The organism is Enterococcus sp. DIV2371, assembly GCF_050498525.1.
In the GTDB taxonomy this organism is placed as follows: Bacteria; Bacillota; Bacilli; order Lactobacillales; family Enterococcaceae; genus Enterococcus_B; species Enterococcus_B mangumiae.
On record NZ_JBIPAJ010000001.1, the window covers coordinates 1,571,372 to 1,629,042 of the forward strand.

Annotated in this window: 52 protein-coding genes, 1 pseudogene and 1 riboswitch (1 of these 54 cut by a window edge); of the genes and pseudogenes, 17 read left to right on the top strand and 36 right to left on the bottom strand. The window is 39.3% G+C overall.

Features of this window, described 5'->3' with window-relative positions:
- Positions 1 to 232: 232 nt before the first annotated feature.
- The 4 genes from IGL24_RS07335 to IGL24_RS07350 all read left to right on the top strand — a co-directional run bounded on the left by IGL24_RS07335 (position 233) and on the right by IGL24_RS07350 (position 3,851).
- Entirely contained in the window at positions 233 to 1,762 is a 1,530-nt protein-coding gene (locus IGL24_RS07335; protein ID WP_207115726.1) for an AMP-binding protein, read from the top strand.
- Positions 1,763 to 1,992: 230 nt separating this feature from the next.
- A complete protein-coding gene (locus tag IGL24_RS07340) occupies positions 1,993 to 2,784 on the top strand; it encodes a bifunctional hydroxymethylpyrimidine kinase/phosphomethylpyrimidine kinase (protein ID WP_207115725.1) in 792 nt (263 codons plus the stop codon).
- Positions 2,785 to 2,788: 4 nt separating this feature from the next.
- Positions 2,789 to 3,286, top strand: coding sequence for an ECF transporter S component (locus tag IGL24_RS07345; RefSeq protein ID WP_207115724.1), 498 nt, complete (start codon positions 2,789 to 2,791; stop codon positions 3,284 to 3,286).
- Between the two features lie 16 nt (positions 3,287 to 3,302).
- On the top strand, positions 3,303 to 3,851 hold the full coding sequence (locus IGL24_RS07350) for a TIGR01440 family protein (protein ID WP_206854142.1): 549 nt from the start codon (positions 3,303 to 3,305) through the stop codon (positions 3,849 to 3,851).
- Between the two features lie 87 nt (positions 3,852 to 3,938).
- Here the strand turns inward: IGL24_RS07350 and IGL24_RS07355 are convergent, their stop codons facing one another.
- The 12 genes from IGL24_RS07355 to IGL24_RS07410 form a co-directional block, all read right to left on the bottom strand.
- Positions 3,939 to 5,579 (bottom strand): glycoside hydrolase family 13 protein, encoded by a 1,641-nt coding sequence (locus tag IGL24_RS07355; protein WP_207699535.1) that lies wholly within the window; start codon positions 5,577 to 5,579, stop codon positions 3,939 to 3,941.
- A gap of 177 nt (positions 5,580 to 5,756) precedes the next feature.
- Entirely contained in the window at positions 5,757 to 7,979 is a 2,223-nt protein-coding gene (locus IGL24_RS07360) for an AAA family ATPase (RefSeq protein WP_207699534.1), read from the bottom strand.
- A 21-nt stretch (positions 7,980 to 8,000) separates the two neighbouring features.
- On the bottom strand, positions 8,001 to 8,480 hold the full coding sequence (locus IGL24_RS07365) for a DUF6530 family protein (RefSeq protein WP_010735448.1): 480 nt from the start codon (positions 8,478 to 8,480) through the stop codon (positions 8,001 to 8,003).
- Positions 8,481 to 8,631: 151 nt separating this feature from the next.
- Positions 8,632 to 9,480, bottom strand: a complete 849-nt coding sequence (locus tag IGL24_RS07370) for a DegV family protein (protein ID WP_206854148.1) — start codon at positions 9,478 to 9,480, stop codon at positions 8,632 to 8,634.
- A gap of 252 nt (positions 9,481 to 9,732) precedes the next feature.
- Positions 9,733 to 11,325 carry an oligosaccharide flippase family protein gene (locus IGL24_RS07375; protein ID WP_206854150.1) on the bottom strand — a complete coding sequence of 531 codons (1,593 nt, stop codon included), beginning with the start codon at positions 11,323 to 11,325 and terminating at the stop codon, positions 9,733 to 9,735.
- A gap of 129 nt (positions 11,326 to 11,454) precedes the next feature.
- On the bottom strand, positions 11,455 to 11,772 hold the full coding sequence (locus IGL24_RS07380; RefSeq protein WP_207699533.1) for an AzlD domain-containing protein: 318 nt from the start codon (positions 11,770 to 11,772) through the stop codon (positions 11,455 to 11,457).
- Positions 11,765 to 12,544 (bottom strand): AzlC family ABC transporter permease, encoded by a 780-nt coding sequence (locus IGL24_RS07385; protein WP_206854156.1) that lies wholly within the window; start codon positions 12,542 to 12,544, stop codon positions 11,765 to 11,767. Before IGL24_RS07385 ends, IGL24_RS07380 begins: the two co-directional genes overlap by 8 nt.
- 245 nt (positions 12,545 to 12,789) lie before the next feature.
- Entirely contained in the window at positions 12,790 to 13,758 is a 969-nt protein-coding gene (locus IGL24_RS07390; protein WP_207115717.1) for a cation diffusion facilitator family transporter, read from the bottom strand.
- 28 nt (positions 13,759 to 13,786) lie between these two features.
- Positions 13,787 to 14,179, bottom strand: coding sequence for a DUF4430 domain-containing protein (locus IGL24_RS07395; RefSeq protein ID WP_242542601.1), 393 nt, complete (start codon positions 14,177 to 14,179; stop codon positions 13,787 to 13,789).
- Between the two features lie 178 nt (positions 14,180 to 14,357).
- The gene (locus IGL24_RS07400) at positions 14,358 to 15,434 is read right to left on the bottom strand and encodes a hypothetical protein (protein ID WP_207699658.1); all 1,077 of its coding nucleotides are present in this window, start codon (positions 15,432 to 15,434) and stop codon (positions 14,358 to 14,360) included.
- Complete coding sequence (locus tag IGL24_RS07405; protein ID WP_206854165.1) at positions 15,434 to 16,312, bottom strand: viral A-type inclusion protein; 879 nt, start codon at positions 16,310 to 16,312, stop codon at positions 15,434 to 15,436. Before IGL24_RS07405 ends, IGL24_RS07400 begins: the two co-directional genes overlap by 1 nt.
- Positions 16,313 to 16,505: 193 nt before the next feature.
- Complete coding sequence (locus IGL24_RS07410; RefSeq protein WP_010735437.1) at positions 16,506 to 16,697, bottom strand: hypothetical protein; 192 nt, start codon at positions 16,695 to 16,697, stop codon at positions 16,506 to 16,508.
- A gap of 159 nt (positions 16,698 to 16,856) precedes the next feature.
- On the opposite strand from IGL24_RS07410, the gene IGL24_RS07415 reads away from it, so the two are divergent.
- The 3 genes from IGL24_RS07415 to IGL24_RS07425 all read left to right on the top strand — a co-directional run bounded on the left by IGL24_RS07415 (position 16,857) and on the right by IGL24_RS07425 (position 20,554).
- Positions 16,857 to 18,359 (top strand): DUF1846 domain-containing protein, encoded by a 1,503-nt coding sequence (locus IGL24_RS07415; RefSeq protein WP_207115714.1) that lies wholly within the window; start codon positions 16,857 to 16,859, stop codon positions 18,357 to 18,359.
- A 284-nt stretch (positions 18,360 to 18,643) separates the two neighbouring features.
- On the top strand, positions 18,644 to 19,825 hold the full coding sequence (locus tag IGL24_RS07420; protein WP_207699659.1) for a nucleoside transporter C-terminal domain-containing protein: 1,182 nt from the start codon (positions 18,644 to 18,646) through the stop codon (positions 19,823 to 19,825).
- Between the two features lie 168 nt (positions 19,826 to 19,993).
- On the top strand, positions 19,994 to 20,554 hold the full coding sequence (locus IGL24_RS07425) for a guanylate kinase (protein ID WP_207699660.1): 561 nt from the start codon (positions 19,994 to 19,996) through the stop codon (positions 20,552 to 20,554).
- A 26-nt stretch (positions 20,555 to 20,580) separates the two neighbouring features.
- On the opposite strand, the gene IGL24_RS07430 is transcribed toward IGL24_RS07425, so the two are convergent.
- The 18 genes and pseudogenes from IGL24_RS07430 to menB form a co-directional block, all read right to left on the bottom strand.
- Complete coding sequence (locus IGL24_RS07430; RefSeq protein ID WP_207699661.1) at positions 20,581 to 21,087, bottom strand: GNAT family N-acetyltransferase; 507 nt, start codon at positions 21,085 to 21,087, stop codon at positions 20,581 to 20,583.
- Between the two features lie 15 nt (positions 21,088 to 21,102).
- Positions 21,103 to 22,066 (bottom strand): annotated as a pseudogene (locus tag IGL24_RS07435) (sce7725 family protein).
- Positions 22,067 to 22,073: 7 nt separating this feature from the next.
- Positions 22,074 to 22,763 (bottom strand): hypothetical protein, encoded by a 690-nt coding sequence (locus IGL24_RS07440; RefSeq protein WP_206854176.1) that lies wholly within the window; start codon positions 22,761 to 22,763, stop codon positions 22,074 to 22,076.
- Positions 22,764 to 22,940: 177 nt separating this feature from the next.
- A complete protein-coding gene (locus IGL24_RS07445; protein WP_207699662.1) occupies positions 22,941 to 24,398 on the bottom strand; it encodes an amidase in 1,458 nt (485 codons plus the stop codon).
- Between the two features lie 145 nt (positions 24,399 to 24,543).
- Positions 24,544 to 25,485 carry a dihydroorotate oxidase gene (locus tag IGL24_RS07450; RefSeq protein WP_207699663.1) on the bottom strand — a complete coding sequence of 314 codons (942 nt, stop codon included), beginning with the start codon at positions 25,483 to 25,485 and terminating at the stop codon, positions 24,544 to 24,546.
- A gap of 83 nt (positions 25,486 to 25,568) precedes the next feature.
- The gene (locus IGL24_RS07455) at positions 25,569 to 26,222 is read right to left on the bottom strand and encodes a PepSY domain-containing protein (RefSeq protein ID WP_206854184.1); all 654 of its coding nucleotides are present in this window, start codon (positions 26,220 to 26,222) and stop codon (positions 25,569 to 25,571) included.
- A gap of 181 nt (positions 26,223 to 26,403) precedes the next feature.
- A complete protein-coding gene (locus IGL24_RS07460) occupies positions 26,404 to 27,570 on the bottom strand; it encodes a class I SAM-dependent methyltransferase (protein ID WP_207699664.1) in 1,167 nt (388 codons plus the stop codon).
- Positions 27,571 to 27,745: 175 nt separating this feature from the next.
- Positions 27,746 to 28,567 (bottom strand): maltodextrose utilization protein MalA, encoded by an 822-nt coding sequence (locus IGL24_RS07465; protein WP_207699665.1) that lies wholly within the window; start codon positions 28,565 to 28,567, stop codon positions 27,746 to 27,748.
- A gap of 12 nt (positions 28,568 to 28,579) precedes the next feature.
- Positions 28,580 to 29,431 (bottom strand): sugar ABC transporter permease, encoded by an 852-nt coding sequence (locus tag IGL24_RS07470; RefSeq protein ID WP_206854194.1) that lies wholly within the window; start codon positions 29,429 to 29,431, stop codon positions 28,580 to 28,582.
- Positions 29,432 to 29,433: 2 nt separating this feature from the next.
- The gene (locus IGL24_RS07475; RefSeq protein WP_206854197.1) at positions 29,434 to 30,732 is read right to left on the bottom strand and encodes a carbohydrate ABC transporter permease; all 1,299 of its coding nucleotides are present in this window, start codon (positions 30,730 to 30,732) and stop codon (positions 29,434 to 29,436) included.
- A gap of 149 nt (positions 30,733 to 30,881) precedes the next feature.
- The gene (locus IGL24_RS07480; RefSeq protein WP_207699666.1) at positions 30,882 to 32,141 is read right to left on the bottom strand and encodes an extracellular solute-binding protein; all 1,260 of its coding nucleotides are present in this window, start codon (positions 32,139 to 32,141) and stop codon (positions 30,882 to 30,884) included.
- A gap of 99 nt (positions 32,142 to 32,240) precedes the next feature.
- Positions 32,241 to 34,007: a glycoside hydrolase family 13 protein gene (locus tag IGL24_RS07485; protein ID WP_207699667.1), complete on the bottom strand. Its 1,767-nt coding sequence runs from the start codon at positions 34,005 to 34,007 to the stop codon at positions 32,241 to 32,243.
- Between the two features lie 160 nt (positions 34,008 to 34,167).
- Positions 34,168 to 35,280 (bottom strand): o-succinylbenzoate synthase, encoded by a 1,113-nt coding sequence (menC, locus tag IGL24_RS07490; RefSeq protein ID WP_207699674.1) that lies wholly within the window; start codon positions 35,278 to 35,280, stop codon positions 34,168 to 34,170.
- Positions 35,277 to 36,107 carry a 2-succinyl-6-hydroxy-2,4-cyclohexadiene-1-carboxylate synthase gene (gene menH, locus IGL24_RS07495; RefSeq protein WP_207699668.1) on the bottom strand — a complete coding sequence of 277 codons (831 nt, stop codon included), beginning with the start codon at positions 36,105 to 36,107 and terminating at the stop codon, positions 35,277 to 35,279. The genes menC and menH overlap by 4 nt, the downstream gene beginning before the upstream one ends.
- Positions 36,107 to 37,819, bottom strand: a complete 1,713-nt coding sequence (gene menD, locus IGL24_RS07500; RefSeq protein WP_207699669.1) for a 2-succinyl-5-enolpyruvyl-6-hydroxy-3-cyclohexene-1-carboxylic-acid synthase — start codon at positions 37,817 to 37,819, stop codon at positions 36,107 to 36,109. Before menD ends, menH begins: the two co-directional genes overlap by 1 nt.
- Entirely contained in the window at positions 37,816 to 39,174 is a 1,359-nt protein-coding gene (locus IGL24_RS07505; RefSeq protein WP_242699722.1) for an isochorismate synthase, read from the bottom strand. The genes menD and IGL24_RS07505 overlap by 4 nt, the downstream gene beginning before the upstream one ends.
- Entirely contained in the window at positions 39,155 to 40,690 is a 1,536-nt protein-coding gene (gene menE, locus IGL24_RS07510; RefSeq protein ID WP_207699670.1) for an o-succinylbenzoate--CoA ligase, read from the bottom strand. The genes IGL24_RS07505 and menE overlap by 20 nt, the downstream gene beginning before the upstream one ends.
- Positions 40,614 to 41,429 (bottom strand): 1,4-dihydroxy-2-naphthoyl-CoA synthase, encoded by an 816-nt coding sequence (gene menB / locus IGL24_RS07515; protein WP_206854212.1) that lies wholly within the window; start codon positions 41,427 to 41,429, stop codon positions 40,614 to 40,616. Before menB ends, menE begins: the two co-directional genes overlap by 77 nt.
- A gap of 121 nt (positions 41,430 to 41,550) precedes the next feature.
- On the opposite strand from menB, the gene IGL24_RS07520 reads away from it, so the two are divergent.
- The 5 genes from IGL24_RS07520 (at position 41,551) to bsh (ending at position 45,077) form a co-directional block, all read left to right on the top strand.
- Positions 41,551 to 41,910 carry a PaaI family thioesterase gene (locus IGL24_RS07520; protein WP_207115701.1) on the top strand — a complete coding sequence of 120 codons (360 nt, stop codon included), beginning with the start codon at positions 41,551 to 41,553 and terminating at the stop codon, positions 41,908 to 41,910.
- A 157-nt stretch (positions 41,911 to 42,067) separates the two neighbouring features.
- Positions 42,068 to 42,916, top strand: a complete 849-nt coding sequence (locus IGL24_RS07525; RefSeq protein WP_207115700.1) for a YitT family protein — start codon at positions 42,068 to 42,070, stop codon at positions 42,914 to 42,916.
- Positions 42,917 to 43,076: 160 nt separating this feature from the next.
- On the top strand, positions 43,077 to 43,487 hold the full coding sequence (locus tag IGL24_RS07530) for an organic hydroperoxide resistance protein (protein WP_206854218.1): 411 nt from the start codon (positions 43,077 to 43,079) through the stop codon (positions 43,485 to 43,487).
- A 56-nt stretch (positions 43,488 to 43,543) separates the two neighbouring features.
- Complete coding sequence (locus IGL24_RS07535; RefSeq protein ID WP_207699671.1) at positions 43,544 to 43,984, top strand: MarR family winged helix-turn-helix transcriptional regulator; 441 nt, start codon at positions 43,544 to 43,546, stop codon at positions 43,982 to 43,984.
- 118 nt (positions 43,985 to 44,102) lie between these two features.
- The gene (bsh, locus tag IGL24_RS07540) at positions 44,103 to 45,077 is read left to right on the top strand and encodes a choloylglycine hydrolase (protein WP_207699672.1); all 975 of its coding nucleotides are present in this window, start codon (positions 44,103 to 44,105) and stop codon (positions 45,075 to 45,077) included.
- A gap of 129 nt (positions 45,078 to 45,206) precedes the next feature.
- Here the strand turns inward: bsh and IGL24_RS07545 are convergent, their stop codons facing one another.
- Positions 45,207 to 46,631 carry an LPXTG cell wall anchor domain-containing protein gene (locus IGL24_RS07545; RefSeq protein WP_429966307.1) on the bottom strand — a complete coding sequence of 475 codons (1,425 nt, stop codon included), beginning with the start codon at positions 46,629 to 46,631 and terminating at the stop codon, positions 45,207 to 45,209.
- Between the two features lie 129 nt (positions 46,632 to 46,760).
- Here IGL24_RS07545 and IGL24_RS07550 point away from each other — a divergent pair, with 129 nt between their 5' ends.
- From IGL24_RS07550 to IGL24_RS07565, 4 genes are all read left to right on the top strand, one after another.
- A complete protein-coding gene (locus IGL24_RS07550; protein ID WP_207700153.1) occupies positions 46,761 to 48,317 on the top strand; it encodes a helix-turn-helix domain-containing protein in 1,557 nt (518 codons plus the stop codon).
- Between the two features lie 102 nt (positions 48,318 to 48,419).
- Positions 48,420 to 48,770, top strand: coding sequence for a DUF2200 domain-containing protein (locus IGL24_RS07555; protein ID WP_207700154.1), 351 nt, complete (start codon positions 48,420 to 48,422; stop codon positions 48,768 to 48,770).
- Positions 48,771 to 48,839: 69 nt separating this feature from the next.
- Complete coding sequence (locus IGL24_RS07560; RefSeq protein ID WP_207700155.1) at positions 48,840 to 49,367, top strand: DUF308 domain-containing protein; 528 nt, start codon at positions 48,840 to 48,842, stop codon at positions 49,365 to 49,367.
- A 180-nt stretch (positions 49,368 to 49,547) separates the two neighbouring features.
- The gene (locus IGL24_RS07565; protein ID WP_207700156.1) at positions 49,548 to 50,699 is read left to right on the top strand and encodes a cation:proton antiporter; all 1,152 of its coding nucleotides are present in this window, start codon (positions 49,548 to 49,550) and stop codon (positions 50,697 to 50,699) included.
- 87 nt (positions 50,700 to 50,786) lie between these two features.
- Here IGL24_RS07565 and IGL24_RS07570 read toward each other — a convergent pair whose 3' ends face one another.
- The 5 genes from IGL24_RS07570 to IGL24_RS07590 all read right to left on the bottom strand — a co-directional run bounded on the left by IGL24_RS07570 (position 50,787) and on the right by IGL24_RS07590 (position 57,060).
- Positions 50,787 to 51,071 (bottom strand): hypothetical protein, encoded by a 285-nt coding sequence (locus IGL24_RS07570; protein WP_207700157.1) that lies wholly within the window; start codon positions 51,069 to 51,071, stop codon positions 50,787 to 50,789.
- A 101-nt stretch (positions 51,072 to 51,172) separates the two neighbouring features.
- A complete protein-coding gene (locus tag IGL24_RS07575; protein WP_207700158.1) occupies positions 51,173 to 53,206 on the bottom strand; it encodes a penicillin-binding transpeptidase domain-containing protein in 2,034 nt (677 codons plus the stop codon).
- Between the two features lie 256 nt (positions 53,207 to 53,462).
- Positions 53,463 to 54,344, bottom strand: a complete 882-nt coding sequence (locus IGL24_RS07580) for an LCP family protein (protein ID WP_206855211.1) — start codon at positions 54,342 to 54,344, stop codon at positions 53,463 to 53,465.
- Between the two features lie 275 nt (positions 54,345 to 54,619).
- Positions 54,620 to 54,786: riboswitch (M-box (ykoK) riboswitch) on the bottom strand.
- 163 nt (positions 54,787 to 54,949) lie between these two features.
- On the bottom strand, positions 54,950 to 55,564 hold the full coding sequence (locus tag IGL24_RS07585) for a flavin reductase family protein (RefSeq protein WP_207700159.1): 615 nt from the start codon (positions 55,562 to 55,564) through the stop codon (positions 54,950 to 54,952).
- Positions 55,565 to 55,713: 149 nt separating this feature from the next.
- Positions 55,714 to 57,060, bottom strand: coding sequence for a lytic polysaccharide monooxygenase (locus tag IGL24_RS07590; RefSeq protein WP_429966308.1), 1,347 nt, complete (start codon positions 57,058 to 57,060; stop codon positions 55,714 to 55,716).
- Between the two features lie 452 nt (positions 57,061 to 57,512).
- Here IGL24_RS07590 and IGL24_RS07595 point away from each other — a divergent pair, with 452 nt between their 5' ends.
- A protein-coding gene (locus tag IGL24_RS07595) for an ankyrin repeat domain-containing protein (RefSeq protein WP_207700093.1) crosses the window boundary here: on the top strand, positions 57,513 to 57,671 show its 5' end (the start). The gene runs 627 nt beyond the window's last position; the window shows 159 of its 786 coding nt (coding positions 1-159); the start codon lies at positions 57,513 to 57,515; its stop codon lies beyond the right edge, outside the window.

Genomic DNA, 57,671 nt, shown 5'->3' on the forward strand with positions numbered 1-57,671 from the left:
AAAAAAGAGCTATAGATGGAGAAAAAACCAGATAAATATTTACTCTTATTTTATGGATGATATAAAAATATTCGGTAGATTTTTAAAGCTTATTACGCCAAATTTAATCGTATGTTTTTCAATCATTCGGCTATCTTATTAACTAAATTTCTCTGTTATTTAGTTTCAGGATGTGCTATCATAATTAAGACTTTGTACATTTATTAACAAATATGTTTATGGAGCGTGAAAGATGGAAACAATCGACTATACCCCACTTAATCTTTATACGAATTTTCAAGAAGCGGCAGAACGAACACCAGATGTCCCAATGATTTTTGATCAAACTTTAGTGGCTTTTCCAGAACTTGGTTCTAAAAGCACTTACAAGGAATGTCATGAGCTAGTGTTGACACGCGCTTATCAACTTGCGAATTTAGGTGTATCACTTGGCGATAAAATCATGATTTACAAAAGTTCTGCTTTTGACACGTACTTGATGGCTGTCGCTGCGTCTTATCTAGGTGCTGTCCCTGTGATGCCTTCTTACCATTTACCAACAAGTACACTTGAAGTATTTGTCGATCGCTTGGAAGATCCTTATATCTTATTCGATGAAGTTACAAGCGAACGTGTGGCAGGAATCACGAATGGCACAAAAAGCAAACAATTAGCTGTCGCTGATTTGATCAAGCAACCAGCCACTCCTGTAGAACAAAAGAAATTAGATAACGATGAGATCTCCTATATGACTCATACTTCAGGTACGACTGGTATCCCTAAATTGATTTGTCACTCTGCTCATTCGATGGGCTGGCGGACAAAATGGCAAAAAACAGTATTTACTAAAATTGCCGAGAAAAAGTTAGTTGCTTTTCATATTTCACCTGTTCATTCTCGATTCAACATCGGTATTTCTTCACTGATGGCAATGGGCTTTCCTATGATGCCGATTGCAGAACCTCAAGGTGAACATGTAGTGAAATTATTATTAGAGAATCCGCCAATTGCTTTAGAGACACATCCGAATAATTTCGTGCAATGGAGCTTTACTGCTAGAGAGCATCCAGAAGCTTTTTCTGGGATTCGCTACTACCACTCTACGTTTGATGCAATCAACAATCAAACAATGGAAGTTTTCCTACAGACATCAGCGACTAAAGATGCGATCTTTTTACAAGTTTACGGACAAAGTGAATGTGGGCCAATGATTTTAAAAGCTCATACGTTAGAAAGCCTAAAAACTAGTGATGCACGTGATATGGGTGTCGGTTTAGGCGACTTGACGAAAGCAAGGATCACTGATGAAGCGGGTAATGAACTACCTGCTAACACAGATGGACACATCCATTTACTCTCAAAAGGTCGTGCATTGACTTATTACAAAGAAGATGCTCGCTTCCAAGAAAACGTGTATGGTGTTTGGTGGGATAGTGGCGACTACGGTTGCATCGATGATGAAGGTCACCTCCATTTGAAAGATCGTCAAGTTGATTTGATCGACACGATCAACAGTACGTTAGCAATCGAAGACTACTTATTAGATTCCTTGGAATTTTTAGCTGAAGTCGTGATCGTTCGTGACAAAGATAATTCACCACAACCAATCATCGCTTTAGCACCTAATCAAGAGATGGATTGGGATCGTTGGTGGAACCAAGTCCATGAATTACCACGATTGAACAAACCAATCTTACGTGCCTATGAAGATATTCCAAGAACCGCAACGATGAAAGTGCAACGTTTGCAAATCGAAAAAGAATTCAAAGAAGCAAATAATTAATGAGCAGTTTGAGCAAGCACCCTTCCTCTATGTAAGAAGGTGCTTGCTTTTTTATGGTTTGATCGCTTTTTAAACTTCAAAAGGAGTTAATTTTTCTTCCCTCTTCTTTCGTTCAAACTTGAATTTTGAATCACAATCATATTTAAAAAATTGGCTGACCTAACAATCTGCCAATTGGCTGTTTTTCTTTGAACTCGAAAACGGTATACTCTTTTTGTGGAGGGATGAAAGTGCAAAAAATATTAACGATCGGCGGCTCGGATCCATTTGCTGGCGGTGGGATCCAATCTGATTTAAAGACATTTGAGAACCATCATATTTTTGGAATGAGTGCATTGACCTGTATCGGCATGCTCGACTCAGATGGCGCATTTATTTTAGAGACGATTCCGGCAGAATGGTTAGCCAAACAATTGGATTCGATCAAACAAATGACCGATTTAGATGGAATAAAAATCGGGTTATTACATTCAATCGAAGCAATCGACATTGTACGTGACTTCCTTACCCATTTTGAAGATCTGCCAATCGTGATCGATCCTGTCTTTGCATTTAAGGAAACAAACGATACCTTAAATCAAGCCTATATGCAAAAAATGATACAGGAGCTATTTCCCCTGGCAGATGTTTTGACACCTAATTTAAAGGAGGCTGCCCTACTTTATAGTCAACCAGTCAACACATTTGTCCAAATGGTGGATTGTGCGAAATATCTCCATTCTTTAGGTGCGAAAAACGTCGTGATCAAAGGCGGTACTGGAATCATCGGGGATGAAGCATTGGATGTGTTATTCAATGGAAAAGAAACGATTACTTTTAGACGGGAAAAACTAGAACAACAAACCGTCAACGGTGCAGGTTGTACGTTTGCCTCAGCGATTACTGCTAATCTTGTCTTAGGCTATCCTTTGACAGAGGCTGTTGCACGCAGTAAGGCTTTTGTCTATGACTGTATCTTGAACGGTGTCATGATGAAGGATCAGACGGGAAGTGTTTGGTCACAAGGAAAAGGAGTGGAATGAATTAATGAATACGAAAAGAATTGCTATCTATGCGATGTTAACAGCTTTGACTGTCGGGATCTCTTTAGTCATCTTGATCCCAATCCCTGGAACCAATGGATTTGTCACGCTATGTGAAGTCGGTATTTATACCGCAGCTGCGCTTTTTGGTCCGATGGGCGGCTTGATCGTTGGTGCAGGAAGTGGCTTGTTTATTGATTTACTTGCTGGTTATCCCCAATGGGCGATCTTCTCTTTATTGATCCATGGTTTACAAGGATGGGTTGCCGGTTACTTTGCAGGAAAAGGTTCTGTGCGTTGGGGCTTCGGCTTGACATTAGGTACGATCATTATGGTCTTAGGCTATTTCTTTGCTAGCTGGTTGTTGTATGACTGGCCAGTCGGTGTCGCTTCATTACCAAGCAATTTGGTCCAAAACATTGTCGGTATAGTGGTTGCGATTCCTCTGACAAAAGCATTGATGCGCTTGCCTTTGCAACAAACAACGGTAAAAACCAAGTAAAAGGGATGAATAAAAAATGGAAGTAACAAAAGACAGCTTCAAACAACAATTAACGGAAATGGTTTCAGATATTCTAAGCGAAGCCAATCTTAAAGCAGGCGATCTATTTGTTTTAGGCTGTAGTACAAGTGAGATCGTTGGCGGACACATTGGGAAAAACTCAAATGCAGAAATCGGTCAATGGGTCATCGAAACACTGAAAGAACAGCTGGACCCACTAGGGATTTCATTAGCAGTTCAAGGCTGTGAACACCTGAACCGGGCGTTAGTTGTCGAACGTTCAGTGGCTGAAAAGAAAGACTTTGAGATCGTCTCTGTCATTCCTGCACTTCACGCGGGTGGTGCCTGCTCAGTTGCAGCATTTGATCAATTCAGTGATCCTGTCGAAGTGGAGCATGTCGTGGCTCAAGCAGGAATCGATATCGGTGACACCGCGATCGGCATGCACGTCAAACATGTTCAAGTTCCTGTCCGACCTCGCTCAAATACATTAGGCAGCGCTCATGTGACTGCTTTACGGTCTCGTCCGAAATACATTGGCGGGCCTCGTGCACAATACGAATAATAAAAAAGCTCAAAACCCTGAAATCATTCTAAAAATTTCGGGTTTTGGGCTTTTTTGACTGTACACTTCTACCACACGTTCACTTCACTAATTTTTTCGATAAAGACGTGCTTCATACGGAGCGAATGTTCCACTTCGTTCAAATACTGTACGTGGTTGATTTTCCAGTAATACTTCCCAGTTTGTGCCAATTTCTGTTGGTAAAGAATACGTTGCTGGTTCATCGGTCAAATTGACCATGATCAGGTATTGTTCTTCATCAAGAACTCGTTCATACACAAAGAGTTGTTCATCTTCTGTAAGATACTCGTTAAAACTACCATAGATCAATCCTTTATTTTCGCGACGGATCGCAATCATCTCTTTGTAAAAAGAGAAAATCGATTGTGGATCATTCGTTTGCTCAGCGACATTGATCGTTTGGTGGTTCGGATTGACGATCAGCCAAGGATCAACCGTAGAAAAGCCAGCATATGACTCTTCATTCCATTGCATCGGTGTCCGACTGTTATCTCTGGTCGTATTTGCGACGATATCCAAGGCTTCTTCTTCTGATCGTCCCTCATCAAGTAATTGTTGATAAAGTCTTTTCGAATCCACTGCATCGATCTCTTCAATTGAAGAAAATGGTAGATTTGTCATACCGATCTCTTGTCCTTGATAGATAAACGGTGTCCCTTGTAGAAAGAAATACATCATAGCGATCGCTTTAGCAGACAGTTGCCAATATGCTGGGGTCGTATCACCGAAGACTGACACACACCTTGGTACATCATGATTTTCCATATAAAGAGCATTCCACCCTTTACCGTCCAATGACCGCTGCCAAGCGACTAGTGATTTTTTCAAACCTAATACATCTAAGTCCCCATCTTTTTCATGTTTCCAGATCGAGATGTGATCAAATTCAAAAATCATATCGAAGTAGCCATTATCCCCTACCCACTCAGGTCCTTCATCTGCCGAAACACCACTTGCTTCTCCCACAGTCATGATATCGTACTCATCAAAGACCTCTTTTAATTCCGTCAAGTGATCTTCAATACCCGAGACATTTTGAAAAGGAGAAAAAGGATTTTCGGTCGCTTCGACAGAATATTCATCTTTTTTGACATGAGAGATCGCATCTAAACGGAAACCATCGATGCCTTTATCTAACCACCAGCGGATCATTGTAAAGAGTTCGTCTTTCAGTTTGTCACTTTCCCAGTTCAAGTCTGGTTGTTCTTTGGCAAAAATGTGTAAATAGTATTGACCAGTTTGTTCATCATATTCCCATGCGGAGCCGCCAAAAATCGATTGCCAGCCATTAGGCGCTTGATTCGGTGTGCCATCGACCCAAATATAGTAATCACGGTAAGGATTGTCGACCGACTGGCGGGATTCAATAAACCATTCATGCTGATCCGAGCTATGATTGATGACAAGATCCATAATGATCTTGATCCCCAGTTGATGCGCTTCTGCTAATAAAGCATCAAAATCATCCATTGTGCCAAACTTCTCGAGGATCGCTTGATAGTCACTGATATCATAACCGTTATCGACAAACGGAGATTTGTAGATTGGATTGATCCAAATAAAATCGATCCCTAGTTCTTTCAAATAGCCTAGTTTTTCGCGAATTCCATTGATGTCGCCAATCCCATCATTATTACTATCTTTAAAGCTCGCTGGATAGATCTGATAACCAACTGCTTCTTTCCACCACTTTTCGGTCTGCTTCATACTTATCCCCCTTTTTTCTTTATTATAGCTTAATTTCAAGCGGTTACATATTTGTTACCGTTAACTTTTTTATGCGAACATCAGATGGAGTAGTGCTGATAATACATGAAAAAAATTAAAAAAGCGAACATCAAAGACCATGGTATACCTCATCTTTGATGTTCGTTTAGTATTTATTTATAGATAACGAGAAATCAATTGGATCATTTGTTTTGGAAAAGTCGTCAAATCAGTGATATCCACGAACCGACTTGCGCCATAAATTTCTTTGATCTCTTCCTTATCTTGTCCGATTGCGGCAGAAACAAAAACGATTCCTTGCCGTTCATATTCAGTCAATACTTCTTGTATATCATTTTTTGCTTTAACACCCGTGTAATCAGGTAAGGCTTTTGGCTGGCCATCGCTGATGTTGATGATCAGTTTTGTTGTAGCTGTTTGTTCACTTAGTTTGCCAGCAATCAAACGTAAAACTGCACCATCGCGGTTGTTTTGCCTTGGTTTCATGGTTACCAATTTCTGTTCTAACCAATCAAATGAATCTGAAAATTCTTTGTACGAAAAGATCGATGTTTTTTCTCTTGTCGAAGCATCGGCTGTATCACCGTAGATCAACAAAGGAATACGTACTCGTTTCGCAAATGCCGTAACAGCAAATGCTGCTTTTTTAGCCGCCAAGATCCGATCGTCACGAACCATCGAACCAGACTCATCGATTCGTAATCCAACCGCCAATGAAGGCTGTTCATGCGGTGGATTTTTTTTATCAAATTGCCGCAGATCACCATAAGCGATCCGACTAGCATTGAACCGCTGTCCTTCATACTTCCCTTTTTGGTAGGTGTCACTTTCTTCATTTTCCAATAAATCAAGGATTTGGCGACTCAATGAATCAACGACTGGATCGATTTCTCGACGAATCGCTACCACTTCAGGATTTCCTACTTCGAACTTAGGACGATGAACGATCAATCCCTCTTTTTCATGGATCGTGTTCTTCATCAGTTGACGTGCTTCTTTATTCAGCTCACGTTTCAGTTGTTTGTCCAAAGCTTCCATATCTGAAGCAGACATCTCTTCTGATTCATCCTCCGATTGTAGTTGCTGTTGGCTACGTCCTTCGACATCTTTGCTTCGCTCTTCCGTTAAGGGTAAAGGTTCAGCTTGTGTCTTTTCTTCCGCAGTCTCTTCTGGCACGGCTTCCTCTTCTTTTGCGGTGCTTTCACCCAGTGATGCGGTTTCTTCTACCAATGTTTCGATTTGGCGCTCTGCCGCTTCTTCTTCACTGATCCTCCGACCTTTGACCGGCGCAACTTCCTTTGATACGTCGCCCCATTTCTTTTGTCGAATCAGTTCCCTCAGCTCATCTAAAAGCCCGCTATCCGTCAATGCAGTCGTCAAGATGTGTAATTCATCTGGATCAGTCGTTAGTTTATACAACACTTTTGGATAAATAGAAGCAAAGATATCTTGGTTTTGCTTCATCGTATTGACCCAATAAAAGTAAGAACGCATTCCAGCAACACCCTTGATCGCATTTGCTTTCGCTGTTTCGTCTAAGAGACGAATGATCTCTGCCATTTTCAACAAAAGTGTTGGTTCGTTGACTTGCGTCTTGCTAATTGCTCGCTCCACCATGACTGAAAGCTCTGGTAAATCCATTTTCTCAGCATGCTGCATCCGATCTCGTAATGACTCATTCAGCGGTCGGTTACCTTGGTAATTACGATTCGTCGTAATGACGATGACACAGTCGGGGTGGCGTTGGATCACTCCTGTCGGTAAGTTTAACAAACCATTTGTTTCTAAGGCAGAGTTCAAAGCAACAAGAACCGAAGCGTCACGAATCACCGTGGGCTCTTGGATTTCTAATAAATAGCCTTTTTCGATGGCACGCACGATCTCAGACGGATAATATTTATAATGGACCGCGCTTTCTTGCTGCTCTTCGATCCGTTGTACCAAATCAGCTAACTTTGCTTTAGCAGTCTGTTGATCGATTTGATAGTGTTGTTCAATCAAGCGCAACACAGCGTCGAGTGTGTCTGTTTGCTCAATCGCGGCTAATAACTCCTGATCGTCTTCTTGATCGGATTCGATCACTGGTAATAATGCACCAAAGACATCTGATTTATCCATATCTGCAAAACAAGTCACTTTTGTGTAAGGCAGTTGTAGATCAAAAGAGAGTGCCTTGGCTAGTTGGGTTTTCCCAGAGCCAGCATCCCCTTCAAGTAGCACATTACTGATTTTCATTTCTGGATCATGCCAGTTTGCTTTGATCTCAGTGGCAATGCGCAGTTCTTCTTCACTTGTTTGGTGACTAGCTGGTTTTTTCCAGATCATTTGTTTTTCGATCGGTATAAACACACGTTGATCGGTGAGTGAAAAGTTTTCCATGATAAACACTTCCTTATGACATTAATACCCTAGATCATCTAACAAACGTTTCAAGATACGAAAACGTTCACCAAGTAATTCGCCATCTTTTTGTAATGCATCATAATACAACATGATATCTTCATCGATTTTAGGGTTTTTAGTATCGACTTCCACAGTCATCCGATTTCCTTGTAAGCCAATGATATCGACAACTGGATTTTCAGGATCATAAAATTTCTCGTGGCGGTACGCATCTTGAAAATACACACTTCCTTGCGCAACTAAAATCGCTAAGTCAAGGATTCGTGTAATTGGTAATTCTTCTGATTGGCGAGACCACTTTTCACCTGTGTGACGCCACACTTTTCCGGAAATATCGACTTTGCCACGATCATTCCACTGTGCTAATCCTAATGACAGACCTTTAGCATCTGTATGCAAGGCATTTCTGCCGTCTACTTTGTCGTAATCTTCTACCACGATCACTGGTTTATGTTTTAGATTTGTTGGGATCTCCATGCTTCTCTACTCCTTTTTAGTCGTTTAGTAATTTAGTAAACTACTAGATATTTAACGCCAGTATAAGTTAAATCAGTTATAAATGCAAAAAAACAGTTTAAGCAACATGTGCTCAAACTGTTCTTTACTATCATTATTTGTTTTGGCAGAATCATTGCGCGGAAATCGCAATACCGATCGCTTTTTCACCTAAATGGCTACCAATAACAGGACCAAAGTGGCCGATCTCGATTTCTGCTTGCGGATATTGTTTTTGTAATTTTGCTTTTTCTTCTTCTGCAACTTCAAGATTATTCGCATGGATCACATATAATTTGACCGGTGGTTTGATCTCTTCATTTCGTTTACCAATGATTTGTTCCGCACGTGCAAAAGCTTTTTTGCTGGAACGGATCTTCTCGAATAAAATGATTTTTCCATCTGAGAAAGTCAAGATCGGTTTGATTTTCAATAAGCCACCGATAAGTGCTGCGCCATTCGTCAAGCGTCCACCACGGACAAGGTTGTTCAAGTCATCTACGATCAAATAGGCATATGTATTGTCTCTGATTCGATCGACATGCGCTAAAATAGCTTCAAGTGAATAACCTTTATCATTTAAGTCTAAAGCAGATTCTACCATATGGCCCATGGGCATACTAGTGATTTTAGAATCATAAGGAACAATCGTCATATCTTTGACGTCGTCTTTCATCGCAAATAGCGTATTGACGAACCCAGAGATCCCACTTGATAAGTGGATACTTAAGATCGTATCGTATCCTTTTTCCTTTAGTTCTTCATAAAGTGCTAGAACTTCACCTACTGCAGGTTGGGAAGTCGTAGGGAAATCTTTACTGTTTTTCAACAGCCCGTAATATTCGTCTGCTTCAATGTCAATGCCTTCGTTATAGATCTTGCCATCTAAGATCACAGGGATGGGGATCACATATAAGTCAGGATGGTTCTTGATACGTGTTGGCAGGAAAGCTGTACTGTCAGTTACGATTGCTAATTTCATTTATTTAAGTTCCTCGTTTCAAAGAATTTTACCAGTCTTTAATACTATATCATAAGTAAGAAAATATTTGAACCTTTGTCCGGATTATAGAAAAAGGAACCCATGTTTTTTATCAAAATGCAAAGATTTGAACCTTTCATCCTCTTCTAAAAGAAATAAAAGCCAGGACTAGAAATATCTTTTCTTACGTCCTGACTTATTATTGGAATATTGATGATTGATCGATTGAATGGTGCTTGTTAAAACCATATATTACCGTTTGAAGCTTTTGACCATTTGCATAGCATTTCTACCAAATTGTGCAAACAAGAATGTCAAACCGCCAAAGCCGCCGATCACGACACAATAAACGACTGCGTGCGCTTTTGAAGTCATGGATAATGACAGACTCAACACAAAGAAAAGAACACAACAAAGGAGTAACATCACCATAGTCGAACGGAACGTCTTCAAGAAAAATTGACTGATCTTGGCAAATGGTGAGATGCGGTATTCTTTTGATAAATAAAGATACCCACGAACAAATACAAAAGCGAAAGCCAATGTATTTGACAAACTCATGCCATATCCGCCGAACAAAGCTAGCCCGATTGCTTGGAAGACTACTTTTAAGATAATCGCTTCTGTCGTCAGTTTGATTGCGACCAAATGATGATTCAATGATTGAAGCATCGTTGATAAGATCGTAAACAACGAGAAGAATAAGGAAGCCAATAGCGCCATTTGGAAGTAGCCCACACTCTCTGGATCATAGCCAAAGAACAATGTATATAATGGACCTGCCAATAATGACATCCCTGCGAGTGAAGGTAACAAGATCAGCAAAGCAATCGAGAAGCTGTCCCCTACTGTTTTTTCAATTTGGAGACGGTCTTTTTTTCCTAAAGTACTTAGGATCGGTAAACTACTGATTGCGACTGTTCCGACCATTGAAATCAAGATCAAGGTCAACTTATTTGGATTGACCGATGCACGACTGAACAAAAATTCAAGTTGTTGATCCGCAATCTCTGGTCTGAAAAGATGTAAGAAAGGTTTCATCGTGACTTGATCGATCATTTGGACGATCGTGATCACAGAACCGACATAGATAAACGGTAACGTTTCTCGAATGATCGAAACAGACGCTGACCGATTGTCTTTTTGGAAATAGCGACTAGAGATCCAAAAATCCTTTAATCGGAAATAATCGTTTTGTCGTCCGACAACAAACATATGACCAATAGCAGCAAGCCCTCCAAAGAATGAAGCAACTGTACTGATCAAGACCGCTTGTACGATCGTCCCATCTGTCAGCACACGTAAATAATACGTACCAGCTAAGATGACGATCACACGGATCACTTGCTCGATGATCAATGAAGTACCATAAGGACGCAGATGGTTTTTCCCTTGGAAGTAGCCTCGCATCGCACTTAAAATCGGAATGGCGACTAAAGAAGGACATAAACTACGGATTGCTAAGATCCCATTATCCACATTCGAGATAGGACTGATTTTTGCCAAAGCTGGCGCAAACAAATACATCAAGATCGCAGAGAGGATCCCGATCACGAACATGATGTTGATCGTACTGCGAAAAATGATACGACACGCTTGTTCGTCGTCATTTTTTGTTGCCACAGCGACTTTCTTTGCAATCGCATTTGGAAACCCAACAGTACCTAACATTAGGAAAAGGCCATAAGGTAAATAGCCCACGTTATATAAAGTTGTTGCTAACATGCCGTCTTGATTGTTCCCCATCATACTTAACCAAGGAATCAAATAAACGACACCTAAAACTTTACAGAGTAGATTGGCAAAGGTCAGCCAAAATGTCCCTTGCATCAATTTCTTATTCATACCTGTACCTCAACTATTTCTATTTAGAATAAACATCTTCCCTATTATAACAAAAAAAACTTGAAGGACAACTCGTTGATGAAAACAAAAAAATAAGCTTCTCCATTTTTTTGAGAAGCTTAAGAAATTCTATAACATTGACAATAAAAATACAGAAGCTAGACCAGTGATGACAGATAAAGCCATTGAGCGTGTCTTATAGGCTACACCTACGACCAGTATCATAGCTGCGATTTTGATATTCCAAGAGATATCTAAATGTTCGTGAGTAATAAACACATCCTTGAAAGCTAAAGCCGCAAATAAAGCGACTGGCACATACTTCATCCACTCACTAAACCATGTAGGCACTTTTCGGTGTGTGAAATAAAGCATTGGAAAAACTCGTGGAATATAGGCAACGACAAATAAGCCGAGAACCAGTAATAACAAGTACCATTCAGTCATGATGTTGGACCTCCTGTTCTGGGAAATGGAACAATGGTTCATTCAAAGCCTGTTCCTTTTTACTAGATTTCTTTTCTCTTTCTTTCTTGAAGGCACGCTCGACTGCAAAACCAGCAGAGGAAGCAATCAGTGTCGCGACGATCAACCCAAAAGTATTTTGGAATAAAACCATAAAAATGACACTTAATATACCCGAAAAGAGTCCAGTGAAAATCAACAAGGCATTTTTCATTTGCATGACGAACATAAAAATAAACATGGCAGTTAAGGCAAAGTGGACCAAGTCTGTATCCACCCGAATCACGGATCCAAAAAGATTTCCGACCATGTTACTGATCGACCATGCGCCCATCGAAAACCAATTGACATATAAGGCTTTTCTTTTGTCCCAAGTGGGATCAGTTGAATATTTTAGATAATTGACTGCATAGTTTTCATCATTCAATGATTGAGAAAACACAGCTAAAAAGGAACGCTTTTCTTTCTTCATAAAGCCTGAAAGACTCGATCCTAGCAAAATATACCGTAGTTCTAAGAAAAAAACCATCAAGAGTGTGGTTGAAAGAGGCGCTTGTGTAGCCAACATTGAAGCAACCAAGAATTGTGCGCCGCCAGAAAATACTAAGATGGATAATAAACCTGCCAAGAGTGGATCAAAACCAACTTGTTGTAGTAAGACCCCACAAGCTAATCCAACTGGGATATAACTGAGGCAAAGTGGCAATGCCGCATGTAACGACTGCTGCCAAGGCGCCCGTTTCTGTTTATTCATTAACGATATCTCCTTCAATTTACAACAAATAAATAGCGGACTTATTGTAACACAAATAAATAAAAATGTAGCCGTTTTAACGAAAAACAACATAATATTTTTCTCATTTTTAGGGAGAAAAATGAAAGAAAATCATCAAAAAAGAGGATTCCCCCTGCTTTTTCGATGATTTTAAATGAGTATAAGGTATTTTTTTTTTAACAAACAATCATTTTAAAGTTAAAAATAACACAGGTTTTTATAATTTATTCGAGTGTCCCTGTGTGATTCGTTTGCGTTCTTGGGATGTTAGAATAATTTGGATCATATTTGTCCGTTTCGATATAAATATAGATTTTTTTATCATTCAATTGTTCACGAATCGTCCGTTCGATGTCATTGATGATCAGATGTGTTTGGTATTCTGTCTCTTGAAGATCGATTTTAGCGGCGACCAAAATTTCGGTTGGCCCTAAATGGACGGTTTTGATATCGATGACTCGATTGACTTCACTTCGCTCAAAAGCAAGTCTGATTTTTTTCAAATCTGAGGCGGTCACACTTTCGCCAATGATCAGACTATAAAATTCTTTTGCCAAGAAAATCGCAGCACCCATCAATAAAAAGCCGATCAATAGACCACTGATCGCATCAAAAGCAGCAATCCCCGTCACCATCGTCAATACTGTACCAACTAATGCTAAAACAAGACCGATCACTGCACACAGGTCTTCTGTGAAAATCACTAAGATCTCGCTGTGGCGGCTTTCTCGCAAAAAACGCATCGTTGAAAGATTTTCAGTGTTTAATTCACGGATCTCTTTCATGGCGATACGTAACGAACTGCCTTCTACTGCTAAACCAAATAAGAGGATCAGAATAACGATCCATGGATTACCAACTTCATGGGCGGGATGTGTCAGCTTTTCGAAAGCTTCCATCACACCAAGTGCGCCCCCACCGAAAAACAACATCATAGCCACGATCGTACTGAAAAAGTATTTTGCGCGTCCTTCGCCAAATTGATGCAAGTCACTCTGGCCACGATTTGCTCGTTTATCGCCCACTAAAAGCAGTACTTGATTGCTACAGTCAACAATACTATGGATACTTTCATTCAACATTGCCGCACTACCACTGATGGCATAACCGACGAACTTGCTTAATGCAACTAAAAGATTGGCACCTAACGCAGCAAGTACTGAAAACATGCCGCTTTTCTTTAAATTTTCCATGATTTTTCATCCCTTCACTTAAAAAATATCAAAGAGTATCTAGATTGAAGATAACGGTTTGCTCATCTTTCAAAATGGTTTCTTTGGCACCTACCCTAGTATTTTTACCATCTACAGAGAACATCCAATATCTTTTTTCTTTCTCATTTTGTTGATGGCCATTGATCGAAGTGATAAAGCCCATATCTTCTTCCACTGTAAAGTTTTCTTCAAGTACTGCTAATAAGTTTTGTCCAGTTTTGAAAATGACTTTTTTTATCAGTTTATCTTCCCCATCTTCTTGTAAAGTGATCGTTGCTTGTTCGTCTTTAACGAGTGATGAAGTTTGTTGATCTGTTGGTTTGGATGTTTGATCCGCACAACCACTAATGAATAATAGCATCGTCGCAAAAATAATAAGACTAGTTCCTATCTTTTTCATTTTGTCCCCCCTTTTCATAGAAAAGTTTGTCATCCATAATCGATGAAGCTCTCCAAATAAAAATAGACAAGCCGCAACAGCCGCAACTGTTAAAAACAATTTTGGCTGTTCCGGCTTATTTCGGCTGACTACTTCCGTCACAACCTCTTTCATTGATCAACAAGTGTAAAAAATACTATCAAGTTTTGCGTACCATCAAGGGAACTAAAAACTCGTAATTGATGAAGAAATCGATCACTGAACGATGATAGTCACCGGAAGAAATCGCTAAGTCTGTCTGTGTTTGATCGTTAAGTGAAATTTGGAGTGACTGTCCTTTATCAAGTAACACTTTATAAGTCGTGCTATCTAATTTTTCCATATCATATTGCGGATTTTTCATGGCAACGATAAAAATATCGTCTAACACTTCTTGCGTAGCTGGGAACTTGCTGGCAATATCTAATCGTAGTGGTTTTGTATTGTCTAATAGTGTTTGATCTACTGTAAAGCCGAGTTTGCGCGCATAGGCAAACAATTGGTTCAGCTTGTGGTTGAAGATCGTGATCTGGCTCGCTGAAAACACGCGCTCGACCGACCAATGACGGATCAATGCCAATACCCGGTCATCATCGATCTCGATCGTCATGTGTTCTGGTGAAACTCGCATCAAATTGATGGATTCTACCTGGTACCGTTGATCAATCGTAGGTAACACAAAGGAGAACATCAACTCTTTTTGCGGAGTCAAACTATAATTGATCGAAAAATATCTAGTTTCCCAGACATCGTATGCTTGTTTAGATAATTCCAAGCCAGTATCATTCAATGGTTTTAATAATTCGTAAGCAAAGTATTCGACCAAACTCGTCTTAGCAATCGTAGAGATCGGTGTATCTTCTAAGACGTAGCGATGATAAGCGACTAATAATTCATTAAAGTCCGCTTCGATCAAGTATTTACGTAGACGTAGATCAGCCAGCTCTTCTTCTGCTGCTGCAATCAAGTTGACGATGTCTTCATGATCATTTTGCTTACCCGAAAGATATGCTTGGTTTTCATTGACTGCATGTTTGACCGTTGAGCGATCATTGCCCGATTGGTTCGTTGCGTTCGGGACGATTTTTTCTTTTTCATGGATTTTTGCTTCTTCGCGTGTTTCCATTACCTCATTGTCCATTTCTTCTTCATTGACTTGGATTTCTGCTAATGGTTCGCTTGTTCCATGCTCTTCAGGTGTTAGCACTTGGTTTTCTAATTCTTCTTGTTTTGTCATCACTCGTCCCCTCCCTCTTCGACTAATTCAGGGTTTTCACTGCCAAGGTACGACATCAAGAAACGATGGATCGACTGTCTGAAACCTTCCATTTCACCAAAGTATTTTTTGATTTGTCGTTGTTCTTTTTCAACGATTGCGGCACGTAATTGGTCCGCTTTTTCTTCATGTAATAATGATTGCTTTTGTTCTTGGATTTTTTCTGGCTCTTCGATATATGGAAGCCATCCTAATTTTTCATTTTCTAAGGCTTGTTTTTTTTGTTCCAAAGCCTGGATCTCTTCGTCTATTTTTTTACGATTCAAAAAGCCCTTCGTATCATCTAAATCGGTGATCTGACGGTCGATTTCTTTGATAGCATCATCCAAACGATCGATCTCAGTTTTCGCAGTGATTACTTTTGCCTCTAACTCATTGATTTGTTTATCGTAATCAAGCGTTTCTTTCGTTGCATATTTTTCCCATTCCTCATCGATTTGTGGCAACACAAAGATCTCAGGTAAACTAGCGTCGATCCCGATTGTTGGACGTTCATGATAATACGTCCCAATCTGGTAATAACTCATCGTTGGTGAAATAGTCTCTGTGTGCACCATAAAAGGAAACTCTTGCAAGAAACGGTCATGGATCTTGCGCATCAACAACTGATCGATCTCATGATTTTCATTCGAGCTCTTTTTAAGCTCATCATTCAAACGTCCATTGTATAACTGATAGATCGCGGGAATGTTTTCTTCGCGGACTGCTTGTTCAAAAGCTTGCAGATCTTCTAATAATTGAGAAAGATTCATACTCGCTTTTTCTTTGATATCGTAAAACGAAGATGCTTCCTCATATTCATTTTCATCATGGTGTTCATTCATCTCTGGGTCTATCATAGCTTACTTGCCTCCTCATGCTTTTGAACGCATCAATTTTCATCAATTATTCTATGTAATTCAATAGTATCATTTTCTAAGTAAAAAGTGTTACTAAGTATGCGCTGACTTACAATAAAAATTACTTTTTACGGGTTGGACTGGAGATTCAAAAAATATAAAAGAGCGGGACGTCGATTCCCCGCTCTTAGCATTATTTTTTGGGTAAATCTCTAGTAGTGAAATGGATGCGTTGGTTCTCATCTCTTGTGAGCAATGTTTCTTCGTTTAAATAAGAAAACTTCAATTCATTCAGTTCGCTATCTTCTAGCATATGCTCATAGCCTGTAAAAATCGAGCGTATATACTGTTTGTACGCGTTTTTCTTTTTTTGTCTTTTTTTCATGGGACACCTTCCTTATCAAACCTATCATACCAATGAATGACTTCTTAGACAAGCATGATTCTTCTGTTTTTTCTTTGAAATTTCTTTACATACTCAATTGATAGTTGACGAAACCTCTAAAAAATGAAAAAATGCGAGAGTAGCTAAGGAGGGAAACAAGTGAAAAAAATTGGTTTTGACTCAGAGAAGTATATTGAAGAGCAATCTGCGTATATCCTTGAACGTGTCCATCATTATGATAAGTTGTATCTGGAATTCGGTGGAAAATTAGTCGATGACAAGCATGCAAAACGTGTCTTGCCCGGATTTGAAGAAGATGCAAAAATCAAATTGTTGCAAAAATTACGTGATCAAGCTGAGATTTTGATTTGTGTGTATGCAGGTGATATTGAACGGAATAAGATTCGTGGCGATTATGGCATTACTTATGATATGGATATCTTGCGTTTGATCGACGAATTACGTGGATATGGTCTATCGATCAATAGCGTGGTGATCACTCGTTACAACGGACAGCCGGCAACAAAAGTCTTCATCAATAAGTTAGAACGCCGTAATATCAAAGTATATAAACACGCTGAGATCGAGGATTATCCAATCAATGTCGAAAAAATCGTGTCAGAAGATGGTTTTGGGAAGAACGAATACATTGAAACAACAAAACCGATCGTCGTTGTGACAGCGCCTGGACCAGGTAGTGGGAAATTAGCCACTTGCTTGAATCAACTGTATCACGAAAGCCAAAAAGGCAATGCGGCGGGTTATTCTAAATTTGAGACTTTCCCAGTATGGAATGTCCCATTGAAACATCCATTGAATATTGCCTATGAAGCAGCAACCGTCGATTTAAAAGACGTCAATATGATCGATTCTTTTCATTTTGATGCCTACAACAAAGTAGCGGTCAACTATAATCGTGACGTGGAGACTTTCCCAGTCATCAAGCGGATCATCGAAAAAATCACTGGCAAAGAATCAGTCTATCAATCGCCTACCGACATGGGTGTCAACCGTGTAGGTTTTGGCATTATTGATGATGAAGTCATTCAAGAAGCATCAAAACAAGAAATCATCAGACGCTATTTCCAAACAGCTTGTGACTTTAAAAAAGGATTGACGGATGAAGATGCAGTGAATCGCATCAAATTGATCATGGAAGAAGTCGGTTTGCGTCCAGAAGATCGCAAAGTCGTAACTCCTGCCCATGAATATGCTAAAACGAGTCAAGCTGCTAGTACAGAACCAATGGCTGTTATTGCTATCGAACTTCCAGACCAAGTGATCTTAACTGGTCGAACTAGCCAATTGATGGATGCTTCTGCTGCGGTTGTGTTGAACGCCATCAAATATTTAGCGCATATCTCAGACGAGATCCCATTGTTGTCACCCCTCGTCTTAGAAACGATCCAAGGACTAAAGAGTAAAGCATTACATTCTTCTGTCGATACGCTGAATCTCAATGAAGTATTGATTGCTTTATCGATCAGTGCAGTCACCAATCCAATCGCCCAAGTTGCTTATGAAAAACTAGCAGAACTTGAAGGCGCTCAAGCACATTCAACCGTGATGATCAATAAGAACGATGAACAAAATCTTAAACAATTAGGTATCGATATCACGAGTGCACCAGTTTACCCTTCAGAAAACTTGTATTATCAATAAAAAATTCGGAAAGCGAGTTGAAAATCACTTTTAAAAGATTTCGACTCGCTTTTTAGTTGCCTTTTTCAGCAATAAAGAAGCTTTTGATTGGATAAAAACCAGTGATTTTTATACTTTCCTTTGATTTATAATTCATACGATTCTCAATTCTATTACGTTATATTATATTCGTTATTTATGTATACGCTTTAGTCTAAAAATCTCATGAAATTTCGCTCAAAAGATTCGTATTCTATAAAAATAACATGTAGAATTAAACGGAATTTGGTAAGGAGTGATTTTTTGTGAGTCAGTTTATTGGAATTATTGGTTTACTTTTTATTTTTGGATTGGCAATTTTGGTTAGTAGTGATCGAAAAGCCATTAAACGCAAACCGTTAGTCATCATGCTTGTTTTACAATTTGTGTTTGGTTTTGTTTTATTGCGAACGACTTTTGGTACAGCAGTTGTCTCAATGTTGGCAAAACTATTTGACCATTTATTGGCATTTGCTGGAGAGGGCGTTGATTTTGTATTCGGTGGCGTAGCAAACGCTGGTAGCTTCCCCTTCTTCTTGAATGTGTTGATGCCGATCGTCTTTATTTCTGCAATTATTGGGATTTTACGTTATATCAAAATCCTCCCGCTATTTATGAAAGCTGTTGGATTAGGCTTGAGTAAAATCAATGGCATGGGAAAATTAGAATCCTATAATGGTGTTGCTTCAGCTATCCTTGGGCAATCTGAAGTTTTCATCTCGATTAAAAAAGAATTACCTTTCTTAACAGAAAAACGGTTATTCTCAATGAGTGTTTCTGCCATGTCGACGGTTTCGATGTCGATCGTTGGTTCTTATATGGCACTGATTGATTCAAAATATGTCATCACTGCGTTAGTATTGAATCTTTTCGGTGGGTATATCCTTGCATCGATCGTGAATCCTTATGAATTAGATGAAACAGAAGATGAACTAGTGATTGAAGAAGACAAAGAGCAAACATTTTTCCAAATGCTAGGCGAATATATTTTAGACGGTTTCCATGTGGCGATCACTGTCGCAGCGATGTTGATCGGTTTCGTTGCATTGATTGCGATGATCAACGCGTTGTTCAATGGTATTTTGGGGATCACATTCCAACAAATCTTAGGTTATATTTTTGCACCTTTTGCCTTTATCAGTGGGATTCCTTGGAATGAAGCAGTTGATGCCGGTAGTATCATGGCAACCAAATTAGTGACCAATGAATTTGTGGCAATGACCGAATTATCAACCGGTACATTCGAGTTTACTGAACGAACAACTGCTATTCTATCTGTCTTTTTAGTTTCATTTGCTAACTTCTCTTCAATTGGGATCATTTCAGGAGCAATGAAAGGATTGAATGAAGAAAAAGGAAACTTAGTGGCAAAACATGGGTTGAAAATTTTGTTCACTGCCTCATTGGTTAGCTTTTTAAGTGCGATCGTTACAGGTATTCTCGTATAAACTTTCAATTAAATAAAGCTTCAAGTATACTGAACTTAGCTAATTTGGACAGATTTTCTGTTTGGATTAGTTAAGTTTTTTTATTTAAATGATCAGGTTTTAACTTTTCGGTATATATTCGTTCTATCATTAGCCGTTCATTTAAACTTTTAGAAAGGAAAATGACGTATGAACAAATGTTATGTATTTATTGGGCCTTCTGGTTCCGGTAAGACGAGTTTGGCACAAGCCGTGTTTTCTCATCAACAAAAAATCATTACTTATACGACTCGCCCACCTCGTGTAAATGAACAAGATCAAATCGACTACCATTTTGTTTCTAAAGAAACATTCGAACAGATGATCAAACGTCAAGAATTTGCCGAATGGGATCAGTACGCCGATCATTATTACGGCTCCAGCAAACAAGAGATCTTAGCATTTCTTGCACGCGGTGATTGTTACACGATCCTTACCGCTTCAGGCTTTTGGCACTTGTATGAAACATTGGGTGACTGTATCCAGCCGATATTTATCACGGTGTCAAAAAAGGTGTTAAGCGAACGCCTGCGTTTACGTGGTGATGCGCCAGATAAGATCCAACAACGCTTAGCTCTTTTTGAAAAAGACCAAAGAGAACTGGAAAAATTGAAAAACGTCTCTACATTGATTATTTTTGAAAATGATCAAAGTTTGGAAATCGAGGCAAAAAATTTAAAGCAAGCCATCCGAGAAGCGGAACATCGCTAAACAGGTGGCTTGCTTTTTTTAACTATTCATAAACATTTTTGATACGCTTTTCGTTCGCCATGTGTAAATGGAAACTCGATCATTCCACAATAACTGAATCCGGCGGAATAGATCGTTCGTTCCATTGGTTGGTTCGTCGGAAAGGTATCGATTCGAACGTCGGTAACTCTTTGATAGGCGGCGACCGTCAACAAATGTTCTAATAACTGTTTCCCTATCTTTTTCCCTCTGATTTTTTGATCAAGAGCGACTCGATGAATCGAGAGATACTCACCTTCGCCTTCCCACTTTCCGTCGATTGCGGTATATACTGGATCAATGCCGGCAACAAGCGAGGCAGTCCCAACGATGACTCCTTCATCAATCAAGACATAGCTTTCTTGTCGTTCGATATCCTTGTTTATTTGTTTTTCTGAGGGTTTTTGCTCCCCTTGCCACTGAGGCAACCTTTGTTCAGCAAGATATGCTGCTGCTTGATCAATGATTTCCATGACTCTAGGTAAGTCATTCGGTGTTGTTTTTCTAAGGTACATATATTCGCTCCTTTTTTATTGAGTCGTGATCAGTTCATATAACTTATCTACCCTTGAACCACTACGCAGCCAGTCTGTCGGATGTTCCAATAACTGACTGACTAATTCGAGGTGATGCATCAGAGTCCACTTTTTCAAGACACCTAAGCCAGGAAATTTTTGTTGTCGATAAAGACTGACTAATTCAAGTAATCCTTCGGTAATAAAAATTTGTTGATGGTTCTTCATCAACCAACCATACATTTTATTTGCTGCTTCTATAAATTTCAACGCCTGATCTTTCGCAGAATCATTGCTATCTGAAACAAAATGTTTGATTCGAAGATTTCCATAAGCATCCACATATGTAAGGTGCAAGGCAAGCGCTCGACTTGGAAAACCTTTATCAAAATAGCGGCTTCCTTCAATCGTAAAATCAGAAAAACCGTTGTAACCATCTGTTTGATAGAAAAGATGATCGTCACTGAAGAAATCATCATTTTTTTCTGCATAAGATTCTACATGACGTCTCGTTTGGAATTGGTCGCGGACAATGATCTTATTTTCAGGCAACTGCATACGCAAGCGACTGGAATCAGGAATGAAAAAAGTTGCGTTTGTCGCGATTAAATCTTGCCAAATAGCCACCTCTCTTGGCTGATGTTGGCCATCAAAAAATAATAAACGGCGGTGGTGTTTCGATCACTTGTTCATAATTACTTGGTGTAATGATCTCTGCCTGTGCTAACGAGCTATTTTCACTGACTGCCCACGTGTGGATGTGTTGTTCAAATAATTTGAACTGCCCCACTTGAGGATTTTTGATCACGATCAATGGATGATTCTTTTTTTGAAACAATTCGATGATATTTTTTAATGTCGCGGAATCACGTACTGGCTCAATGATTGGTTGGACTTGAGAGGACAATAGACCTCGATTCAAGCTTTCCTTCAAAGCTAGTAAATCGAATTGTTTGCCACGTAAATAAGGATAATACATAGATTGTTCACTCCAATGGTTCAGTTGGCAGGCGTCGAATATGGCGTTGTTGGCGCAACCATTCCTGTTCTTGTTGCAAGGCACGATTTTCTTCTTGTAAGTCATTGATTGCTTGGTTTTCGATTTCTTCGATAAAGCGTTCATAGTAGCGCTCTTTTGAGAATGGATCTTGCGTTTCAGAACGTTTTTTCAGTTCTTTGTATAACTGTTCTGATGGGAAGTATTTTACCCCACGCTCCATCTGTTTTGCTTTTCTGACTTCCCTGAATAAAGAGGCCATAAAGCGATTGGTCAATGCGTCTTCAGCTACTCCTAGTTCTCGACGCATCGCTTTTTTGGCAATGACAAAGGTTCCAGGAACCGGCATCTCCTCTTCTACTGCATAAGAACGATAAACTAATACACCGATCTCTGGGGGGATCTCGCCTTGGACTTCTTCATATAACTTTCTAGGTAAAACAAAATAATTATAATGACCGACAAAAGATAGTTTAGCGGTTGACCGAAAGTCTGCTTTTGTGACTTTTAGCTCGTAACAGCGCCATTCTCTTGTTCCATCAAATTTTGTCAGACAACTTAATGTGTCAACGATTCCATGATCATCAGGCATCGTTACTTCCTCGACAACGATTCCTCCTTGTTCGATACAATAATGATACAACGATGATTCAAGCTCGATCGTTAAAGGAGTTTTCATCAGCTCCACCTCCGAACATACTTTCGCCTTTTCATTTTACCTGAAAAAGCGGAAAAATCCAACTGTCATTTTTATTTTTTACTCATCCTTACTATTTCCCAATCCGATAACCACATAGAAAAAACGAAAAATGCAGATCAAATGTCACATTTTTCGTTTTTTCTTCTAAGTAATCCCTTATTCATTCTCTATTCCAACTGGCAGATGAAATAAGCCGTTTTGTTCAAATAATTCACCAACCTGGAACAGTAGATCTTCTCTTCCTCTGGCAGCCATAAACTGAATGCCAAGCGGTAACCCTTTTGCACTGAGATGCGTCGGTAAACTGATTGCTGGTTGCCCTGTCAGATTTGCTAACTGCGTATAAGGTGTGATCGTCAAGCTCTCCTCGAACATCTCAGAAACGACTGCTAACCCTGCGTCTGCGGATAGATGTGGCATCTCAGCCATCTGTTGACGTATCGAGTCACTTTGCAAATCAGCGTCGACTTTCGGTGCAGTATCCGCGGTAGTTGGTGAAAGGAACAAATCAAAGGTTTCGAATAAAGTCTCCATGGTAACAGCTGCATGATCCCATACGTGTAATGAATGGACATAGTCTGCTGCGGAAAGTTTCTTGCCATACTGCCATAGTGTCCATGAGATCGGTTCAAGCTCGTTAGTTTCAACTCCTCGTTGCAAGCCTTTTTCAATCGATTCAATCATTGCGGCTGTTTCAGCACCATTCATTTGGTAATACGAATTGATCAATGTGCGCCCATCTAAAGGATAAGGCATTTCAACGATCTCATGTCCTGCTTGTTCAAGAAACATCATTGCTTTTCGAACAGCATACTGCGCTTCTTCACTCACCTTCGTGCCGATTGGAGAATCAACACAGACCGCGATTTTCAACCGTTTTTTCACAGGGTGTTGTTGCCAAAATGCGGGGGCTACTTGATAAGGTGCACCACTGTTTGTTCCTTTTAAAGCTTGGAACAACGCTTTCGTGTCTCTCATCGACACAGTAAGTCCGAAATCGATTGCCGCTCCTTGCCAACCACGCCAAGCATTTGGCCCCACAGGCATCGTTCCTCTTGATGGCTTCAAGCCAATCAAGCCAGTAAATGAGGCAGGGATACGAATGGATCCGCCACCGTCACTTGCCCCAGCCATTGGCACGATTCCTGCGGCAACCGCTGCCGCCGCCCCACCACTTGATCCTCCCGGAGAATAATCAAGATTCCAAGGATTCCGTGCCGGACCGTATAACTGTGGATCAGTGATGTTTTTAAAGCCAAACTCTGGTGCATTGGTTTGCCCAAAAGGTACTAAACCGGCCTTTTCTACTGCTTGGACATAATTCGAGTTTTTTGATGCTCGATGCTGTTCAAAAATCCGTGAACCAGAAGTTGCCAACCAGCCTTTTTTTTCCTGTCCTAGCATTTTCAATGGAAAAGGTACGCCAGAGAGTAACGAATGATTGTCTCCTTGCACATGCGCCTTATTTGTTTGGGCTTCGCTTGATTCCTCTGTGACGAACGCATTGATCTCTGGATTGAGTTTTTCGATTTTTTTCTTTGTTTCTTGATAAAGTTCTTCTGAGCTGAATTGCTTTGTTTTTAAACCATTCGCAAGATACGTCGCATCTTTCATGTCGTCTCCTCCTCTTTTGTTGCTATTTTCTCATATGCTGGAAAAAGCAACAATGTTTACGCTTATTTTATTCCTATGATAGAAAAAACACTTGAAGCAAATGACTGCTCCAAGTGTTTGTCTTATTCTATGGATAAAAGAGAGATTACGACATCGAACGTAATTTTCCACGAAATTCATCGATTGAACGATAGCCTTTGTCAGCCATGATCGCTTCCAGTTCTTTTGTGATACGGTCGAAAATAGCAACGCCTTCTTTGTGAAGTTCTGTCCCGATCTGTAGCATACTTGCACCACATAACAAATGTTCAAATGCATCTTGTCCATTGCGAATACCACCGGTACCGATGATTTTGATTTCTGGTTTTAAGCGTGTATAAAACGCACGTACATTTGCTAATGCTGTCGGTTTGATATACTCGCCACCTAATCCACCAAACCCATCTTTTGGTTTGATAACAACTGTCTCAGTATCCGTATCGATATAAAGACCATTCCCAACACTGTTGATCGAATTGACATAAGTGATCGGATATTGGTTCAAGATCTCCGCCATTTGATCAAAGTGTGCAAAATCAAAATAAGGAGGTAGTTTGATTCCCAATGGTTTTGAGAAAACCTGAAAGACTTCTTTCAATAAAGTGGCAGTTGCCTCGAAATCATACGCTAATTGTGGTTTTCCAGGAACGTTTGGGCATGAAAGATTCAACTCAGTGATTCCTTGATAATCACTTTCTTCGATCAGCTTCAACATCTCCAAATTTTCTTCTGCACTCATACCAGCAATCGAGAAAAACAATGGTTGTTCTTCGCCGTGTTCTTTCTGATAAGCCAATGCATAATCTAAATAATAAGAAAAACCTAAGTTTGGTAAGCCCATCGAGTTGATACTACCAAGTGGCACATCATAATAGCGTGGTTCAGGATTGCCAGCTCGCTCATTGATCGTACAACTTTTAGTGATAAAAGCACCTGCACTTGATTGCGCAAGTTCATCTAGCTCTGTTGTAGTCATGCAATGGACACCAGAAGCGTTCATTAAGGGATTTTCAAAAGAATGATTTAAGAAAGTAGTCGTTAAGCTCAAGTTTTTCTCTCCTTTTAATAAAGCGTTTTTTCTAGTGTATCATTTAAGCGAACAAAATCAATAAAAAATTTTTCAAATGAAGCTTAATCATCGATTTCAGTAGACAAAATTTCTCCTGTTTGACTATTGATTTTTACATTTGTCGTTTGGTTGCCGTTTTTGACTTTTACATCCCAATAAGTAGTTCCTAGCTCTTTATCAAGGTCCCAATCTGTCGCTGTGCCTCCGCCGACTTTTTCAACTGCGATTTTTCCGGCTTCTTCAATTGAGATCAGGTTACTTACATCTAAAGCATCTTCAGATTTTTTCTGACCATTTTGCTCGTCACGATCTAATCTTTCTGGATTTTCTGCATCAAGTTGTTCATCGTTTGCATTGATCCTTACTGAATATTCGTTTTCGTCATCGACACCTTCGATTTTGTAGAAATAGCTGCCCCAATCACTGTCTAATTCTAAACTAGTAACTGCTGCGTCAGGGTATTTATTTTGGAATAACTCGATTGCTCGTTCTACAGAAACTTTGATCTCTGGATTTGTAGATTGTGAAGAAGAAGCCTCACTTGAGCTAGTCACTGAGTTAGCTGTTGAACTGTCTTCTGACTTGTTTGTAGAAGAAACAACTGTTGTTTCTGAAGTTTGGGTAGTCGTACTTGTTGGTGTAGTTGTTTGGTTCTGCTGGCAGCCTGCCAAAAATAGTAAAGAAAATAAACCTGTAAAAATAACTTTTGATTTCATAACGATTCTCCTTTTTATTTGGTAACTACTAATCAGTATACCTAAAAGAGTAGATACTGTCAGCCAATACCCTAGAAAATCAGTCTCCAGTCTGATTTTCTATCAAAAAAAGAACCTGTTTTTACTTATCACGTAAAAACAAGTTCTTCACTTTTAAATAAAAAAACAACATACTGCTTGGTTAATTTCGATGCATTGGCATCTCATTGTTTCCAGGATGAACTAACAAGTATTGGATCACATCGATGTTACTTGATTCAAATGATGCGGCACATGCTTGTAAGTAAAGATCCCACATGCGATAGAAACGCTCGCCCATTTCTTCTGTCACTTGTTGCTGTACGTCATGGAAATTTTTCGTCCAATGTTGTAAAGTCCACTGATAGTCACGACGTAAACTTTCAAGATCGATCACTTGTAAATCATTTTCCTTGATATCCTCGATCAATTCCGCCACACCAGGCACATATCCTCCTGGGAAAATATATTTGTTGATCCAAGCATTCGTTGCGCCACCTTGTTGTCGGCTGATTCCGTGGATCAAGGCAGTTCCTTTCGGTTTTAACAGATCTTTGACTACTTTGAAATATTCTGGCAGATTATCTGATCCGACATGTTCAAACATCCCGACACTCGTGATATGATCAAATGTCTCCTCTTTCATGTCACGATAATCCATTAGAAAAACACGACATTGGTCTTCTAGGTGCTCTTCTTTGATCTTATTGGTAATAAAGTTGTATTGCTCTTCGCTTAATGTAATGCCTGTTGCTTTGACATGGTATTCTTTTGCAGCAGTAAATAGCAATGTTCCCCAACCACAACCAATGTCCAACAGCGTTTCCCCTTCTTTGAGGAATAACTTATCTAAAATATGATGCACCTTATTGATTTGCGCTTGTTCAAGGCTATCTTCCGGTGTATTGAAATAAGCACACGAATACGTCAATGTTGGATCAAGCCATAACCGATAGAAATCATTGCCCAAATCATAGTGGGCGTGGATGTCCGCTTTATTTTGTTGCTTCGTGTGTTTTTCTTTTTTAGGCAGCCATTTCAGATAATCTTTGCTCCGCAAGAAACTATCCGCATGTTGATAGGCATCGTTGATCAAGGCTTGGATGTTGCCTTCGATTTCGATTCGTTGATCCATATATGCTTCACCTAAAGAAAGTGAGGCATTTTTAGTCAACTCTTTGATTGGGATTTCTTCATTGAAAGTGATTTTGATTTGTGGAGGGTTATCGGTATCTCCATACTGTTTCGTTGTTCCATCCCAATACACGACTTCTACTGGAAGTGAAAAAGAGTGTGAAAATAGTTGATGATAGATTGTTTTTTCTAACATAATGATCCTCCTAAAAACAAAAAGTACACTATTACGTTATACCTATTTTGTCAAAGAATCAACAGATTACATGTAATAAATAAAAGCTTTTTGAAAATTTCAGAAACAAAAAAGAAGAATGTAACGGCCCCCACATCTCTGTTTAAGCCATTGACATTCTTCATTTTTTATTCGATCATACTTGGATTGCTTTCGAATCTTTGAATCCTGTTTTAGCAAAGATCCATAGTAACAAGAGAACTGCTACTGTCGACTGGATCCCCATCATCCATATAAAGTCAAAATGAATGAAACCGACCAAGCCAGCGATGATTGAACTAACACCTAAAACATTCAACATTAGATTTGCACTCTCTTTGAAGTTACTAATAGAAGAAAATTTACTTTTTCTTGTTAGCCATAAGAAGAAGGCCGCGCCGAACAAAATCAAGGCGGTCATGATAAACAATAGAATACCTAAGGTCAAGCTGTAAGATAAAATGATCATCGGACGATTGCTCGCATAAAATTCATTCTCTAAAAACTGTTCAAACTCTTGTGGACTCGTGATTCTTGCGAAATCAAATGAGGAAGGATACGACATGGAATATTCTCTTGTTCGCCCGTCCTCTTCTTGACGGATCGTCCAACGGGTATCTTCAAAGTTGATCGACGCTCCTCTTTCTGCCGTTTCTTTAGCAGTCAACGCTGTGCCGATGATGGCATCATTCGTCACGCTGATGATCTCTGATTCGGCAGATAATTGCCCATTCGACAGTTGAAGCTCTCGCAAACGGTCAACGCCTTCTTGGTCAATCAATGTATTCACCGATAAAAATTGTTCCATCGGGATCGCAGAGACTTGATTTGCATAAAATAAAGTGACCGGCATGACCATAAAAGAAATCAAAAACAGGAAGATCACGATAAATTTTGGCCAAGTGAGCTGTTTTCTGCCTAAAAACAACTGTTTTGGACTTCTTAAGCTTGAAAAGTAATTGAGTGGAAATTTATCCATAGCAAACGACTCCTAACCTTTGGTACCGCCTGATGTCAGTCCGGTCACAAAGTTTTTTTGTAAAAAGAAGAACAATAAACAAATTGGAACAGCAATCAAAATCGCTCCTGCCGCAAACAGTGAAACACGTTGGTTGGTCACATCAGAGATAAACGTTTGTAACCCAACAGCAACTGTTTGGTTTTCTGGTGTACGAAGGAGGAAACGTGCCAACATGAAGTCACCGAATGGTCCCATGAATGCCCAAAGCGCTTGAACGGCGATCATTGGCTTCACTAATGGCAAGACGATCTGCCCGAAAATCCTAAAATGACCAGCACCATCTAGTTTTGCTGATTCATCTAAATCGATTGGTACTGTATCGAAGTACCCTTTCATTAACCATGTATTCATCGGGATCCCGCCACCGATATAAATCATCGTCAAGAACCAGTAACGGTCTAAGGCACCTAGTAGAAAGGCCATCACGTAAAAGGCGGTCAATGCTGCCATTGTTGGCACCATTTGGATCACTAGAAAGAACATTAAGCTCGATTTTCGTCCGATGAAACGGTAACGACTATACGTGTAGCCGGCAAGTGTGACGACCGTTACTTGAATGACCATTGTCAACACAGAAATGATCAAGGTGTTCTTATACCAAGTACCATAAAGTGTTTCGTTGAATAATCGAGAAAAGTTATCCAACGTCCAATCGCCGGTTAAATCTAAACTAAAGGCTGCGATATTTCCTGATTTGAAGGCAGTACTTGCCGTGATCAGTAACGGATAGATGATAATGATCGATAATAGGATCAAAAATACATAAGTGAAAAAATGCGAAAGTCTCCGTTGGAACTTAGCACTTGTACTAAATTTTTTCATGACTAGTCCTCCATTTTGAACGCATTAGTTTTCTTGAATACCAACAGAGAAACGGCAATCACGATCATTGAAATGATCAAAGTGATAGCTGAGGCCATCGAATATTGCGGAGACGTCCCTGTGGTCAATTTATAGATCCATGAAATCAAAATATCCGTTGAGCCTGCGCCACCACCGACACTTCCTGGTCCACCATTATTGAAGAGATAAATCATGGAGAAATTGTTGAAATTCCCTGTATATTGTGTGATGAACGTTGGTGCTGCGACAAGAAAAATCGCTGGAAGTGTAATGCTTGAGAAACGCTGCCAGGCATTCGCACCATCGATTTTCGCTGCTTCGTACAGATCTTCCGAAATCGATTGTAAGATCCCTGTGACCATCACATAGATATATGGGAAACCTAACCAACCTTGGATCAAGATGATCGCAACTTTTGTCCAATTCGGATCAGTCTTCCAAGGAACAGAAGCAATGTCAACAAAGGGGAGATTATTCAAGAATGGGATGACTTGTGTGTTGATTGCTCCAACACTGTCATTGAAAATATTCGAAAAACTCATGATTGTGATAAATGCTGGAACTGCCCATGGTAAAAGGAAAATGATACCAAAAATACGCTTGAACTTGATGAATTTCTGATGGGCGATCACTGCTGTGAATACGCCTAGCGTGATTTGTAGAGTAGTCGCACAAAGCGTCCAGATAACTGTCCAAGAGAAAACCGCTACAAACGTATTACGATAAGAACTCAAGAAGAAAATACTGAAAAAGTTTTCGGCCCCTACCCAGTCGATCAAGCTTGCTGGTGGAATGTGTTTGAAATCGTAGTTTGTAAATGCAGTAAATAACGTCACTAAAACTGGGAAGATGATCGTGAAGATCATCAGTAAATATGCTGGAAGTGTCAAGAGATAAGGAAAGCCTTCATCACCTACATTATGTATGACTTCCTTCATTGTCCGATTGATCTTTTTTCCTTCTTTTCTCATAATTGCGACACGCTTTGCGTCTAAAATATTAATGAAATAAAAAAGTAAAAACAAAGCAGTCAAAATCAATTGCAAAGTTCCTTGGATCAAAATAAATAATGAATGGTCTTCCATTGGCACGCTACCTAATGTCACTAACCCAACTAAGGATTGAAAACCGCCTAAAACCATTTGGATGATAAATCCGATAAATAGTGCTAAAAAGATGATCCCTTTGAACGTTTGCCCATTTGCAAATTGACCTAGTCCTGGAATGATGGAACGGAGCATCGTACCTTTGACGTTGACAGCTGTATCTTCTTGTTGCATGGTGTTCCCCCCTCTTGTTACTTAAACAGGTGCTAAGTATTGAAGCGCCCTTTTTTGTAAAAATTTCCTCTTTCAACAAAGGTAAAACATGGAGCTGAGAAGCAATTTCCTTCACAGCTCCAACCTTTTTGATGATCGTTATGATTTAATTAGTATTTTTGCTCGATTGCTTCACTGATCGTTTTCACCGCATCATCCGCAGATTCTTTTGGTGTTTTTCTACCTGAACCTGCATCGAACATCAAGTTTTCAGCACCTGTCCAAACTTCTGCCATTTCTGGAATGTTTGGCATTGCTTGTGCTGTTTCGTATTGTTCGATCACTGCAGTAGTCAACTCGTCATTTGTTCCTTTTGCTGTTTCACGAGCGGCTTGGTTTGCTGGTACTTCGTTGACCATTTCAAAGAATTTCTCTTGGTTTTCAGTATTAGTCACATAGTCTAACCATTTTTGAGCAACTTCTTTATTCTTAGAGTAGTTACTTACGACCCAACCTTTACCCCCACCAAATGGTTGATAAGGTTCACCATTATTCAATGTTGGAATTTTTGATACGCCATAATTGATGTCATTTTCTTGGTATGTTTGCGCTTGCCATGGACCATCGATGATTGCTGCTGCCTTATTTGACATGAACTGTTGGTTGACAAAGTCGCCAGCACTCTTGATATCTTGCATTCCTTTAGGCCAAACATTTTGGAACCAATCTGTTGCATAAGTGATTCCTTCAACCGCCCCTGCATTGTTCAAACCAATTTCAGATGGGTCTGTTCCATCTTCACCGAAGACATAACCGCCATAACCTGAAATCAAGCCATATGAATAATAAAAATCAGTCCATTTTGCTAAGAAACCAGTATTTTTACCTTCTTCTGATTCAAAATTAAAGCGTTCATCTTTTGCTAACGCTTCCAAATCTTCGAAAGTTGTTGGTGCTGTATCAACCAAATCTTTGTTGTAGTATAAAAGCAAGGTTTCAATAACAGCCGGTGCGCCGTAGATTTTATCTTCAAAAGTCACTTGCGCTTTATCTGTATCATCGTAATCTTCTTCATTGCCCAATTGAACTTCTGCCAAGTGCCCTTGTTGACCTAATGCACCGATACGGTCATAAGCAGCCATCATAACATCTGGCGCTTTTCCAGCGGGGCCATCAAGCGCGAGCGATTCCAATTGTTCAAACATATCTTTTTCAACTAATTTGATTTCTACGTCGTTATCTTCTTCGAACTTTGTTTTGATCTCATTGACATAGTCTGTATAACCGGCATCAACTGAGATCGTCAATGTTTTGCTATCTTCTTCGCTTGAGCTAGTGGATGATCCGCCATTTCCACATGCAGCAAGTCCACCGATAAAACCTAAAGATAAAGCACCTAACCCTAATTTTTTAAGCAACTGTTTACTCATTTTCTTTCCTCCGATTCTATTCTGTTACTCTTTACAATTTGATTATAAGTCGATAAAAGTTCTATTTGCAAACGCTTTCTCTATGTTACCGATAACAAGTTAACAAAGGATCAAAAATCCATTCGAGTGGATTTCTGCTTTGCCATCTTTTAAGATGTCGCAATTTTGACTGAACAACACATCATTTTCCAAATCGACCATGTATGCTTCCGTCCCTTGATTGAAGTAAGCATGGATCGTTTGCTGATTGAAATGACGAGTTAAATAAAGCTGTTCATTTTTATCATCGACTGATTGCCAAGTCATGTCTCCTTGAATCAATATTTCTTGAATCTGTTTCCGTACACAGATCAATTCTTTCACGAATCCTTTTAGTTCAAGATCTTGTTGATCTTTTTCCCAAATCATACATTTTCGGCAATCTGGATCATCATGACCAGTCATACCAATTTCAGTTCCGTAGTAGATACAAGGTGCCCCTTTTTGTAAGAACATAAAGGCTAAAACGGATTTCATCAACTCTTTGCCCTCTTTACACAAGGTCAAGATTCTTGCTGTATCGTGGGAATCCAAAAGGTTGAATGTTCCTTCATTGACTTGGTCGCGATAAAGCATTTGCTGATGGTTCATGCCGCTGACCATTTGCGTTGGCGTGATTTTTTTATGGACAAAATAATCTTTGATGGAATCCATAAAGGCGTAATTCATCACCGCATGGAATTCATCTCCTTGTAACCAAGCTTGAGAAGAATGCCAGATCTCACCTAAGATATAGATATCTGGTTTGATTGAGGTAACTGCTTCTCTGAATTTTTTCCAAAAATGATGGTCGACCTCATTGGCAACATCTAATCGCCAGCCATCGATATCAAATTCCTTGACCCAATACGTAGCAATATCCAATAGGTACTCTTGGACTTCTTGATTCGCTGTATTGAGTTTTGGCATAAATGGCGTAAAAGCGAAAGTATCATACGCTAAGTTTTCAGCTGTATCAGGAACATCAGTCAGTTCATAAGAATCTACTGGGAAGGAATGGATATGGAACCAGTCTTTGTAGCGTGATTCTTCCCCATGTTCGATCACATCTTGCCATTGTGGTGAATGGCTGCCCATATGATTGAAAACAGCATCCAACATGATGCGGATTCCTTTTTCGTGTGCTTTTGTGATCAACTCTTTTAAAAGTTCTTTATCGCCAAACTGTGGATCGACCGCATAATAATCGATCGTATCGTATTTGTGATTAGATGTTGCTTCAAAAACAGGACAGAAGTATATCCCTGTGATTCCTAGGTCGGCTAAATAGTCGAGATGATCGATCACCCCTTGAAGATCGCCACCAAAGAAATCTTCGCGATCTGGATCTTTAGTTCCCCAAGGCAACGTATCTTTAGGATCATTTGCAGGATCGCCATTGGCAAACCGTTCAGGAAATATTTGGTACCAAATCGTTTGTTTTGCCCATTCAGGAACCATGAAGCGATCGATTTGTTGGAAATAAGGCATACGGAAATAGTAGTTTGCGTTTGCCAATGTTTCCTTTTGATAAGGAAATATCCCTTGATCTCCGTAAAAACAGTCCATTCCATCGATTCCGACGATATGGAATCCGTATTGTAATCTTCTAGTATCACTCGTCAACTCGATTTCCCAATAATCATGAAGAAGTGTACTAAGCCCTTTTTTCATGGGAACTTCTTCTAAATACCAATTTTTTGAAAAAATCGTATACGGATCACCGCTGATCACATAGACCTGTTTGACATCGTCTTTACTGGTACGTAGGCGAATCCGCATAGTCGTGTCGCTATATAAATAGGCAAATTCACTTTCTGGTCGATGATAAATTGATGCAGTATTCATGTTACTCCTCCCTTATCTTTCAGTTAACAAAAACAACTATAAAAGATAAATCACCGAAAGACAACGCTTACATTTATGTTATCGGTAACAAGATTTTTGGTTAAAAAAAGAAGATGAAGAAACATCACCTCGTAAACGGGTGTTCTTCACCTTCTTGATTTTATTTTTTAACATATGTTTTCTTATCATACGAATACTTTAGCAACTGTTCTTCTTGCCAGATTACACCAATCCCTGGTTGATCAGGAACTGCCAATTGGCCATTGTTGATTGTTGCCTTTGGTTCAACGATATCATCATGGAAATAACGATCAAAGGCGGATAGATCTCCTGGAAAAGTAAAACAATCTTGACTAGCAAAATGCAGATTGAGTGCGCGACCGACTCCAGATTCAAACATTCCGCCTAACCAAACCAGCAACTCATTCTTCTGACAAAACTCGACGATCTTTAACGCTTCAGTAATTCCACCAACCCTTGGAATCTTCAGATTGATTGCGCGACAACTTCCTAATGCGTGAGCTGTTCTAACATCTTCCAATGTTCGGATGTTCTCATCAAGACAAACGGCTGTCTTGATTTGCTTTTGAAGCATTGCATGATCGACATAGTCGCGGGGATGAAACGGTTGCTCGATCATCGCAAGCGCCAACGTATCCATTTGCTGGAACAGTGGCAAATCCCTCAAAGTATAAGCAGAATTTGCATCTGCCATCAATTGGATCTCTGGATATTCCTTGCGCAACGCTTGCAATGGAACCAAATCATTCCCCGGAGTAATTTTTAACTTGATTCGTTGATACCCTTGTTCAACATAAGATTTTGCCGTAGCCAGCAGATCACCGACATTCTCGTGGACGCCGATACTCACACCCACAGGAATGCTTGATCTATCAGCAGAAAAAATCTTTTGCAGTGGCACATTCAAGCGACGAGCATAGAGATCCCAAACCGCCGTTTCTACCGCCGATTTTGCCATAAAATTCCCTTGGGTGTGTTTAAAAGCAGACCATATTTCCGCAGGATGTGAAAATTCTAGATTAAATAAACGAGGAATCAGTTCGTTTTGAATCACCGAACGACTCATGTCAATCGTTTCTTCAATATAGTTCGCTCGTTCAAAAGAAACTAACTCACCAATCCCCTGATTGCCTAATTCATCTTCCAAGATCAACAAATCAAAAGCTTTTGTTTCCAACTGACCATAGCTCGTTTTAAAAGGCGTGACTAAGGGTAATCTCAAACAGTATTGGTGGATGTTTACGATTTTTATGACGTGCGCCCACTTTCGATCTCATTGATCCAAGCAACTGCAGATGCTTCAAATAAGCAAGGTTGCTCGATGTGACAACAATGCCCGCAATCAGCAAGCATTTGGTAGTGAAACGTCTCTTTGGTGGCCGTTAGGTGTTTACCAATTTCTTGAAACTTCGTATCTTTTTGACCAACAAGATACAATACCGGACATTCAATAGTCGTTACCATTGGCCAATAGTTTTTTTGAGCCCCTGTCCCCATAGAATATAAACTCATGGCTAAACCAAATTTATTTTGACCAAGGCGTTCATTCCTTACTTTCGTTTTTTGTTCAGGTGATAATGCCTGTTGTGAAGCAAAGAGCGGGAGTTTTTCCCAATAGTTCACAAACTCAATTAAAGGTTCTTTCAATAGGCGTAAAGCAAGTTTTCGATCAGCGATTTTACGGTAATGTCGTTGCTGCTCATCTGCAATACCAGCAGTTCCTCCTTCTAAAATCACCCCTTCGATCCCTTGTGGGTGCTCGATCGCCCAAGCAAGAGCGACACGTGCGCCCATCGAGTAACCTAATACATAAAATGACGGGATTTCTAGTTCCGCAAGAAGAAGTGACAGATCCTCCACTAATGCTGACAGTTGATAGCGATAAAGGTGAAGGTACACTGCAGTTTTTCCATGTCCGATCAGATCGATCGCTAAGTAATTCAACGTAGGATTCTCAAATAGAAACGTTTGTGTACTTCCAGTAAATCCATGCAAACAAACGACCGTGGGTTGCTTTGGATCAGGTTGGTGTAACCAACGGTAATGATAGGTTGCTCCACGAATAGTCTTAAATGGCATTAGTCCAGTGCCTCCTGATAACGACGCTTGACCTTCTCCCATAGTTGGACAGGCTCTTGCTGTTCCCCTTTGATTTCGATCAAAGTCCACTCCATATGCTTGCGACTTTCTTCAATCGCTTGTTTAAACTCTTCAGGAGAAGTTGGTTGTCCGTAATAGCCATTATATAAACTTGTGACTTTTTCTAATTCCAAGTTTAGCGGTGTGCCAAACAATGGCTCAAAATCGGCTTCCTCCAACTTGTTTTGAGGAAGGAACGAAAAGATTCCACCCCCATTGTTATTCAATACAACTAAAGTGACCGGTAAATGATAACGTCGAATGAGTTCAAGGGCATTCATGTCATGGAACAACGCTAGATCACCGATCAACACAAAGATCCGCTTGTTCTTTACTGCAACAATGCCCGCAGCTGTTGAAATCAATCCATCGATCCCATTGATTCCTCGATTGCCATAGATTGAAAATGATTTTGCCACAGGTGAAACAAAGCGATCGACAAATCGAATGGCGTTACTATTTGCCAAAAACAAGGCTTCTTCTGAATGTATCAGTTGAAACAACTGACAGCTGGCATTACTTTCACTCCACTGTTCCAAGGCTAGTTCTTCAGCAATCACTTGACTCGCGTTTTCTCGGACTTTTTTCCACTTATCCAACCACTCGTTATTCTCAGGAGAAAAGTTCACAGAAGTCGCAGAAGCGAATACCTGTTTACAAAAACCAGTAATATCGCATTGGATAAAACTCGTTCCTAAGTGTAAAGGATCGCGCCATTCCTCGTCATCGATCAAGACATAGTCAGAGATCGTTTGATGATATTTTTTTAAATAAAGCATCACGTTTTTAGCAACTGGTAAATTCCCAAATTGCCAAATGACTTCGGGTGTTTCAGGAACAGAGCCAGCAAAAATCAAGTCCGCATGTGGCATGTAAGCACCACTCACTTGCTGACAAGCAGCGAGATTCGCCAATGGATCCCCTATGATCGGCCATTGTAAATACGTCGCTAAAGCAACTAACTCTTTTGCTTCATCTGGTGATAACTCTTTACCAACGATCATCAAACCTTTTTTTGATAGCCAGTCAACGAGCTCTGGTGCTTGCTTTGATGCAGTTTGAGCACTCACTTGTTTTGTGTGAAAAGAGTCATCTAGGGAATAAGCCAAGTCAGGCAATAAAGGTTCTCTAAAAGGAAAATTGATCTGGATAGGACCTGCTGGCACCCGCATTGCTTCACTCGCACAATTTGCACCGTGCCAGTGGCTATACCGCAACATTTCCGGAGTACCTTCAGGAAGTGCCATTTCGATAAACTTCTTGATATGCGAACCAAACAATTTTTGTTGATCCATCGTTTGTGGTGACCCTACACCTCTGGCTTCTGGTGGCCGATCCGCTGTCAACAACAGCAACGGAATGTTCGTAGCTTTTGCTTCACAAACAGCTGGAAAGAAATTCGCAGCGGCAGTTCCCGAGGTACAAAGAACACCGACTGGTTGCTTCAATGCTTTCGCCATGCCTAGTGCAAAAAACGCAGCGGAGCGCTCATCAACGTTGACCATTGTTTTGATCTCAGGGTCTCTATGAAGTAATAATGCAAGTGGTGTCGACCGTGAGCCAGGACTGATCACCACATGATTAAGTCCACCATCTTTCATCCCTTTGATGAAAGCCAATAAATTCGCAGTCATTTCTTGTTGTTGATTCATCCCTTCACCCCTCTAAGCATTGGTTGGAATTTTAGCAAAGTTTCCTGTCTTTCAGTCTCAGGGTCAGAATCTGCGACGATGCCACACCCTGCATACAACATTCCTTCGGTTTCATTTAAGATTCCCGAGCGGATTCCTACAGCAAATTCACCCACATCATTGATCAGGTCTAACCAGCCAATTGGTGCGCCATAAAGTCCTCTGCCAAAAGACTCATGTTCTTTGATCCATTCCAGTGCTAATTCTTTAGGTTCGCCACCTAATGCTGGCGAAGGATGAATCATTTCGACAGCATCAATCAATGAGACGCCTTCTTTTCGATCGCCAGAAAAAGTCATCGACAAATGTTGGATGTCGCGATTTTTCAATAATTGGCGTGAAGAGACAGACACTTCCCCAGTCACGATCTCCGCTAATTGTCCCGCTAATCTGTCGGTAACGATCCCATGTTCTTGTGTATTTTTAAAGTCTTTTAAAAGTTTTTTGCCGATTTCATCATCTTTTTGTGGCGTCGACCCTCTAGGCGCGGAACCGGCAATCCCTGCGGTCCTAAATTGTTTTTCTGTCGCTTGGATCAAACGCTCAGGGGTAGCCCCAACAAAGGCATGTTGATCGGAAGCTACAAGAAACAGATACGTATGCGGTTGTTGTTCGGTTAATTTTTGGAGAATATGAGACAATGAACCAAAAGAACCTTGAATCTTCATTTGTCGAGCTAACACTACTTTTTTCAGTAAGGTGTCTTTGAATCCTATACTTTGCTTCGCTTTCTGGACATTTTCCAAAAAAATCGAAACATCTAACTCTTCCGCTGAAGTCAGTTGATTAGTAACAGGTTCTTGTTTCTTATCATCAAATAAACCCTTGATTATATCTGCTAAACTCTCAAAGTCTTTTAAAAGTTTCTCTCGAGATATTCCCTCTGATGCAACGGTCAACACTACTTCGATGGTAGAATCAACTTTTCTAAGCAAAATACTTGGGAGGATAAACAGACCTCTTTCAAGCTCTCCCCAGATGTTTTCTTTTTGGTTCGATTGGTCAAAAGGAAAACCGCCAAACAACAAAGGCGTTGCTCCGTTTTTAGAGACGTTTAAAAAACTTTTGCAAAACTCTTTAGAAAAATCTTGAATGGCCATTGGTGTATAGATCTTTGTGTGATCAAATAAATTCTCGCCCATTCCTAATAGTTCAAATTCCCTGTCCGGAGTAGACCAGTAAAATCGTTCGCCATCAGAAGGCAGAAAATGAAATAGTTTTTTTGAAGTTTGATTTGCTAATTGATAGCTATAAGTAAAATAGCGGTATTTTTTTAAAAGTTGATCATTCATTGAGCTATCTAATTTGATATTCAATATATTTCACTCTTTCTTTTGTCATAAAAAGACGTTTGATTGGTTTACCCGTTACTGTTTTCGGTATTTCAGAAACAGAATAGATTTGAGTCGGGTGTTTGTAGCGTGCTAAGGAGGTCAACGCCTCATTAAGCTCACCATCAACTAGCGGTTCCCGAAGTTTGACATATGCAACGGGCGTTTGTCCCCACGTATCATCAGGACAACCAACAACGATAGCTTCAGCAATTTTATCGCTAGCTAAAAGTACCCGCTCAATTTCGACTGGAAAAATATTCTCTCCGCCCGAAATAATCTGTTCACTCATTCGGCTGACAATGTAAAGGTACCCTTCCTTATCGAGGTATCCCCAATCACCGGTATGGAACCAGCCATCTTCTGTCCATGACTCTAAGCTGACTTGATTCAAGTAACATTGGACGATTGAAGGTCCTTTAACTAAAATTTCACCCATTTGCTCTGTTTTTGTATTCTTTTGGATATGGATCGATACTCCAGACAAAGCTTTTCCAGAAGAGCCTATTTTTGTCAGGACTGCTTCAGGAGGCAACGCGACGATCTGGGAGCAAGTCTCCGTCATTCCATAAGAAAGCATCACAGGTACCTGTTTTTTTAGACAAGAATGGAGCACACGTTCTTCTCCTGGTCCGCCCCCCAATAATACGTGTTTAAATGAGGGAGAATAGCCACGATCTGGAATCAATGGTTCAAGATCTTTTAACATTTTTGTGACTAAAGAAATATAGGTACCTTTTCCATTCATCAGCAGTTGATGCACTTGCTGAGGAGCGAATCCCGGCAGTAAAATGACTTGGATACCTAAAACGAGGGAGCGTAACAAAATAGAGAGACCACTTATATGATAGAGTGGGACACAACAAACCCAGCTATCTGACGCTTCAACACCTAAACTTAATGAAGTTGCTTGGGCACTGGCAAAGTGATTGGCAAATGTTTGCGGTACGCCTTTTGGTTTTCCTGTCGTGCCAGATGTATACATGATCGAAGCGACCTCTTGTTCTTGGTACCCATTATCAAACCACTCTTCTGACAGCAACTCGCGTAATTCAGAAGAATCAGGAAGCGGGTGTATAGTGACTTGCTCGTTGATCATGATTTTTTTGGCAGAAATCAGAATGGAAGTCTCGGCATCTGCTAACTGTTCATTGATTTCATTTGCCGTTAAGCGTGTGTTGACAAATTGGATCTCTTTTCCTAACTCCCATAATGCTAAGATCGATAAATAAGCAGTCAGGTCATTCTCATTGTATAAGGCAACTCGCTTGCTAGATTCAGGTAATGTTCGGTGATAATAGTCCGCATAACTCTGGACTTTTGATGACAACTCACCAAAAGTCAAACATTCATCATTCCACTGACAAGCTGGTGCATCAGGATGAAGCATTGCTTGTTGTTGCAACCAGCTTTTTGGGTTTCGATTAAGGGAATTTAGGGAATTGATCAAAATCAGGTTCTCTTTTTTCTTTAAATGCGTCGCGCCCTTCTTGTGCTTCATCCATCGTGTAATATAAAAGCGTTGCATCGCCAGCTAGTTGCTGGATACCCGCTAGTCCATCTGTATCGGCATTCATCGCTGCTTTGATCATTCGTAAAGCTAATGGGCTTTTCTTCAACATCTCTTCCGCCCATTCGATCGTCACGTCTTCTACTTGCTCGATTGGAACGACTGTATTGATCCAATTCATCGCTAGCGCTTCTTCCGCACTATATTGCTTCGTCATGAACCAAACTTCTTTGGCTTTTTTATGGCCGACAACACGTGCTAAATAGCCGGAACCATATCCCCCATCGAAGCTACCAACGTTAGGGCCTGTTTGACCAAATTTCGCATTTTCAGCCGCAATTGTGAGATCGCACACAAGTTGTAAGACATTTCCACCGCCGATCGACCAACCTTTGACCATCGCGATCACTGGTTTAGGGATCACACGGATCAACCGTTGCAAATCTAACACATTTAAACGCGGAATCTGGTCTTCACCAACATAACCACCATTTCCTCGAACCTTTTGGTCACCACCTGAACAGAAGGCTTTGTCCCCTGCACCTGTTAAAATAATCACTCCGATATCTTGGCGATCACGGCTGATTGTAAAAGCTTCGATCATTTCAAAAACTGTTTTCGGCGTAAAAGCGTTATGGACTTCTGGTCGGTTGATCGTTATCTTTGCAATTTTCCCATATTGTTCAAATAGGATCTCATCATATTCCTTAATAGTCTTCCATTCTCTCATCTCTATCTCCTCCTAAAATTCATTAAATTTATTATACACAAGAATAAAGAAAACGTTTGAAAATCTTAAAATAAATTTAGAATTTCTGTTATACTAAAAAAAACAAGTTAGGAGAGTCGCTATGGATCTATTACAACACTTAGGAATTGAAACATTATCTGTCACGCCAGAAGAAGTCCAGCTGGCTTTGACGATTGCTGACACGCATCACCAACCCTTTGGCTATTTGCATGGAGGAATCAGCGGAGTGTTGATCGAAACGGCTTGTAGTATCGGGGCAAATCAACACTTATCAGCTCCCCATTTTGCTGTTGGCGTCGATCTTCATGTCCAGCATTTGAACAAAGCCTCTTCTGGTACTTTACGAGTAGTAGCACATCCTGAAAAAATTGGGAAGAATCTGCATTTTTGGCGAGCAACTGTCTATTTGGATAACGATTTAAAAATCGCCATTGGTCAATGCACGTTGATGGTCAACTAAATTTATACATTTTTATTCGCATGATTGATTATAGAATAGATAACAACCTTATAAAGTTAGGTTTAGCTAACTTTCTTTTTCATTCATGTTAACTTTTACACAAAATTAAGGTATAATAAAGATAGTTAGAAATAAATGAATAGTAGGAAGTGAATGAATGAAAAAAGGTAGAAATATAATTTGGACATATATCAAAATAGTATTTGCATTAACTATTTTAGCCATCAGTATCAACATGTTTTTAGGCCCACATCATATCGCAGCTGGTGGAGTCAGCGGTCTCGGGATCTTACTTGAGTTCGCTTTAGGATTTAATCGTGCCACCGTCATCCTCGTGTTAAATGTCATCATGCTGATCTTAGCATTGATTTTCTTAGGAAAAAAACCTTTCTTCAAAGTCTTATTTGGTAGTATCGTCTTTCCCACGATCGTTGAGATCGTTCCAGAGTATATGATCACTTCAGATCGTTTATTATCTGTCATTTTTGGTAGTGCGATCTTCGCTTTAGGTGTAGCCATTTTATACAAAAACAACTCATCCAGTGGTGGTACCACCATCCCTCCCCTTATCTTCAAAAAATATTTCAACTTGAGTCCCTCGATTGGACTTTTGATGACCGATGCCGTAGTTGTTTCATTGACCTTGTTTGTCTTCGGATTCGATGAATTCCTTTATGCGATTCTATCAATCGTGATCACTTCGATCGTGATGAACTATATTGAGACCGGAACGAACCGTCAAAAATCAATCATGATTTTCAGCGAGAACCATTTAGCTGAGATCCAAACACGCCTGATCAGTGAAATTGGTCGGACATTGACGATTATCGAAGCGCAAGGTGGCTATAGCCAATTGCCAAAAGAAATCTTATTGATGGTAGTGACAGACCAAGAGTTCTCCAAAGTCAAACCATTGATCGAAGAGATCGATCCGAATGCTTTTGTCATCGTCAACAGTGTAGCGGAAGTTATGGGTAGAGGCTTTACTTATCACCCGATTGAATGATGCTAGAAACTAAACAGATGTGAATACTTCTTTAAAAAGCTATTTCTGGTTTAATGTTAAAACCAGAAATAGCTTTTTTTATAAACAACTTAGTTGCCCTCTTCAATTAAATTGTGTACAATCTAATTGTATCAAATATAAAAAGCAAGGAGTGTTTTTAATGAAAAAAATGTACTCAACAAAAATGATCAATACTGGCGGACGTTCTGGGGAAGTGCACAGCCCAGACAACTCATTTGAGTTAAATATTGCAGCTCCTGGTAAACGCGTTGAAAATGCAACAAATCCAGAACAATTATTTGCTGCAGGTTTTAGTGCTTGTTTCAACAGCGCATTAGACTTGATCAAAACACAAAAAAATATCGAAGGTGCATCAACGATCAGTGCACAAGTATCTTTATACGCAGAAAGCGAAATGAGCTTTGTTTTAGGCGTTGAGATCGAAGGTTCTGTGGAAGGTCTATCACTTGAAGAAACTCAAGAATTGCTAGAAGCTGCACACAAAGTTTGTCCTTATTCAAAAGCGACAGCTGGCAATATCGAAGTCACTTTAACAGCCGTTGAGGGCTAGATTTTTTTAGAAAAAACAAGTATGCTATGAAGTAGCACATTAGGAGGTGGTCTATTTTGGAGGAGTTATTATTAAAAAATCAATTATGCTTTCCCTTATATGCCACCTCTAAAGAAATTACACGTTACTATGCGCCTTTGTTAAAGCCACTGGATCTTACGTATACACAATATCTTGTTCTACTTGTTTTATGGGAGAGAAAACAAATCACTATGAAAGAGTTGGGACAGATATTATGTTTAGATTCAGGAACTTTGACGCCTGTTGTAAAGAAATTAGCTAGCAAGCAGTATATCACTCGGAAAAGAGACGATTCCGATGAACGAGTGACTATCCTTTCTTTGACAGACGCCGGTCAAGCATTACAAGATCAAGCAAAAGACATCCCTGAAAAAATTCTTGATTTCTTACCTTTAGAGGAAGAAGAATTAGCGATGCTACTTTATTTGACTAAAAAAATGCTAAAAAACTTTAATAAAGAACAACATGCTCGGTAAGCTAATTACCGAGTTTTTTTGTCTGCTCGTCTATAAATTTATAACGGTGAATAATCGTATTGTTAGAAATTTTTCTTAATTCGTCTTAATATAGAATTAAACAAAGGAGGTTATTATAATGTGTACATCTATTACTTACACAGCAAATGATCATTATTTTGGACGTAATTTGGATTTAGAGATTTCTTATAATGAACAGGTGACGATCACTCCCAGAAATTTCCCTTTTGTTTATCGGAAAGTCCCAAAACAAACATCGCATTATGCAATCATCGGTATGGCAGCAGTTGTTGACGACTACCCTCTCTATTATGATGCAACAAATGAAAAAGGCTTGAGCATGGCTGGCTTAAATTTCCCTGGAAATGCTCATTTCTTTGATGAAGATCCTGAAAAGACAAATATCTCCCCGTTTGAATTTATTCCTTGGATACTGAGTCAATGTAAAAACGTGGAAGAAGCTCGTGCATTACTAGCAGATATCAATTTAGTCAACATCAATTTTAGTGAAGAACTACCTTTATCTCCTCTACATTGGCTATTAGCAGATCAAGAAAAATCCATTGTCATTGAATCCGTTGCCGAAGGATTAAAGATCTATGATAACCCGATTGGTGTATTGACGAATAATCCGACTTTTGATTATCAATTATTCAATTTGAATAACTATCGATCCGTGTCGCCAACTACGCCTAAAAATCATTTCTCAGATCAACTTGATTTGTCGGTCTATTCTCGTGGGATGGGTGGCTTAGGTTTGCCTGGGGATCTATCTTCTGCCTCTCGTTTTGTCAAAGTAGCTTTTACAAAATTGAATTCGGTTAAAGCAAGTACGGAACAGGAAAGTGTGAGTCAATTCTTCCATATCCTAAAATCTGTTGAACAACAAAAAGGCCTTTGTGATGTCGGCAATGGTCAATTTGAATATACGATCTATTCTTCTTGCTGTAACATGGATAAAGGAATCTATTACTACACCACTTATTCAAATAGCCAGATCAATGCAGTCGATATGACAAAAGAAGATTTAGATAGTAAAGAATTACTAACCTATCCACTAATTGAAGAAGAGCAGATCCACTATGTCAATTAGTAAGTACACTTCTAAAGAAAAGAAGTCATACTAGAAGTATTTTTTAGAAAAATAAAAGCGATCAAATCCAATATGCCATTTTGCATTTTCGGATTTGATCGCTATTTTTTTGAAATTGGAGTTCTCTAATTACTCATTGATTTTTCTAAATGAAAAGAAACTCATTCCTAAAATCAAAAGACCTAAGATCCACATTGAACTAGTTTTATTTTCACTAGTCTTAGGTAGTTCTTTCGTTGATTCTACAGCTTGTTTCATAGGAATTATGTGGTTTGACTCTTGTTTCAACGTGCGATTTTCATTTACGCTTGGTTGGATCTCTTTTACAATAGCAGAGTTTTCTTTAGCGCCTGAAATGTGTTTTGTTTCAATCAATGAAACTGGTTGCTTTTTGATTTGATCCACCAGTTTATTATCTGTTACTACTTTATCAGGTTTTGTGATTGGTGTCTTTTTATGATCAATATCGGGTTGCGGTTCAATGACTTCTTTTTTATCCTCTTCACCTTCCCCTTCATAATTGCCACTATTCCCCTCTGGTTTTTCTGGTTTGATACTAGGATTTTCGTCTGGGTTCTCTGGTGTTACATCCGGATTCTCATCTGGATTCTCATCTGGATTCTCCGGTGTTACATCTGGATTTTCATCTGGGTTTTCTGGTGTTACATCTGGATTTTCATCTGGGTTCTCTGGCGTTACATCCGGATTTTCATCTGGGTTCTCTGGCGTTACATCCGGATCTTCATCTGGGTTCTCTGGTGTTACATCTGGGTTTTCGTCTGGGTTCTCTGGCGTTACATCCGGATTTTCATCTGGATTCTCTGGTGTTACATCTGGATTTTCGTCTGGATTCTCAGGCGTTACATCTGGATTTTCGTCTGGGTTCTCTGGTGTTACATCTGGATTTTCATCTGGGTTTTCTGGTGTTACATCTGGGTTTTCTTCTGGATTCTCCGGTGTCACATCTGGGTTTTCTTCTGGGTTCTCAGGTGTTACATCTGGGTTTTCTTGTGGGTTTTCTTGTGGGTTCTCTGGTATAGGATCGGGTTCACTAACGCCCCCAGAGCCACCTGTTTTTTGTTCAACTGTTTGACGTTGACTATAGGGTGTTAAGAATTGGCGATCCCCAGGTTGGCCATCTGCGACTTTTACAGTAAACAACGCTGGTCGATTGATTGGTTGTGTCAAAGTGATGTGAAACGTAAAAGTAGCCACTTTATTGTTAAATACGAGTGTCGTTGGATCATGTTCGATCTTCAACGCTGGATCGACGTTTTCAAATTGGACGACGGATTGTAAGATTGGTTGAATGTCTCCTGAATAGGTCACTAAAGCTTTTACTGTGACTGTTTCGCCTAAGCTGATTTTCATAATCCCAGAGTTAGCTGAAGCATGTTCTTCTAAAAATTTGATTTGATTGACATTAGCCCAACCTGATCGTGAAGCGAGCTGAGCTACTTCGTTTCTTGGCTGCTCTTCTGCTTGGGCAGCTTCTACAGGTACTGCAAAACTAGTGAGTACAGCGGAAGCAAATAGAAGACTTAAATATTTCATGAGAATTCCTCCTGTTTGATATCATTATTATGTTAAACATAAGATAATATAGATTGATACGAGAGATTTACTGTTTTTTTGTGCAAAACCAAGAAATTTTCAGTAAAATTTTCAATCGGAGGAATTCAAATGCAAACACAAGAAGCAATCAAAAAGTTTCTACTAAAGAAGAAAAATGTAACGAAACTTGAGATTTTTCTTTTCTTAACAGAGCATCAGTTCTTTATTACTACTCATTACCTTGCAGATTATTTCAGGATGTCTGATTCAAATTTTCTATTATATCTTCAAGAACTCGAACAGGATTTTAAGGCATTGGACATCCAAAATGTCAAAATCGTGAAAAATAAGAAGTTTGTCAAAATTTCTCTAGAGGAAGCTGATCCTGCTACTTGTTACTATGAATTATTTGGTAAGTACTGTTTCGACTCAACCAATTTTCAAATTATCGCAGCATTACTTCGCCATAAAGTCAACTCGATGGTCACGATCAGCCAAATGACGAATTATAGCCCTTCCTATCTTTATTCAAAAATGAAAGCAATCAATCAGTTTTTAGCGCTTTATGGGATATCTTTCAAATTTTCGAGCAAAGGAAAAAAAATCATTACTGGAAGTGAGATTCAAATACAATATTGTTTTTTGGATGTATATTGGACGATTTTTGCTAATACTTCCCTTCCCTACCACCAGGAAGAACCGGAACAAATCAACGCTACACTTTATATGTATTTCAAAAAAGAGGTGTTAGAAGGCATGAACGGCGGAGTTTTGGATAAGTTGTACCTTCTCCTAAACCTCTGTCAAGATAATTTCCCGATGACTTCTTTAGAAAATGTCCAAAAAGAATTGAGTCAATTTACTTACATCGATCTTTTGATCCAGTCGGATGTCGATATTTTAAAACCTGATCTACCTATTTGTAGGGAACAGCGAATCCTGCTCAATTTATTAGCTCGCTTAACCATCTCTCAATTGGATAGTGAAGAACAAAGCTTGACTCACTATCAACGATTACTAGAACTTGATTTTCCTTATTTGCTTTATTCCAAAAGACTAGTCGAATCGTTCAGTCAGCACTTTCATTTAGAACTTCATGAAAAACAAAAAAGACTATACGCACTCTCTTTTACGATCAATAAGCTGCATAATACCTTTTTAGATAGTGAGCAACCTAATACACCTTTACCGACATTTTTGCTTTACCAAGATCAAGCGAATTATCAACAGTTAAGAGCGAGCGTAGCAGATTTTTATGAGCGCTTCCGAGAGGAAAATTGGCATTATCTCCCAGAGTTCTTAGAAAGAGAGAATGTTTCTTGGGTCATCGAAGAATTACTGCATTTCTATGACCGATTCAAAAAGCAGCAGCCGATCGTTATTGGTGTGAATCACACAAAAGATTTCTACATCAGTAAAGATCTAATCGTTAAGATCGAACAAATATTTTCAAAAGAAGCAATCACTATCCAGCGCTATTATATGGAGCAATGCGACATCGTTATTAGTGATTGTCCGCTGAAACATTTACCTGAAAAGATCAAAAAAATCTACCTATTGAACGGAATCGTTCGCCCAAATGATTGGAAAAAAATGATTTCACAGTTAGCCGAATATATCTTTGAAATCAAACAAGAACGTGACTATGCAGATTTACCAGCTAAACTTATCTATATGGATGAATAGTCTTTAGCTAGTGACCACTGGATCTATTTTTTTGTTTCAGTAAGCTAACACATATTCTTTTTCACCGATCCGTTATATACTAATGAAAAAAGGAGAATTACTATGACTGAACATCGTATTTTTACCATGTCTTTTTCCTCTGTCTATCCTCTTTATATCAAAAAAGCGGAAAGAAAAAATCGGACAAAAGAAGAAGTTGACCAGATCATTCGTTGGTTGACTGGTTATGAACCAGCTGAACTAGATGATCAAATCCAATCGGAAAATGATTTTAAAACTTTCTTTGAACAAGCGCCACAATTGAATCCTGACCGAAAATTAATTACTGGTGTGATTTGTGGTATTCGAGTAGAAACGATCGAAGAGCCTTTAATGCAGGAAATTCGTTATTTGGATAAACTGATCGATGAGTTAGCTAAAGGCAAGAAAATGGAAAAAATCCTAAGAAAATAAGTGGATCATTAGTTATTAGTTGGTTTAAACCTCAATAACCGTTAAAATAAAAAAAAGGAGGTTATAATAATGTTTGAACTTATTCGAAGAAATTTTCAAAGATATGCTTTTTTACGAGCTGCCATTTATATTATTGCCGGCATCGCAATTGTTGTCAGCCCGACTGCTGTTTTTAATTTTGTAGGCTATCTCATTACTGCTTATTTTGTTTTGCTGGGTCTGATCAATTTATTTGAAGCTTATAAAAACAAACAAAAAACAGGAGTTTGGGGCTTCGGAATGTTCAGTGCAATTGCTTTTCTAGTATTTGCATTGATCGTGTTCTTATTTGCTTCTGCCATTGTTTCGATCTTGCCGATTCTATTAGGCTTGATGATCTTAGCAAATGGTGCGTTCCAATTGTTTATCAGTTTGAATACAAAATCAAAAGGCTGGTCTTTATATAGTGTGGTTTTATTGATCGGTGGGTTGATCTTGCTTTTCAACCCATTCAAAAGTTTGATGGTTCTCTTTCAAATTTTCGGCGGTATCTTGATATTCATGGGTATCTCCGAAATCATCAACTATTCAAAAGTTAGAAAAATGTATATCGATTGATAGCTATTAAAGATCAAGGTTGGGCGAATTTTCGCTCAACCTTTTTGCTTTTGCTCTATTCCTTTGTGTGACAAACAATTGGTAAAAGAACAAAAATAACGCATTTTATGTTATTCTTTTAATGAAGTCATTTGACGATAATTCAAATAAATTCTTTTTGAGAAAGAAAGGATGAAAAGAATGGAATTCATAGGTATTCTATGTCTGATTTTGATAGCAACAACCCTCGGCTCTCACCTTTCTCGAAGATTTGGTATCCCTGCCGTGATTGGTCAATTGCTTGTGGGTGTGTTGCTCGGAGGCGCTGGTCTCGGATGGGTCCACCCGAATATCCTCGTACATGATTTTTCTGAGATCGGTGTCATTTTATTGATGTTTTTAGCAGGGCTGGAAAGTGATCTTTCACTATTGAAAAAATACTTTCGTCCAGGAATGTTCGTAGCCTTGTTAGGGATTTTATTTCCTGTTTTGTTTGGCTGGTTAACTGGTGAAATGTTTCAAGTTTCAATGAACGAAGCGATTTTCTTTGGGATCATTTTAGCAGCAACTTCCGTGAGCATCTCCGTCGAGGTCCTCAAAGAACTCCATGTCGTCAATACTAAAGAAGGCTCAACGATTTTAGGCGCCTCAGTCGTAGATGATATTCTCGTCGTTCTAGTATTAAGTTTCAGTTTATCTTTTCTAACAGGAGAATCTGGGAGTACCCTTCCTTTGCCTCTGGTCTTGTTTGAACAACTCATCTATTTTATTTTTATTTTCTTGTTAGTTAAATGGATCGCTCCGTTTTTAATGTCATTCGCTGAAAAAATCTATGCGAACTCTGCCATTATCATCGTTTCATTGGTATTATGTTTGGGTATGTCCTATATTGCTGATTTAATTGGGTTAAGTTCTGTTATCGGTGCCTTTTTTGCGGGGATCGCTGTCAGCCAAACAACAGTGAAAGAAGAAGTGTATCACAATGTTGAAGCATTAGGTTATGCAGTCTTTATCCCTGTATTCTTCGTTAGTGTCGGACTAGAAGTCGATTTTTCAAACTTCGGCGAACAACTGATCTTCATCTTGATTCTAACTATTGTCGCTGTCTTGACAAAACTTGGTGGCGGGTATCTAGGTGCAAAAGTAGCCGGCTTTTCGACGAATAGTTCATTTATGGTTGGAGCTGGTATGATCTCTCGTGGTGAAATGGCGTTGATCATTTTACAGATTGGTCAACAGAGCCAATTGATCGAAGCCAAATACTATTCACCTCTAGTCATTGTGATTTTATTGAGTACATTGATTTCACCACTTATCTTGAAATATTTTACTAGAAAAGTCTATCCTAATTGAGTGATCCACACCTACTTTTCTTGCGTAAATCAAAAAAGCCCTTCTGCTGGATTCGATGATTTTGAATCCAACGGAAGGGTTTCTTTCTCAATTCAGATGTGCTTTACTTTCGTTCCAACATTCTTCTGGCGAGTAAACATCATTTTCATTCAACACCAGTGTACCGTCTGGTTGGATCGTGATCGTCGACCCAATCCAAGTAGTTTGTGAAGCTAATAGGATATTCTTCTTTTTATCCTTTTTCATCGAAAAAGCTTCTGCATGTTCTTTTGCTAAGTGTGATTTTAAATATCTCGTTTCTCCATTATCAAATTGGATCTTCAACATACTTCCAGCCATTTCGGCTTTTACTGCTTTTGGCACATCAGTCATCTGATCTCCTCCTCTTGTTATTTACACTAGCTTACATCACCAGTGTATCACTAGCAGAAGAAAATAACCAATGTTTTTGTATCCGATTTCAGACACTTTATTTATTGATAGTTTTGGTTCAAATACTGCAATAACGCAGGCGCTCGATTAGTCGCAGAATCACCATCTTCTTTGTTTTCTAACATGCTGATCACTAAATAGCCGTTCGTTTCAGGATTGATTGCATACAAGAAGCTGTTTTCTTGTCCTTTTTCATCTTGTTTTTCTTTGATTTCGGCTGTCCCAGTTTTTGCAGCAAGCGGAATGCCTAATGCAGCTAGAGAGTGTGCGGTTCCATTCGGGTCTTGCACGACATCGACTAGATCTGGCAAGATTGTTTGGACGCTGGTTTCACTGATGACATTTTTCTTATCTTTTGTTTCCTGATCCATAACTAGACGTGGATAGATCAAATTGCCATTATTCGCAAAAACACTATACATCGCTGCTTGTTGGATCGGATTGATCAACAATTGCCCTTGTCCATACCCAGTATCAGCTAATAAAATCTCTGAATTGAATGAATCTTCATTCGAGATTTGGGCAGGATTCATTTGGATCGGTAAGTCCAGATCTTCACCAAAAATGAATTGACCGAGTCCTTTTCTAAAGGCTTCCTCTCCCATTTTCAATGTTTCTTGTGCCATATAGATATTATCAGAATAAACTAACGCATTTTTTAAGTTCACTTGAGGTACGTCGCTGACACGCGTCACTTGGTAAGAACCCCAAGAGCTGTCTTTTTGCCACTTCAAGCCATTGATCGTCAAGACTTCATCTGGATTCAAGGTTCCGTTATCTAAGCCAATCGCTGCGGTGATCATTTTGAATGTCGAACCTGGCGCATATCCTGTAGCAAAGCGACTAATAAACGGACGATTCGGATCCTCTTCATACGCTTTGTAATCGGCTTGAGAGATGCCGTTCGTCATTTTATTTGGATCATAACTTGGCGAACTGACAAGGGCTAATAAATCGCCAGTTTTTGGTGCTGTCGCTACAGTAGAACCCGGCTTACCTTCTAAACTGTCAAATGCTGTTTTTTGTGCGTTGGCATCGATCGTCAATTGGATATCCTGGCCATTTTCCACTTCGTGTTGGAGTAAGACAGCTTTTTCATTTCCTTCTTCATCTGTCACACTTAGTTTCCCACCATTTGTTCCTCTTAATTCTTTGTCATAAGCCATTTCTAGCCCTGAACGACCAATTTTTCCTGTACTGCTTAACTCAGGATTCTTCTCGATGTCTTCTGCTGTAATATCGCCCACGTAACCAATCAGCTGAGCAGCAGCTTCGCCTAGAGGATAATAACGGCCGTCAACCTCTTGGATCGTCGCTCCGCTTGGAAGTTCTGGTGTTTCTCCTTCAATGATTTTTAAAGGCACAAAGTAATCCGGTTGGACCCATCCTTGAGAGATCGCCTGTTCAATACTGTCTTCGGTCAAATCAAAGCCTTCAGCGATTGCTTTGATATTTTTTGTTTTTTCTTCACCCTCACCTAATTTTGCAGGTACAACACCTAATTGCTTCAATTTTCCAGTAGTAGCTAAAGGTTGTTTATTACGGTCTAAGATTTCACCACGCGTCGCTACTTCGGTACTCAAACTGACTTTATCTTGACCTTCCATTTGTGGGAAAATCAAATTCGGTTGCCAGTTGATTTTGGTTTGGTCGCCATCTTTTGTCAATGTACCTTCATAAGCTAAGTCTTTCAGCTCTCCCAGCGTCGTGTTCATTTTTGCTTTATACGTAAATTCATACGTATCATTCTCTTTTTTTGTCACGGATAGATCTGAAAGTTTGATGCCTCTGATTTCTGCTGCACCATAGATATTTTGATATTTTTCTAAGACATCTTGTTCAGTGAGATCATTATTCCCCTGAACTTTAAGTGATTTCACCGCTTCTTCATAGTTTTCATCGTTCAGTGAATCGATAAATCCTTCAATGGTTTTCTCACCAGCTTTTACCGCTTGTTGTTCTTGGACATGTTGATAATAAAAGAAGCCACCACCAGCAGCTGCAAGCAAGACGACAATTCCCGCTCCAATATAGATACCGGTCGATTTTTTCTTTTGTCTGTCACTCCTTTTCATGTTTGAATACCTCTCTTTATTAAAAAGTTCGAATCAAAGATATTCTAACATATGACAGGAAAAGTAGCGTTATGAACTAAATGATTCTTAACGATTCCTGTCATGATATTAATGAATTTTTAACGAAAAAAGTACGCACTGTTCACCCTACCCTATCAAAATAAGCCGGAGATTCGGAATCATCTCTGATTTTCCGAGTCTCCGACTTATTTCTGGATAATGATATTTCCTTCATACCCACTGATTTAACAAAGGCTTATTTATTCAAAAATTCACTGATCGCTTGCTTATTTTTGGCTAGGTCGATTTCTAACACGCTACCTGCCGGTGTATTATCGTTGAAATCCCAACTTTTGTCCACTGGCACTGACAACGTATCGATTTTTTTGTCATTGTTTAGAAAATCCAAACCACAATCTAATAAGACACTTTCGGGTAGATTTGTCTGGATACTGCCTAAAAGTTTTCCGATTGCCTTTGGTAGTTTAATGATCGATGTAACATCTTTCAGTTGACTGGCTACCGCTTCAACGACTTGTTGTTGTCTGCGGATGCGACCAAAATCCCCTTCTTCGTCTTCACGAAAGCGCGCATACTGAAGTAAGGTGTTACCATCCATTGTTTGTTCTCCCTTTTTGATATCTACACCATCTAAATCAAGATCTTTTTCCGCATCGATGGTTACGCCATCTGGAAATAATTCATCGACACAATCAATAAAATCTTGGAATGTAATGCTGGCATAATAAGGCGTTTCTAACTTGAAATTCTCTTGTAATGTTTTGTCCAATAAGTCAATACCACCGTAGGAATAGGCTGCATTGATTTTATTCATGCCATATCCCGGTATAGGTACATAAGAATCCCTCATAATAGAAATCAATTTTGCTTGCTTTGTCTTTTGATCATATTGAGCGACCATCAACGAATCTGAACGCCCGTTTTCTTCTTTTGATCGAGCATCAGAACCAATCAATGCGACATTGATGATCGTCGGAACATCTTTTGCATCGACTTTGTCCACTGTGTCGGATTGCTTAACTGATGAAAAACCTTGGATAAATTCAAAAGAAAAAAAGCCGATGACCATCGCAAGAACGAGCAAGATACTTAAGATGATTTTTTGAAATGGTTTCATGTTAAATGACTCTTCCTTTCAAACTCTTCTACTTGCAACATAGAACATTGTCCCTTATGATGAGTCAAGTAAAGAGTGTATTCTCTTTCATGTCTTTTGGGTCGATTGAGCTGCAACTCGTCGATCCTTTTTTGTGTATTTCTCTCATAAAATCAAAAAAAGTTCGTTCCATTACTCCCCTTTCTCGTCCAGACACAAGTTAGGCGAAGCGAGCATAAAAAGAAGCGAAAACTAAGAAAAGGTCAGAAACCTTTTCGAACAAGATTTCTGACCTGGCATCATCTCATCGTCCGAGTTTTAGCACTATACAACGTAAAGAACGCATTCTTAGCTATTGGAAAAAGCCTTAATCCGACAATTCCTGTTTGACCCATTGGCGTCTTTCGACGTTTCTGGGCAATAGCCTATGTTTGTATAGGAGCCTCACCTAACAAGGTTAGTACTTATTTGATTTTTATAAAACTCATCTTATTCCTCTTTGAATCGATAATCAATAAAAACTAAAATAAAATAACTAAATTAATCTTTACTTAATAAAGTTTAAGACCAGATGTTAAACAAGTAACTTCCACTGATCTTTAGAAAAGGAGTCATTCATTGTGTGATTATTTTGGGCGCAGCATCGAAACGATCTCGCCAAGTTTTCCATAGTCATTTCCAGCTAAGCGACTGATCGGTTGTAAATTGGTAGGATCGATATAGCCCGTTTGTTCATCATAGACAGTTTCACTTAGTTGATAAGCAGTTATCTGTAATAAAAATAAATCAGCCGTAATCTCTTGGTCTTTCATAATCGGGACGTGTTGATAAAGCGTGGTCTCAAAAGCAATACTAGCTTCATTGATCCTTGGAACATCGATCGTATCTGATTCTGAAACGGTGAATGAAGTCAATGTCAACTCACTTTCCTCACTGGGTAAGCTAGCAGCTGTTTGATTCGCATCTACCAGAATGTTTTCATCTAAAACATGGATCACGGCTTCTTTCGTTTCCATCAGATGTCTAGCAGTATCTTTCCACTCTCCATTCTTTCGCTGAATGGCTAAGGAAAGTATCGGTGGATTGGAACTGACGATGTTGAAGTAACTAAATGGCGCAATATTCGTCACTCCATTGGAAGAACATGAAGCTACCACAGCAACTGGTCGAGGAATGACTGAACCGATCAATAGTTTATAGTTTTCTCTTTCAGTTAACTCTGAAGGAACTCGTTTGAACATTTGCTTTCCTACTTTCTTGTTAAAAAATCGATCTTAATGATAGTCATGGTATCGGACAATCTCATTCATTGTCAACTAAACGTTCTTATTCCTAAATCTTATGACACAAAAACACTCAGTGCAATGAGATACACTGAGTGTCAAATTGATTATTTCAAACGGAATAATGTTGGTGCTTGGTCAGGTGCCCAAGTATCATCGCCATAGTTAAAATGCGTAACTAATGTTGTATATACTCTTCCTTTGTAGCTTACTTCTTCGTTCGCAGTATAAAGTTCTGGCGAAGACATTGAACCTAATTTCCATTCGCGAACGCCTTCAATGATTTCGCCTTGTTTTGTTGTAACATTCAATGTATTACTTGCATCTGAAACTTCGCCATTTGTACTGATTGCACGTACTACGTATGAATAAGTTGTATTTGCTGTTAGATTTTCATCCATATATGAAGTATCTGAAGTTGAACCAACTAATTGGCCGTTACGGTAAATATCATACTGTTTGATACCTTGAGTGTGTGTTGAAGCTCCCCACATCAATGAGATACTTGAAGATGTTTCGCCCATTGAGTGTAAGTTTTTAGGGGCAGTTGGTTTTTCTTCTGCACTGATTGCTGTAGTTGTTACTGAGATTGCTGTTTTATCTGATTTGATACCTGTTTGGCTAACTGCTTCGATTTCATATGTATAAGTTGTTTCTGCTGTTAAATCTTTATCAGAAAATTCAGGATCAACAGATGTACCAACTAGTTTACCATCACGATAAACATTGTAAGAAGCTGCATTTGCTTGTCCGTTCCATGTTAAGTTTACTGTTGATGAAGTCACGTTTTGTACACGAACATTTTGAGGTGCTTCTGGCTTCACTGGAATCGTTGAATCGCCTGTAACGTTCAAGTCGATCACATTATAAAACGCATTTACTGTATCTGCTACGTCCCAAACTGCTAATACAACATGGTAACCTAGGCGATCACTTGGGATATTGATTGAATGACTTGGATTTGTTGATCCAGTTGTTCCATTGTGGTTGATCGTACCAATCAATTCAAAATCATCACGGTCTAGTTTATCATTTGGATTCCAATCTGCTTTCGTCATATAATAATGCCATTTTGATGTCGCATGTGAAGCAGTAAAGCGCCATGTAAATACGTTCGCTCCTTGAGAAATCGATTGTTTTGTCCACATCGTAGAGTTTTGTTGATCAAGATTGAAGTCTCCTAATGAGCCACCAGCTGAAGCGATTTGTCCATCTGCAGGACCTGCTGCTGGAAACCCTTTTGGCGCTTCTAAAGATTGAGGCTCGTTGATAACAGCTCCATATTTTTGGAATGCTGCATTCCAGTTTGTATTTCTGTCTAAATGACCTTGATACCCACGGCTGATCGGTGATTGCACGTAGCCATGTGCGGATGCTTCATTTCCACCGATTACCAAGCTTGCTCCAAATAAAATACTTGAGCATAAAATTGTTCCTAAAATTTGTTTCTTCATAATTCCCTCCGTAATAAACGATTAATATAGATAACGATTTACAAAATATTTTTGATATTTTATTTCTTTTCTTTTGTTATCTTGAATTAAGAATATCAGATAAAAAAGATTAAATCGAACCAATTATTACCGAAAACGCGGTAATAATCATCAATTGAAAAAAATGTTAAAATACCGTACAAAACGCTGCATTCATAATATTTTATGCTTTATAAAAATTAATTCCATCTCGTTACATCCCCATTATATTTTTATCCCTGGTTGTTATATCCATAAATTACACAAACTAGAAACATTCAATTTTTGTTATTTCTTAACTATGTAAAAAAACGATAAACAATTTTTTCATTCGTTGCCTGCAAAGTAGTCTAACATCATTTGGTCTATTATAAGTTCATTCATTTGCGGTATCTATTGCTTCATCATATGATGATATAAAGGGGGTTTTATTTATGAAAGTTTGGCTGATCTTACCCTTTGCTATTTCATTATTTTTGCTTAGTGGTTGTGAAGATCCACAGGAGATGCCTAATCCTGAGCAACAGGAAAAGGCCACCGCTACCTCTATGATTGAGGAATCAACTACTGAGGAAACGACTACTGAGCAAACA

Excerpts from the sequence above, each read along its gene's own strand:
- IGL24_RS07335 (WP_207115726.1), top strand. The coding sequence starts at position 233 with ATGGAAACAATCGACTATACCCCACTTAATCTTTATACGAATTTTCAA.
- IGL24_RS07345 (WP_207115724.1), top strand. The coding sequence starts at position 2,789 with ATGAATACGAAAAGAATTGCTATCTATGCGATGTTAACAGCTTTGACT.
- IGL24_RS07350 (WP_206854142.1), top strand. The coding sequence starts at position 3,303 with ATGGAAGTAACAAAAGACAGCTTCAAACAACAATTAACGGAAATGGTT.
- IGL24_RS07355 (WP_207699535.1), bottom strand. The coding sequence starts at position 5,579 with ATGAAGCAGACCGAAAAGTGGTGGAAAGAAGCAGTTGGTTATCAGATC.
- IGL24_RS07360 (WP_207699534.1), bottom strand. The coding sequence starts at position 7,979 with ATGGAAAACTTTTCACTCACCGATCAACGTGTGTTTATACCGATCGAA.
- IGL24_RS07365 (WP_010735448.1), bottom strand. The coding sequence starts at position 8,480 with ATGGAGATCCCAACAAATCTAAAACATAAACCAGTGATCGTGGTAGAA.
- IGL24_RS07370 (WP_206854148.1), bottom strand. The coding sequence starts at position 9,480 with ATGAAATTAGCAATCGTAACTGACAGTACAGCTTTCCTGCCAACACGT.
- IGL24_RS07375 (WP_206854150.1), bottom strand. The coding sequence starts at position 11,325 with ATGAATAAGAAATTGATGCAAGGGACATTTTGGCTGACCTTTGCCAAT.
- IGL24_RS07380 (WP_207699533.1), bottom strand. The coding sequence starts at position 11,772 with ATGACTGAATGGTACTTGTTATTACTGGTTCTCGGCTTATTTGTCGTT.
- IGL24_RS07385 (WP_206854156.1), bottom strand. The coding sequence starts at position 12,544 with ATGAATAAACAGAAACGGGCGCCTTGGCAGCAGTCGTTACATGCGGCA.
- IGL24_RS07390 (WP_207115717.1), bottom strand. The coding sequence starts at position 13,758 with ATGGAAAATTTAAAGAAAAGCGGCATGTTTTCAGTACTTGCTGCGTTA.
- IGL24_RS07395 (WP_242542601.1), bottom strand. The coding sequence starts at position 14,179 with ATGAAAAAGATAGGAACTAGTCTTATTATTTTTGCGACGATGCTATTA.
- IGL24_RS07400 (WP_207699658.1), bottom strand. The coding sequence starts at position 15,434 with ATGACAAAACAAGAAGAATTAGAAAACCAAGTGCTAACACCTGAAGAG.
- IGL24_RS07405 (WP_206854165.1), bottom strand. The coding sequence starts at position 16,312 with ATGATAGACCCAGAGATGAATGAACACCATGATGAAAATGAATATGAG.
- IGL24_RS07410 (WP_010735437.1), bottom strand. The coding sequence starts at position 16,697 with ATGAAAAAAAGACAAAAAAAGAAAAACGCGTACAAACAGTATATACGC.
- IGL24_RS07425 (WP_207699660.1), top strand. The coding sequence starts at position 19,994 with ATGAACAAATGTTATGTATTTATTGGGCCTTCTGGTTCCGGTAAGACG.
- IGL24_RS07430 (WP_207699661.1), bottom strand. The coding sequence starts at position 21,087 with ATGTACCTTAGAAAAACAACACCGAATGACTTACCTAGAGTCATGGAA.
- IGL24_RS07440 (WP_206854176.1), bottom strand. The coding sequence starts at position 22,763 with ATGAAAACTCCTTTAACGATCGAGCTTGAATCATCGTTGTATCATTAT.
- IGL24_RS07445 (WP_207699662.1), bottom strand. The coding sequence starts at position 24,398 with ATGAAAGATGCGACGTATCTTGCGAATGGTTTAAAAACAAAGCAATTC.
- IGL24_RS07455 (WP_206854184.1), bottom strand. The coding sequence starts at position 26,222 with ATGAAATCAAAAGTTATTTTTACAGGTTTATTTTCTTTACTATTTTTG.
- IGL24_RS07460 (WP_207699664.1), bottom strand. The coding sequence starts at position 27,570 with ATGTTAGAAAAAACAATCTATCATCAACTATTTTCACACTCTTTTTCA.
- IGL24_RS07465 (WP_207699665.1), bottom strand. The coding sequence starts at position 28,567 with ATGGATAAATTTCCACTCAATTACTTTTCAAGCTTAAGAAGTCCAAAA.
- IGL24_RS07470 (WP_206854194.1), bottom strand. The coding sequence starts at position 29,431 with ATGAAAAAATTTAGTACAAGTGCTAAGTTCCAACGGAGACTTTCGCAT.
- IGL24_RS07475 (WP_206854197.1), bottom strand. The coding sequence starts at position 30,732 with ATGCAACAAGAAGATACAGCTGTCAACGTCAAAGGTACGATGCTCCGT.
- IGL24_RS07480 (WP_207699666.1), bottom strand. The coding sequence starts at position 32,141 with ATGAGTAAACAGTTGCTTAAAAAATTAGGGTTAGGTGCTTTATCTTTA.
- IGL24_RS07485 (WP_207699667.1), bottom strand. The coding sequence starts at position 34,007 with ATGAATACTGCATCAATTTATCATCGACCAGAAAGTGAATTTGCCTAT.
- menH (WP_207699668.1), bottom strand. The coding sequence starts at position 36,107 with ATGCCATTTAAGACTATTCGTGGAGCAACCTATCATTACCGTTGGTTA.
- menD (WP_207699669.1), bottom strand. The coding sequence starts at position 37,819 with ATGAATCAACAACAAGAAATGACTGCGAATTTATTGGCTTTCATCAAA.
- menE (WP_207699670.1), bottom strand. The coding sequence starts at position 40,690 with ATGAAGCACAAGAAGGGCGCGACGCATTTAAAGAAAAAAGAGAACCTG.
- menB (WP_206854212.1), bottom strand. The coding sequence starts at position 41,429 with ATGAGAGAATGGAAGACTATTAAGGAATATGATGAGATCCTATTTGAA.
- IGL24_RS07520 (WP_207115701.1), top strand. The coding sequence starts at position 41,551 with ATGGATCTATTACAACACTTAGGAATTGAAACATTATCTGTCACGCCA.
- IGL24_RS07525 (WP_207115700.1), top strand. The coding sequence starts at position 42,068 with ATGAAAAAAGGTAGAAATATAATTTGGACATATATCAAAATAGTATTT.
- IGL24_RS07530 (WP_206854218.1), top strand. The coding sequence starts at position 43,077 with ATGAAAAAAATGTACTCAACAAAAATGATCAATACTGGCGGACGTTCT.
- bsh (WP_207699672.1), top strand. The coding sequence starts at position 44,103 with ATGTGTACATCTATTACTTACACAGCAAATGATCATTATTTTGGACGT.
- IGL24_RS07545 (WP_429966307.1), bottom strand. The coding sequence starts at position 46,631 with ATGAAATATTTAAGTCTTCTATTTGCTTCCGCTGTACTCACTAGTTTT.
- IGL24_RS07550 (WP_207700153.1), top strand. The coding sequence starts at position 46,761 with ATGCAAACACAAGAAGCAATCAAAAAGTTTCTACTAAAGAAGAAAAAT.
- IGL24_RS07555 (WP_207700154.1), top strand. The coding sequence starts at position 48,420 with ATGACTGAACATCGTATTTTTACCATGTCTTTTTCCTCTGTCTATCCT.
- IGL24_RS07560 (WP_207700155.1), top strand. The coding sequence starts at position 48,840 with ATGTTTGAACTTATTCGAAGAAATTTTCAAAGATATGCTTTTTTACGA.
- IGL24_RS07565 (WP_207700156.1), top strand. The coding sequence starts at position 49,548 with ATGGAATTCATAGGTATTCTATGTCTGATTTTGATAGCAACAACCCTC.
- IGL24_RS07570 (WP_207700157.1), bottom strand. The coding sequence starts at position 51,071 with ATGACTGATGTGCCAAAAGCAGTAAAAGCCGAAATGGCTGGAAGTATG.
- IGL24_RS07575 (WP_207700158.1), bottom strand. The coding sequence starts at position 53,206 with ATGAAAAGGAGTGACAGACAAAAGAAAAAATCGACCGGTATCTATATT.
- IGL24_RS07580 (WP_206855211.1), bottom strand. The coding sequence starts at position 54,344 with ATGAAACCATTTCAAAAAATCATCTTAAGTATCTTGCTCGTTCTTGCG.
- IGL24_RS07585 (WP_207700159.1), bottom strand. The coding sequence starts at position 55,564 with ATGTTCAAACGAGTTCCTTCAGAGTTAACTGAAAGAGAAAACTATAAA.
- IGL24_RS07590 (WP_429966308.1), bottom strand. The coding sequence starts at position 57,060 with ATGAAGAAACAAATTTTAGGAACAATTTTATGCTCAAGTATTTTATTT.